Below are 56,775 nucleotides of genomic sequence, written 5' to 3'. Positions count from 1 at the left end.
CATCACCACATCACAGGACAGCGAAACGCAGCCCCCCATTAAGACGCGAGTGTGGTGATAGTTGTACAAGCGCGCTGCCACACAACCGTGACAGTTTGATGAAGGGAGACGAGCGGTTACTCAACAACCACAGAAAATACAGAAGCTCGCGGCTAAAGCCCCTCCCACGGACCTCTTGCTGCTGTGGGAGGGGCTTTAGCCGCGACAGAACAGCGATCAGGCCAACTCAGTCCGCAGCTGACGGGCCGCCGCGACCATGTTCACCAGCGCCGCTTCAGTCTCCGGCCAGGCGCGGGTTTTCAGGCCGCAGTCTGGGTTGACCCACAAGCGCTCAACGGGAATACGCTGGGCGGCCTTACGCAACAAGTTGGCCATCTCGGCTGTATCCGGCACTCGCGGCGAGTGAATATCGTAAACCCCTGGGCCAATGTCGTTGGGGTAAGCGAACGCCTCAAAGGCCTGCAACAGTTCCATGTCCGAACGCGAGGTTTCGATGGTGATCACGTCGGCATCCATGGCGGCGATGGACTCGATCACATCGTTGAACTCGCTGTAGCACATATGGGTGTGGATCTGCGTTTCGTCGCGCACACCCGAGGCGCACAGGCGGAACGCCTCGGTGGCCCAATTCAGGTAACCCTGCCACTGCGCATTCCGCAGCGGCAGGCCTTCGCGGAACGCGGCTTCGTCGATCTGGATGATCTTGATACCGGCCGTTTCCAGGTCCACCACCTCGTCACGAATGGCCAGGGCCAGCTGGCGCGCCTGCTGCTCGCGGGAAATATCGTCACGCGCAAAAGACCACATCAGCATGGTCACCGGGCCAGTGAGCATGCCCTTCATCACCTTCTGGGTCAGGGTTTGCGCATAGCCGATCCAGGCCACCGTCATGGCCTTGGGCCGGCTCAGGTCGCCATAGATCACCGCCGGTTTGACGCAGCGCGAGCCGTAGCTCTGCACCCAGCCGAAGCGGGTAAAGGCATAGCCGTCGAGTTGCTCGGCGAAGTACTCGACCATGTCATTGCGCTCGGCCTCGCCATGCACCAGCACGTCCAGGCCGAGGTTTTCCTGCACCTCGACCGCATGGCGAATCTCGCTGTGCATGGCCTCGGTGTAGTCAGCGGCCGACAGCTTGCCGGCCTTGAATTCTTGGCGCGCCAGACGGATGGCGGCGGTTTGCGGGAACGAGCCGATGGTGGTGGTAGGGAACGCCGGCAGTTGCAAGCGCTCGCGCTGTTGCTCGATACGCTGCACAAATGGCGATTGGCGTTGGCTGTCGGCAGCCGTAATCGCGGCTAGGCGGGCCTGCACCGCCGGTTTGTGGATGCGCGGCGATTGCGCGCGACTGGCCTGCACCGCATTGCTGGCCGCCAAGGCGGCTTGCACCTCGGCGTTCTGCGGGTCATTCAGGGCCTTCGTCAGCAGTGCAACTTCCTCGCACTTCTGCACGGCGAAGGCCAGCCAGCTTTTCAGCTCATCATCCAGTTTGTCTTCACGGTTCAGATCGACCGGGCTGTGCAGCAGCGAGCAGCTCGGTGCCACCCACAGGCGCTCACCCAAGCGCTCCTGAGCCTGCTGCAGAATCTCCAGCACCGCCTGCAGATCAGTGCGCCAGACGTTACGCCCGTTGACCACACCCAGCGACAACACCTTGTAGGCCGGCAGCCGGTCGAGAATGGTCGGGAACTGCTCGGGGGCGCGCACCAAGTCGATATGCAGACCATCCACCGGCAGGCTCGCGGCTAGGCCGAGGTTGTCTTCCAGGCCGCCGAAGTAGGTGGCGATCAGCCTCTTGCCTGGCTCGCGATGCAGCAGGTTGTAGGCCCGCTCGAAAGCGTTCTTCCAATCCTGCGGCAGGTCCAGCGCCAGGATCGGCTCGTCGATTTGCACCCATTCCACACCCTGAGCGGCCAGGCGCTGAAGGATTTCGCCGTAAACCGGCAGCAGGCGCTCCAGCAGATCGAGGCGATCAAACTCGCCGCCCTTGGCCTTGCCCAGCCACAGGTAAGTCAACGGCCCGATCAGCACCGGTTTGATGGTATGACCCAAGGCGTGCGCTTGCTCGACCTCATCAAACAGTTGCGTCCAGCTCAGCTGGAACTGCTGATCGGCCGTGAACTCCGGGACGAGGTAGTGGTAGTTGGTATCAAACCACTTGGTCATCTCTTGGGCATGGGCCCCAGCGCAGCAGCTGTTGCCGCTCTTGCTGGCAACGGCCCCCCGCGCCATAGCAAACAGGGTCTCCAGGGTCGGCTTGCCGTCTGCGGGGCGGAAACGCTCGGGGATCACGCCGAAGGTCAGCGAGTGGCTCAGTACGTGGTCGTACCAGGCAAAGTCGCCGACCGGCAACAGGTCGAGGCCAGCAGCCTTTTGCACCTGCCAATGGGCGGCACGTAGCTCACGGCCAACCGCCTGCAAGCCCGCTTCATCCAGCCCGCCTTGCCAGTAGGCTTCCAGGGCCTTTTTCAGCTCACGGTCGCGGCCGATACGCGGAAAACCAAGGGAATGGGACAGGGCCATGTCGAAACGCTCCATAGATAAACAAGATGGGGCGTATTCTCGGCAAGCAAGGATAGTGAAACAAACTCAATCTATTCGCCTTGATCTACAGTTTTATTCATGTAGGGTAACTGACGTTGTTTTCATCCCCTCTTGAACACACACCTCAAGAATGGATGAGTGAAGCGTCATTCCTTACCCCGAGGCCTCCATGCTCGAACTGCGCCACCTGAAAACCCTGCACGCCCTGCGCGAAAGCGAAAGCCTGGTGGACGCCGCCGAGCGCCTGCACCTGACGCAATCGGCCCTGTCCCACCAATTCAAGGAATTGGAAGAACGCCTGGGTATGCAGCTGTTTGTGCGCAAGACCAAGCCGGTGCGCTTTACCAGTGCCGGCCTGCGCCTACTGCAACTGTCCGACACGGTATTGCCGCTGCTGCGCGGTGCCGAGCGCGACCTGGCGCGCCTAGCTGGCGGCACGGCCGGGCGCCTGCATATGGCCATTGAATGCCACAGCTGCTTCCAGTGGCTGATGCCAACCATCGACCAGTTTCGTGATGCCTGGCCGGAAGTCGAATTGGACCTGGCCTCGGGCTTCTCCTTTGCCCCGCTGCCAGCCTTGGCGCGCGGCGATCTGGACCTGGTGGTGACCTCTGATCCACTGGAATTGGCCGGCATCACCTATGTGCCACTGTTCACCTATGAGGCCATGCTGGCCGTGGCCAATCAGCATGCGCTGGCCAATAAAGCCTGCATCAAGCCGGAAGACCTGGCCAGCGAGACCCTGATCACCTACCCGGTGGAGCGCGACCGCCTGGATATCTTCACCCGCTTCCTAGAGCCGGCGGATGTCGAGCCCGCGCAAGTGCGCACCTCCGAGCTGACGGTGATGATGATGCAGCTGGTCGCCAGCGGCCGTGGCGTCTGCGGTTTGCCTAACTGGGCGCTGCATGAATACAGCTCGCGCGGCTACGTCACCGCCAAGCGTTTAGGCGACAAAGGTCTGTTCGCTACGCTGTACGCCGGCATTCGCACCGACATGCTCGACGCGCCGTTTATGCGCGACTTCCTGCTGACCGCCAAGGACACCTCCTTCGCCAACCTGGAAGGCGTCAGCGTGGCACGCTAAGGCCGCAACCAAGGCAGGATGGGGTCGCCGCGCAGCGCTCTAACCCAGCGTTTGCGTGATGACTATCGCGCTGCGCACCCGATCCTGCGTGCACAACTCAATCGCTCCGGAACAACGCTTTAGCCTCGCCCGATAAACACGATAAAAAAGCCTGAACGACAGGCATCAATGCCCTAGGCAGCGGCTGGGCAGCGGCGCATAATTCGCGCCGCTCAAGCCCCCTCCGATCCCTGGATGCACTTCCGTCATGATCGTTCGCCCGCGCCCCAATGCGCTGCACCTGTTCTTCGTTCGCCGTGGTTCAATCTTCCCGCATATCGCCTCCAAACTGCTTAGCATTACGCTGCTGTCCTGCGTGGTGGTGGGGCTCTATGAGTTTGGCTGGATGCAGTGGCTCAGCCACGTCAGCGCGCCGCCTTTTTCGCTGTTAGGGTTGGCTCTCTCGGTGTTTCTCGGCTTTCGCAACAGCGCCTGTTATGAGCGCTGGTGGGAAGCGCGCAAGCAGTGGGGTGAGCTGATTATTCAAGCCCGCGGCCTGGCCCGCGAATGCCAAGCCCTCTTGCCCGGTGACGACAATGCACGGCTGCGCCGCCTGACCATCGAACGCTGCATTGCTTTCGCCCACGCCCTGGCCGCCCATCTGCGTGGCCAGGATGCGGCGGCGGCCTGTGCGGCCTGGCTCAGCCCGGATGAACTGACGGCACTGCGCCAACGGCGCAACGTGCCAGACACCCTGCTCAACTGGATCAACCAGGATCTGGCCCTCTGCGTACGCGAACAACGCCTCAGCGACGTGCTCTATCGCGGCCTGGAGCAACGCCTGGATACCTTGGCGTCCAGCCAGGCGATTTGCGAACGGATCAAAAGCACGCCAACGCCGTTCGCCTACACCTTGCTACTGCACCGCACGGCCTGGTTGTTCTGCATGCTGCTGCCGTTTGGTTTAGTCAGCTCACTGGAGCTGCTCACGCCGGTGCTTGTGACGATTATTGCCTACACCTTCTTCGGCCTGGATGCGCTGGGTGACGAGCTGGAGGAGCCCTTTGGCTTGTCGGACAACGACTTACCCCTGAGCGCCATGGTCCGCGGCATTGAGATCGACTTGCTGGAAAACCTAGGCGATGCGCTGCCCGAACCGCTGCAACCGCAAGGCTATATTTTGCAGTAGCAAGCGCCCGCGCCAACGCTTGTTACAAGGACTCGCTTGCAGGCCGTGACCGACAGTCATAGAGTGACCGACAGTCACGACCTGCAAGCGAGTCGCCATGCGCTATCAAGACCAACTCTTCGAACAACGTGAAAGCGCCATCCTCGATACCGCCCGCCGGCTATTTACCGAGCAGCCCTGGGATCGCGTCACCATTGCCGAAGTCGCGACTGCCGCGGGTATCGGTAAGGGCACGGTGTACAAACACTTCCCCAGCAAAGAAGCGCTGTATGCGCGCCTGGTACTCGACCTCAACCAGATAAACCTGCACGAACTGCGTGCCCTGCAGGCCGCCAGTTCAGCCCAAGATGCAATGCGCACAGTAATCCGCCGCGCGTTCGAACAGATGCTGGCCAACCCAATAGAAACGCAGCTGTGCTTGCACTGCGACCGCCCGGAGTTTCAAGAGCGCCTGGAAGCCCCGTTCCGCCAGCAGTTTCTTGACCTGGAGTGCGAGTATCAGCGGTTCTTCGCCGACTTGCTTAGCGCCACCCTGGACAACCAAACCCTCAGCCAAGCCGACACGCAGAACCTGCTGTGGGGCGTCGAAGCCTGTGTCAGTGGCGTTATGACGCGCATTGCCTCAGGTGGCTTCGCCCATTGGGCCGAGCCGATTGCCCTGGATGACTACTTCGCCCGCGTCACCGACTTCATCATTGCCGGCCTGCGCGCACAGGCGGCTGCACTGCTTGCCCACCCTTCTCGCCACGAGTAACCACCCATGTTCAGTCAGCTGTCTAGACGCCCCTGGTTGATCGCGATTGCCGTCAGCGTAGTGCTTGTGCTGTGGCTACTCAGCGGCGCGCTGTTGAAAACCCAAGAAACCGCTAGCGCCGATGCCCCCGTGCAAGCGCCAGGTCTGGCCAAAGTTGAAGTGCAGTGGCTGCAAGCCAGCCCGATGCAGCGCGAGCATGTGGTGCAGGGGCAGGTTGAGGCCTGGCGTCGCGTCGAGTTGCGCTCACAAATCAGCGGCACGGTGATTCGCCTGGATCAGGACAAAGGCAGCCCGGTCAAGCAAGGCCAGGTGTTGCTCAGCTTGTCCACGGACAACCGCCCGGCCCAGCTGGCCAAGGGTGAAGCCGATGTGCGCCAGCGCGAGGCGGATGCCAAGGCCGCCGCGCGCCTGCGTGAACGCAATATGATTTCCACCAACGAGCTGATCCGCCTGCAAAGTGAGCTGGCCAAGGCCCGCGCCGAGCTGGACCTGGCGCGTATTCAGCTGAGCCACACGCAGATCACAGCGCCCTTTGCCGGCATGTATGAGCAGCGCATGGTCGAGTTGGGGGATTTCGTCCAGCCCGGGCAAAGCCTGCTGACCCTGGTCGACATCAGCCTGCTTAAAGTCAGCGCGCAGATCGCCCAGCAGGAAGTCACCCAACTGACGCTCGGCCAGCCGGTGAAAATTGAACTGCTCGATGGCCGCGAACTGCAGGGCGAACTGCACTTTATCGCAGCCGCCGCCGACCCCGACTCGCGCAGTTTTCGCATCGAGGTCAAGGTCGATAATGCCCAGGCGCTGCGTTTAGCCGGGGCAAGCGCAACCCTGCATATCCAAACGGGCGAGTCCCTGGCGCAGCGTATTTCTCCGGCGTTGTTGAGCCTGGATAAAGCCGGGCGCCACGGGGTCAAATGGGTCAACGAGCAGCAACAGGTGGTGTTCACCCCGGTGCAGCTGATCAGTGTCGACAACCAGGGCGCCTGGGTCAGCGGCTTACCGAATAAGGTCGCGCTGATTACCCTCGGCCAGGGCTTTGTCGAACCCGGCCAGCAGGTGATCAGCCAGTTGGCCAAAGGGAGCAACTGATATGCACAGCCTGATTGCCGCAGCGCTGGATCGCAGCCGCACCAGCCTGTTGTTGCTGTTGTTCCTGATGCTCGGCGGTCTGGCCGCCTACGTGGCGATCCCCAAAGAAGCCAACCCGGATGTCAGCATTCCGATCATCTATGTCTCGGTCACCCTCGAAGGCATCAGCCCGGAAGACGCCGAACGCCTGCTGGTGCGCCCACTGGAGCAGGAACTGCGCAGCCTTGAAGGGATCAAGGAAATGCGCTCCATGGCCAATGAAGGGCAAGCCTCGGTGACCCTGGAGTTCGATGCGGGCTTCGATGCCAAGCTGGCCCTCGCCGACGTCCGCGAGAAGGTCGATACCGCCCGCAGCAAACTGCCAGAAGAGGCCGAAGAACCCACAGTCAATGAAGTCAACGTGGCGCTGTTCCCCGTGCTGTCGATTGGCCTGTCCGGGCCGATTGCCGAAACCGAGTTGGTGTACATCGCCCGTCGTCTGAAAGAGAACGTCGAAGGCATTGCCGAAGTGCTCTCGGTGGAAATTGGCGGCGACCGCGAAGACCTGCTGGAAATCGTCGTCGACCCGCAAGTGCTCGACAGCTACGGCATCGACTACAACGAACTGTTCAACCTGATCAGCCGCAATAACCGTCTGGTCGCGGCTGGCAGCCTGGACACCGGTGCGGGTCGCATGAGTTTGAAGGTGCCTGGGGTGATTGAAGACCTCGAAGACGTGTTGTCTATGCCGATCAAGGTGGTGGGTAACAGCGTGGTGACCTTCGGCGATGTCGCCACCATTCACCGCACCTTCAAAGACCCCACCGGCTATGCGCGGATCAACGGGCAACCCGCGGTGGTGCTGGAGGTGTCCAAACGCAGCGGCGCCAACATCATCGCCACCATCGAGCAGGTCAAGGCGCTGATGGTTAAGGCCCAACCGCTGCTGCCGCAAGACCTCAAAGTCAGCTACATCATGGACCAGTCGCAACAAGTGAAATCCTTGCTTGGCGACCTGCTCAACAACGTCATGACCGCCATCGTACTGGTGCTTATTCTGGTGATGGCGAGCATGGGCATGCGCTCAGCGTTGCTGGTTGGGCTGACCATTCCGGGGGCCTTTCTCACGGGCATCCTGCTGATCTGGGCGCTCGGCTTCACCCTGAATATCGTTGTGCTGTTCAGCCTGATTCTGGTCGCCGGCATGCTGGTAGACGGCGCTATTGTGGTGTCTGAGCTGGCTGACCGTTACCTGCACCAGGGACAAACCCCGCGCCAGGCCTGGGCCAATGCCGCCACGCGGATGGCTTGGCCGGTGATTGCCTCGACCGCTACCACCCTGGTGGTGTTTCTGCCGCTGCTGTTCTGGCCAGGCGTGGTCGGCCAATTTATGAAATACCTGCCCGCGACGGTGATCGTCTGCCTGCTCGCCTCCTTGGCCATGGCCCTGGTGTTCCTGCCGGTGCTCGGCGCGGTCACTGGCGGTCAGCCGCTGCCAAAACCCGGCGCGCCGAGCCGCAGCGCCAAGGGCTATCGCCGACTATTGGGCACCTTGCTAAAACGCCCCGGCCTAACCCTGCTGGGCATGCTGGCACTGATTGCCTTGATCTACACCGCCTACGGCCGCTTTAACCATGGCGTGGATTTCTTCCCCGAAACCGAACCCGAAAGTGCGCAGATCTGGCTGCGTGCCCGGGGCGATTTGTCGGTGCAGGAGAAGGACACGCTGCTACAAAAAGTGGAACAGCGCCTGCTCGGCATGGGCGAAGTCAAAGCCCTGTATGCCCGCTCGCTAGCCCAGCCGGACGGCAAGTTGGGCGCCGATGTTATCGGCACGCTGCAGTTCCAGTTCGTCGAGTGGCATGAGCGGCGCTCGGCCGGCCAGATTCTTGAGGACATGCGCACACGCACCGCCGATATCCCGGGGATCATTCTGGAGTTCCGTAAACAGGAAGAAGGCCCGAGCAGCGGTAAACCGCTCAAGCTGCAGATCAGCTCGCATGATTTTCAGCAGGCCGATCTGTATGTCGACCGGCTGCGCGACACCATGCAAAAAATTGGCGGCTTCAAGGATATTGAAGATGACCGTGCACTGCCGGGCATCGAATGGCGGATCAAGGTCGACCGCGAAGCAGCCGCACGCTTCGGCGCCGACGTGCTGAGCGTGGGCAATGCCGTGCAGATGGTCACCAACGGCCTTAAGCTGGCGACCTATCGCCCAGAAGATGCCACCGATGAAGTGGATATTCGTGTGCGCCTGCCTGCCAATTGGCGCTCCCTCGACCAGTTGGGCCGCTTAACGCTGAACACACCCGCCGGGCAGATTCCGCTGAGCAACTTCGTATCGTTGGAGCAAGCGCCGAAAGTCGGCACCCTGCGCCGGGTCGATGGCAACCGCACCATTACCTTGCAAGCGGATTTGGCCGCAGGCGCGCAACTGGCCGAACGCCAAAGCGCGCTGGAACAAGCCATGGGCGCACCACCGGCCGACGTGCAGTTGAAGGTCGCCGGTGAAGGCGCAGACCAGAAACAGGCCGCTACCTTCCTCGGCACCGCCTTTGCGGTGGCGATCTTCCTGATGTTTATCATCCTGGTGACCCAGTTCAACAGCATCTATCAGGCGCTGTTGGTGCTCTCGGCCATCGTCCTGTCGACCGCTGGCGTATTGATGGGTTTGCTGGTCAATGGTCAGTCGTTCGGCATCGTTATGGTCGGCATGGGCCTGATCGCCCTGGCCGGCATCGTGGTGAACAACAACATCATTCTGATCGACACCTATAACCAGCTGCGCCGTCAGGGCCTGGAACCGCGCGCTGCGGCGCTGGAAACTGGCAGCCTGCGCCTACGCCCGGTGTTGCTCACCGCGGTGACCACGGTACTGGGGCTGATCCCCATGGTGCTCGGGGTTAACGTCGACCTACTCACCCCAAGCCTGGGCATTGGTGCACCATCGACCCAGTGGTGGACCCAACTGTCCAGCGCGATTGCCGGCGGCCTGAGCTTCGCCACCGTGCTGACCCTGCTGCTGACCCCTTGCCTGTTGGTGCTCGGTTCACGCTTCGAACGGCGGCCACCGCCACTGGAAACATTCGACGACGACTTGCTCGATCTACCCGAGCATCTGCTGGCCAGTCATACAGGCAAGGCTGAACTGCAACGCACGCCGTAGCATTAGGATTAGGCGCCCAGGCTCGATCACGACCTGGGCCGATACTGACGGCAAAGCCCTTTCAGAAAAGGATGCACCGTGAACATCAGCGATATTCCCTTCGGCATCACCGACTGGAGCCAGGTTGAGCGCAGCGAGCATGCCGGCGAACGCGGCATGGCCTACTGGCGCACGCAGGTGTTTGGCACGTTGCGCGTGCGCATGGTCGAGTACAGCGCGGGCTACCTGGCCGATCACTGGTGCCATAAAGGGCACATTCTGCTGTGCCTGGAAGGCGAGTTGCACACCGAGTTGGAAGATGGTCGACACTTTGTGATGACCGCCGGCATGAGCTATCAAGTCGCCGACCAGGCCGAAGCCCATCGTTCCTCCACCGCGACGGGCGCGCGCCTGTTTATTGTCGACTGACGCCGCGCCTGCTGACCTGCCGGGTGTAACTCAGTTGCGCGCAGAGCTCAGCAGCAGCAACAGCGACACCGGCTGTTCACTCTCCGGATGCAAGGGTTCCTGCAACCACTGCAGACGCCAGCCCGTCTCGCTGAATAGCGCCAGCCAGGACTCCAAAGTGCGAAAGAACCAGGGCATCGGCTGGGCAAAGCCCTCACCAAAGCCGGCAAAGGTTTCCACCCGCCAACCGTCGCGGTAGCCGGCATCGTTGCAGGCGCGCCAGGGGTGTAGGGTTTGGATCAATAAACGTCCATCAGCCGCCAACAAGCCATGTAGGGCATTCAAGGTGGGTGCCAGGGGCTCTTCCAGCAGGGCGAAATTACACACCAGTAGGTCGAACTGCCCCAGTACTGCGGCCTGCTGCTCCAGCTCGGCATAACCGCAAACCCGGTACTGCGATGCACCAGCCGCTGCCTGTTGCGCCACCGCGATCAAAGGCGCAGACGCATCCACCCCAACGGCCTCGATACCATGCTCAACCAGCCCACGGCACAACCAGCCCTCGCCGCAGCCCAGATCGAGCACACGCGTAGGTGCCAGGGCCAAAATCGCCTGAACAATCGCCGCGTCGGTGACCAGTCGGCGGCTCTCGATGCGTTGTTCACGCACGGCCGCCGTCCAGGCATCGGCATTGGCCTGCCAGCTGAGATTAAGTTGCTCCCGATGGTCGCGCTGCATCACTCACTCGCCGCCTATTACGTCACCCGCACGATTCTAGCAATCTGCAAGAACTGCGCAGCGCCAGTGGCGATCCTGCGCGTATTGCTGCACCGGTGTATTGCTGCGGGTCAGTGAACCACAGCGCCATGCCTAAAAGTCAGTGCAAATGCCGATGCCTACCCTAATGCCCATTGCAGCAACGACTAAACTGCAGACAGTAGCCAGCTGAATAACCTCAGCACTCAAGCTCGCTGAAGTTATTCAGTACGCCTTCAACTCCCTGAATGACTGCATCAGGCCAAATGAATATGGGCGCACCCTGGAAACTCGACATCACCACCCTGCCGGCTGGCGAGCCACCCAGCCCTCGCAAGCGCAGCCGTAAGCTGAAACTGACCGTCTGGTTGCTGCTTATGCTGCTGTGTATCGCCGCAGGTCTGCTGCTCGAAGAGGAAGTGCGCACCTCGCGCTTTCAGGCCCAGGAAATCAGTCGCTACGCGCAAACCCTCACTTACCGGGTGCAACCTGGACCCAGCCCGGCGATCATTTACCCCAAAGAGGGCCCGTTCGATAAACGCCAGGGCTACACCTATTTGCCCTTGATGCTTGAGCGTCTGGGCCAACGCGACTTTATCGTGCAGCAGCAGGCGCAGTTCTCCCCCGCCCTGCTCGACTACGCCCAGCGGGGTCTGTTCGTGCCCTATCCGGAAAAAATCCAGAGCGGCCTGCAGATCAATGACTGCAGCGGCACGCCGTTCTATGCATTCCGTTATCCGCAGCAGCGCTACCCAAGTTTCAGCGCCATCCCGGCACTGGTGGCTAACAGCCTGCTGTTTATCGAAAACCGCAAACTACTCGACCCCAAGCAGCCATTGGCCAATCCGGCGGTGGACTGGCCGCGGTTTGTCATGGCCGCCGCCTCTCAAGTCGGCAAGCTACTGGATATGCAGGATCAATCGGCGGGCGGCAGCACCCTGGCGACCCAGCTGGAGAAGTACCGCCATTCCCCAGACGGCCTGACTGCGTCGGCCACGGAAAAACTCCGGCAAATGCTTTCTGCCAGCGTGCGCGCCTACCAGAGCGGCCCGCAGACGCTGGCCGCACGGGAAAATATTGTGCGCGACTACCTCAACAGTGTGCCGCTCGCCGCCGCTCCAGGCCACGGCGAGGTGCACGGGTTGGCCGATGGCCTGCGCATCTGGTTCGGCGCGGACTTTGCGCGGGTAAACCTGTTGCTTGATCCAGCACGCTCAGCGGATGCCAGCCTGGCCGAGCGCGGCCTGGCCTTGCGTCAGGTACTGGCCTTGATGATTGCCCAGCGCCGCCCATCTTATTACCTGGCGCAGGGCCGCAAGGATCTGGGCGAACTGACCGACAGCCATATCCGGTTGCTCGCCGGTGGCGGCCTGATCGACGCCGCGCTGCGCGATGCAGCCCTGCGCCAACCCCTGACTTATCGCGACTGGGCCCTGGAACCCAACCTGCAGCCGGTGGACGGCAACAAGGGCATCAGCGTCGCACGTTCACGCCTGTCGGCCATGCTCAACACGCCGCTGTATGACCTGGACCGCCTCGACCTGAGTGTCACCAGCACCCTCAATAACCCGCTGCAACAAGCTGCCAGCCACTACCTGCAGCAACTGGCTGACCCGCTGTTTGCCGGGGAAATCGGCCTGTTCGGCGAGCGCCTACTCTCGCCAGAAAAAACCGCCGATGTGCGCTACAGCTTTACCCTACTCGAACGCACCTACAACGGCAGTGTGGTGCGCGTGCAGACCGACAGCACCGATCAGCCATTCGACATCAACGAAGGCAGCAAGCTGGAGCTCGGTTCTACCGCCAAACTCAGGGTGCTGGCCACTTACCTGGAAATCATCGCCGAACTGCACCAGCGTCACGCGGGGCAGAGCGCCAGCGAACTACGCGCAGTCAACGCCCAGGACAACCTGACCCGCTGGGCCATCGCTTACCTGCTAAGTACCCCCAACGCCAGCCTGCCCGCCATGCTCGATGCCGCGCTGGAACGTAAATACTCCGCCAGCCCCCACGAACGTTTTTTCACTGGCGGCGGTGTCCACACCTTCACAAATTTCCGCCGTGAAGATAACGCACGCATCGCCAGCATGCGCCAAGCCCTGCGTGAGTCGCTCAACCTGCCATTTATCCGTTTGATGCGCGACGTGGTGCGTTACACCACTTACCAGGGCCCGCACAACAGCGCCGAATTGCTCAAAGACGACAAGGACCCGCGTCGCCAGGCCTATCTACAAGACTTCGCCGACCGCGAGGGTCGCACCTTTCTGCTGCGGTTCTGGCGTAAGTATCAGGGGCAACCTGAACAACTGCGCCTGGAAACCTTCCTCAATGGTCTGCGTCACACCTCGGCGCGGCTCGCGGCCGTGCACCGCTATCTGATGCCGCACGCAGACGAAGCCACTTTCGCCGCCTTCCTGAGCCACAACCTACCCAAGGAAAAACTCACTAATACGCGCATCAGCGAACTGTACAAGCGTTACGGACCAGGCGCTTACAGCCTGCCAGACCAGGGCTATATCGCCCGCGTTCACCCCCTTGAGCTGTGGCTACTGGGCTACCTGATCGAACAACCGCAAGCCACCTTTAACGAGGCCGTGGCGGCAAGCCGCGATGAGCGTCAAGAAGTCTACGGCTGGCTGTTCCGCAGCCGCCACAAAAGTGCCCGCGACAGCCGCATTCGCATCATGCTTGAGGTGGAGGCATTTCTGGATATTCATCGGCGCTGGCAAAACCTAGGCTACCCCTTTGCCCATCTGGTGCCATCACTGGCCACCGCCATCGGCAGCTCCGGTGACCGCCCTGCAGCGCTGGCCGAACTGGTCGGGATTATCCAGAACGACGGCATCCGCCAGCCTACCGCGCGCATCGACAGCCTGCATTTCGCGGCCGATACGCCTTATGACACCTTGCTGGTGCGCAACCACAACGCAGGCAAGCGGGTCATGGCCTCGGAAGTCGCAGCGGCATTACGCAGCGCACTCGCCGACGTGGTCGAAGCCGGTACCGCACGTCGTCTGCTCGGCAGCTTTACTCAAGCGGACGGCCAATCACTCAAGGTCGGCGGCAAAACGGGAACCGGTGATAACCGTATCGAAACCGTCGGCGCCGGCGGGCGTGTGCTCAGCTCACGGGCGATCAATCGCACGGCCACTTTTGTCTTCTATCTGGGCCCACGTCACTACGGCACCCTCACCGCATTCGTCCCCGGGCGCGCGGCGGAAAACTTCCGCTTTACCTCCGCGTTGCCGGTGCAGGTTCTCAAAGGTATGGCGCCGATATTAATGCCTTACCTTGAATCGGGCGCCTACAGCCAATGCCTAGCGCCCATACCTGCAACCAAGGCCAGCACCTTGTAATAACGATCTGCTGCGCGTCGGCCCACCTGCGTTAAAAACAGACTCAGCAAGCCGCTTGCGGCTAACGCGCTTTAGCGCGACCCGAAGGGCGAGCGAAGCGAGTAATGCTCATGTACAAAAATTCACTCCGCTTCCTCGCCTGCTTTCGCCTTGCAGGTCTCTAGCTCGCTAGAGCTTGAGCGAAACCTGAGAGTACATATCTGAATAAAAACGGGAGGCCAATGGCCTCCCGTTTTGCTGAATCCTGCTGACGATTATTTCGCCTGGTAAATGATCCCAGGGCTGCATTGCACCATCTGATAGTGGCTCGGTAGACCATTGAGCGCTTCAGAGGCGCCGAGGAACAAATAACCACCGGGCTTCAACATCGCATGAATGCGGGTAAGGATGTCTTTCTTCACCTCAGCCGAAAAGTAGATCAATACGTTACGGCAGAACACCACATCGAATTTCCCCAGGCTGGCGTAGCTGTCCAACAGGTTAAGCGCACGAAACTCAATGCGACTGCGAATGGCCGGTTTGACCACCCAGCGCCCCGGCCCTTTAGGGTCGAAATAACGCTGCAGACGCTCCTGGGAGAGACCGCGCCCCATCGCCAGGCTGTCGTATTCGCCAGACTTACAGTTAATCAACATTGTCGGCGAAAGGTCGGTGGCAACAATCTGCACGCCCCCCTTGAGTTGACCGATATTGGTCTTCTCAAACTCGTCGATGGTCATCGACAGCGAGTATGGTTCCTGACCGGAAGAGCAGGCTGCCGACCAGATACGCAGACGCTGACCTGGGCTGGCCTTGATCATCTCCGGCAGCACGCGCTTCTTCAGCACCTCGAAGGGGTATGTATCGCGAAACCAGAGGGTTTCGTTGGTGGTCATGGCATCAACCACTTGTTCACGCAAACCGCTGCGCGGCTGGCTCTGCATGCGCTGCACCAGCTCACCCAGGGTCTTGATGTTGTTCTGTTCCATCAACTTGTTAAGCCGACTGGAAACCAGATACTGCTTATTAGTACCCAGCAGAATGCCGCAGGCTTTTTCCAAGAACGTCCGGAACTGCTCGAAATCCAAATTACCTGTAGACACTCAAGAGGCCTCGACGAACATATATTTAACTGAGGGCCTGGCCCTCAGTCCCCTGCCGCAATATTGATGCGGTCAGCTACCCGTGCTGCCAAGTCATCCGGGCGAAACTTTGCGAGGAAATCATCCGCGCCCACCTTCTTCACCATAGCTTGGTTAAACACACCCGATAACGAAGTATGCAGGATGATGTGCAGCTTTTGCATACGCGGATCAGCGCGGATCTCCGCCGTCAGCGTGTAGCCATCCATTTCCGGCATCTCGATGTCGGAAATCAGCATCAAAAACTCCTCTGCAGGATTTTTGCCTTCTTCCACCATCGCCTTCAGATATTCCAACGCCTGACGACCGTCATTCAGCGCTACAACCTCAACGCCCACGGTTTCCAGACAACGGGTTACCTGCTTGCGCGCCACCGATGAGTCGTCGCAGGTCAGCACGCGCTTGGTCACCGCACGCGCCTGTGTCTGAGCGTCCAAAACACCTTCGGAGATGACTTCTGATGTTGGCGCTACCTCGGCGAGAATTTTCTCGACGTCGATAATTTCAACCATCTTGTCGTCCAGATGGGTAACGGCCGTCAGGTAGTGATCGCGCCCGGTGCCCTTGGGTGGCGGATGAATCGACTCCCAGTTCATGTTGACGATGCGCTCAACCGAATGAACCAAAAAGCCCTGAACCTTGGTGTTGTATTCCGTGATGATGACAAAGCTGTTGTCGATATTGGCCAGCGGCGCACTGCCGGTCGCCATGGACAAATCAAGAATTGGAATAGTGCCGCCCCGGATGCTGGCTACACCACGAACAACGGGGCTCGATCTCGGCATGATGGTGAGTTTGGGGCACTGCAGCACCTCCTTCACCTTGAACACGTTTATCCCATATAACTGGTTGCCGTTTAGACGGAACAGCAACAACTCCAAGCGATTCTGCCCAACCAACTGAGTTCGCTGGTTAACCGAATCCATCACACCGGCCATACCCAAACTCCTCTTTGAGTAACAATTTGCTGTCAGCGTAGCAGGCGGCACGCGCCTTGCTACCCAACCCATATGAACATTCAAACGACAACTAACCGACGCCCATTGCCAAAGCACCGTCACTGGCTGGCAGTTGTACCCGCTTTGCTGGTACTCGGCTATAGCGCATTGGCCGCGGCCAGCGCCACGCTACCTGAACAACTTATCGGCGCTGGCGAAGCGTTTCTTGAGCAAGCGGTGAGTGATTATTTAAAACGTGGCAACATTGCCGGCCGCCATGAGATTCAAATTAACCGGCTCGACCCCCGCTTGCGCCTCCCGCTGTGCGCACAGCCGTTGACCACCACACTGGAAAGCCCTGCCGAACCGATTGGCCGGGTGACGCTGCGCGTGCGCTGCGACAGTGATGCGCCATGGATGGTATTTGTCCCCGGGCAAGTACGCCTATACCGCGAAGTGGTGATTGTTAATCGCCCGCTGAAACGCGACAGTTTGCTGACTGATACCGATATTGTGCTGGGCGAGCGGGATGTCGGCCTGCTGAATCAGGGTTATCTCACCGCACTTGAGCAGGCTATCGGCAAGAAATTGACGCGCCCAGTGCTGCCGGACCAAGTGCTGGCACCGATTCATGTACAAATTGCCGAGGCCATACGCAAAGGCGACCAGGTGATTATCAGCGCTCGCAGCGCGGGCATCAGCGTGCGTATGCCCGGTGAAGCCTTGTCGGACGGCACAGTCGGTCGGCAGATTCGGGTGCGTAACCAACGCTCTAATCGTGTGATCAGGGCCCGTGTAGTGGGGCCTGGACAGGTTGAGGTGGCCATGTAGGCATGGCTGTTTGTTTTAGCTTTGTGTGCACAGTGAGCTGACGATTATCCGCACTGTGTTTAGACTGTTAGCTGACGCACACTTTTGCCCTAAAGTTTTCCCAGGCAATGCCGACAACAAGGCAAGCGTCCACATACTGTTCGAGGTTTTGCATCATGGTCATTGATATCAACCGGCTCAACAATGCCGCAACGCCAGCCAATTCAGGGCGGGCGGGCAGTGCACAAGCAGGCGGCCAGAACCAAGCCATCGGCACTAAACAACCTGGCAACGCAGCCAGCGCCGAACAAGCGAAACCCACTGACAAGAGCGGTGAGTCCGTCCAGCTGAGCCGCGAGGCCCAGCAGCTGCAGCAAGTCAGCGAAAAGCTGCGCGATCAACCTAGCGTCGATAACGAACGCGTCGCCAAATTGAAACAGGCGATTGAAGACGGCAGCTACCAGATCGATAACCAGCGCGTCGCCAGTAAACTGCTTAATTTCGAATCCCAGCGTTAGTCTCCGGGCTATGCTGGGGTAATTGGTCGCCCAATAGGCACTTCATGCTACGCACTGAAGCGTCTATTACCCCGAAGAGCCCGCAATGCAAGACACCAACCTGCTTGAACTGTTCACCACTGATATCGGCACCGCCGAGCAGTTGCTTGAATTAATCGACACTGAATTCCAAGCCCTCAGTGATCGGGACCTCCCCCGTCTGCAGAGCATACTGACCGACAAGCTGCCGTTGCTGACGCTGCTCGACCAGCACGGCAAAGAACGTAGCCAACTGCTCATCAGCCTCAACCTCAGCCCTGACCGTAAAGGTTTACAGGCACTTGCCGCGCAATCCAGTCATGGCGAACTGCTGCTGGAGCGCGGCGATCAGCTTAGCGCCCTACTCGAACGCTGCCAGACCGCCAACCTGCGTAATGGTCGACTGATTCGCTCCAGCCAGGCCTCGGCCAACAGCATGCTGGGTATTCTGCGCGGCAACGAAACACCCAGCCTCTATGACAGCCGTGGCGGTGCCGCTAGAACCGGCCAGCAACGCCCACTCAGCCAGGCCTAAACCATAAAAGGCATAAGAGACTTACTGTCATATAGCCAGTACTCTAGCGCCACAGCATTTGCCCGGAGAGTTACGGACCGTGTCCAGCCCCTTTAGCCAGGAAGATGGCCCGCAGCCACCCAAGGTGCTCAAGGCACTGGTGGAAATAGTTGCCAACCTGCGCCAACTGCAACAAGCCAATGACCCACTGATCATCACCTTCCATGAACGCAATCAACGCTTTCAGAGCTATGTGATCGAGGTTGATCGCGACAAAAACCTGCTGATTCTTGATGAGTTGATGCCGAGCGATGGTGAGCGCTACTTAGTTAATGGCGAAGCCTTCTCTGTGGAAGCGTTCCACGAAGGTGTGCGCGTGGCCTGGCAATGCGAGCAGAGCGTGCGCATTACTGAGCATCAAGGGGCACGCTGCTATTTCAGCCCGATGCCGCCTGAAATGACCTACCACCAACGCCGTGGCGCCTTTCGTGCACCGCTCAAGCAGAGCGAAGCGATCAAGGTCGAGTTAGCCGGTGACAAACTGCGCACCACGCTAGCTGGCGAACTACTGGATATATCAGCAACCGGCTGCAAGCTGCGCTTTCCCGGCAGCCTTGGCAGCAACCTGCAAGCCGGCCAGGTGTATGAACGCTTTACGGCAAGATTTCCGTTCGGCGCCATGACCACCCCCCTAGAAGTGCGGCATGTGCTGTATGACGAGAAGCTGGACACCACCTTTATTGGCGCACGCTTTCATCGCATCGGCGGCCAGGAGCAGCGGTTAGTCGAGCGCTTCGTCTACCAGTTACAACGCGAAGCACGCCGCTTCGAAAGCGACGGGCTGTTCTAACGGCCTAGAGGGAGATGTTCAGCGCCGCCAGGCGCGACAGATCCTCGGGCCGGTCCACGTCCCACAACGCAGGCAGCAGCGCCGGATGCCAGTCCAGCTGCTGCAAGCGTTGCAGCGTCATATTGAAGACCCGCTCGGTCCCCCACGGCATGTCACAGAACAAGGTGGCGTGCATGCTGCGTAACCCCAGCAGCACATAACCGCCATCTTCGGCCGGACCAATCACCACAGACTGCTGCTGCAACGCACTGCAGGCTTGCTGCAGATAATCGCCGTCGAGCGCGGGACAGTCATTGCCGATCAGGATCACCGCATCACTCTCCGCCAACCCCAAGGTGGCAATGCGCCGCATGCGCTCACCCAAATCACCAGCAGGCTGCTCGACCAAGGTCCAACCAAGGCGTTGCGCCAGCGTTTGCAGCGCTGCGCTGGGCAAATCATCCAACCACAAAAAGCGCTCGCTAAAGCCATGAGCAGGTAACTGCAAGGCGCGCTCCAGCAACAGCTGTTGCAAGTCACAGGCACCCTGAGCTCCCAACGCAGGAATCATGCGGGTCTTCACGCGTCCCGCGACTGGTGCGCGCGCCAGCATGTGCAATGAGATCGACAGGTTCATAGGATTGATCCTCGGCGGTACTGTCGAGCCAGTTTTTCTGGGCTAACACCGCAGTAATAGGCCAGACGCAGGCACCACATCAACAATACGGTACGCCAGATTCCGTGCTGCTCCCAGCGCCGGCTGGACGTCGATAAGGGCGGACGCAAACAACGTGGCCTGGCCTGCTCCTTCAAGCGGCGGCACAGCTGCAAATCCTCCATCAGCGGGATCTGCGCATAACCTCCCAACGCCTCGAAGCGTGCCCGCTCAACAAAAATCCCCTGATCGCCCGAGGCGACACCGGTGAGACGTGAACGCAAACTGATCATCCAGCCGATCACCCACAACGCCAGGCCGGACCCGGACAGTCGCACATCAAAACGCCCCCACAGCGGCCGCTCGTGAAGTACTTCCTGCAACCGTTTGACTGACGCGGCACTGACCCGTGTATCGGCATGCACAAACCACAGGTAGTCACCCTGAGCGGCAAGCGCGCCGGCATTCATCTGCAACGCACGGCCGGGGGCTGTGCTGAGCAACCGGTCAACCCGCCCGCGCGCCAACTCACAGGTGCTATCACTGCTGCCCGCGTCGACCACAATTATTTCGGCGCCGGCAGCGCGCAGCGCTGCCAGATCGTCGAGCAAAGCCGGCAGCGCCTGGGCCTCATTGCGCACAGGGATTACCACACTAAGCAACGTGGTCATGCGCGCTCAGCCGGCTCAGCTTGAGGCTCGGCGTCCTGCGCCGCGCTGTGGTCGTGCATCTGCTCTTGCACCACGTGTTCATCTACGCGCGGATCGAGCGCCGCCGTCAACGGCGAACTGGTGGTGCTGTCCGGCATCGGGATGTGATGCAGCGGCGCATCGTCAACCTGGTGCAAGTTAGTGACCTTCGCAGGCCTTACGCACAGCACCAGAATCAAAGCACATACGCTGACGAAGGCATACAGCATGTTGGCCCCAAGAAAGCGCATCAGCACGCCTGCCAGCAACGGGCCGATACTGGCCCCGATACCAAAAGTCACCAACAGCATGGCCGTAAGGGACACCCGCCGTTCGGCCTCAACGTGGTCATTCGCCAGCGCCACGGCCAGCGGGTAGAGGCTGAACTGCAGCGCCGACACGACAAAACCGCCCACAAATAAAGGCACCAGACCCACCTGTGGCATAAGCGCCAACGGCAACGCCGCCACAACCAGCAACGCGGCGCATGCACGAATCAGATAAACCCGGTCACGGCGGTCGGACAGCCAGCCCAATGGCCACTGCACCACCAGGCCGGCGATGATGCAGCTGCCCATAAACAGACCAATCTGCTCAGTGGATAAGCCCATGCGCGTGCCATACAGCGGCGCCAGGCCGTAGAAAGCGCCAATCAACAACCCCGCAACCACGATGGCGGTCAGCGACAAGGGCACGCGGTCGATAAAAAAGCGCATTTCCAGCGGCGCTGGATGCAAAGGCGCGGGGTGTAATTTGCGGGTCAGGGCCACCGGCACCAAGCACAGGGCGAAGCACAACGCCACCAACATCAGCAGCTCGAGGCCGAGTGTCGGGTGCACGACCAACACCAGCTGACCGAGGATCAAACCAAGGTAGGAAGCCCCCATATAGCCGGCAAACACTTGGCCGCGCTGACTGTTTTCGGCCTGCTCGTTGAGCCAGCTCTCGATCACCATGTACTGGCACATCATGCCCAGACCGACCAGCACCCGCAGCAGCAACCAGCTGGGAAGCCAGTCACTTAGGCCGTGCCCAAGTACCGCGGCGGTCACCACGCCCGCACAAGCGACATAGGCACGAATATGACCAACCCGCGCGATCAATCGGTGCCCCAGTTTGCCACCCAGCACCAAGCCCAGGTAGTTAGCCGCCATCAGCGCCCCGACCCATAAACCATCTGCCGTTTGCGCCAGACGCAACGCCAAGTAGGTACTCAACAAACCCGAGCCCAACAGCATCAATAAGGTGGCGAAATACAGCGAACTGAATGATTTCAGGATCAAAGTCATGAGGCGGTAGGTAACTCCATATAGCGCCGCCGAGCGATGTTCGGCGGCCAGTTGCTAGGCGTGAGCGGCCAAGACACGGCGCTCCCACGGGGTGATTTCATCAAAGAAACTGGTGAGCTCCAAGGTCTTGCTGGCGATGTAGCCATCGATGAACTCTTTACCGAATAACGCCAGCGCCAACTCACTGCGTTTGAGACGCTCAATTGCAGCATGCATGGTACAGGGTAGCGTTAAATTATCTGGCACCTCGAACTCGCCTTGAATCTGCGCACTGGGTTGCAGCTGTTGTTCGATACCGTAAAGCCCGGCCGCCAGGCTGGCGGCAAGCGCCAGATAGGGGTTGGCATCGGCACCCGGCAAGCGGTTTTCCACTCTCCGGGCGATGGGCGCACTGGCCGGAATACGAAGCCCAGCAGCGCGATTATCCTCTGACCAACAGGCATTGTTCGGCGAGGCATAAGGGTGGCAAAGGCGCTGATAGGAATTTACATGCGGTGCAAACAACAGGGTGAAGTCAGCCATGGCCGCTTGCTGGCCACCAATGAACTGATAGAACGCCGGCGTCGCCTGGCCGTCAGCTGCACTGAAAATATTCTGCCCACTGCCCTGCTCCACCACGCTCTGGTGAATGTGCATGGAGCTGCCCGGTGTATGCGCCAGTGGCTTGGCCATGCACACCACATTCAGTCCATGCTTGAGCGCGACTTCCTTGAGCAAGTGTTTAAACAGGAAGGTCTGATCAGCCAGCAGCAGCGGATCGCCGTGCAGCAGGTTGATCTCGAACTGACTGACACCCATCTCATGCATAACGGTATCGCGCGGCAAGCCCAGGGCCGACATGCACTGATAAACCTCATGGAAAAACGGCCGCAGACCGTTATTGGAGCTGACGCTAAATGCCGAACCACCGTCCTCGCGCCGACCATCCAGCCCGAGCGGCGGTTGAAACGGCTGCAGCGGATCGGCATTGCGGGCAAACACAAAAAACTCCAACTCGGTGGCCACCACCGGCTGCCAACCATGGCTGGCATAGCGTGCAATCACCTGCTTGAGCAGCCCACGGGTCGACAAGCCTGAGCTGCGCCCGTCCAACTCATCAGCATCGCAGATGGCCAACGCCCGAGGCGTTTCACTCCAGGGCAGCCGATGAATCTGCGTGGGCTCGGCATTCAAGGCCAGATCGCCATCATCACTGCCGTAGAAACGCGCAGCCGGATACCCGCCCATGATGCACTGCAGCAACACCCCGCGCGCCAACTGCAGGCGCCGCCCCTGTAAAAAACCCTCCACCGTCATCACCTTGCCGCGCGGCACACCATTCAGATCAGGTGTCACACACTCAACCTCATCAACACCACGCAACAGTTCAGCCAGGGCGGCGCGCTCGGGGGTACTCATTTGCTGTTGTCCTTATTAATGCAAGAAGCCATCGCCAGACGGCAGGGCGTACAAAATACGCACCAGTCGTTCGATATTTCAAGCAAAGCCACATTGACTGCCTGGCGCCGGGGTTTATGGCGCACAAAACAATCGATGAAATCGATATTAACCACCGCACAACCCCAAAACTCAAAGCGCTAACCAAACCTTTAAAAAACAAGATAAGTATTTGATTTAAATAGACTTATATCAACTATCAATCATGTCGATGATTACCATGAACGGCCTGCACTTCTTCATCAAATTTTCATCCGTATCATTAGCTCCCTACTCACTTACCACTCCGCTCTCACGAGGAGCTTGAACATGAAAAAGCACATTCTCACTGCCGTAATCCTGGCCAGCCTGTCCATCCATGCCGTTGCTTTGCCGCAGAACAACCCGCAACCACTGCTGGGTGAAATGCAGGACAGCAACGTGAAAAGCCGGATGGGCTTTGGCGCCAACCTACAGACCGAGGGTGGCGCCGAGCGCACCCGTGAGCATCAGCAGGATCGCCTGCGTGTTGCCGAAGGTGGCGCTGACCGCGTACCTGAGCGTCAGACGGATCGCCTGCGCCTGGCAGAAGGCGGTGCTGAGCGCACCCGTGACCGTCAGCAGGATCGCCTGCGTGTTGCCGAAGGTGGTGCTGACCGCGTACATGAGCGTCAGATGGATCGCCTGCGCCTGGCAGAGGGCGGCGCTGAGCGCACCCGTGACCGTCAGCAGGATCGCCTGCGTGTTGCCGAAGGTGGTGCTGACCGAGTACATGAGCGCCAGATGGACCGCCTGCGCCTGGCAGAAGGCGGTGCTGAGCGCCTGAGCGAGCGTCAGCAGCAGTTAAAGCGTACAAGCTAAGCCAAACCCGGCTATACCCCTACGCCTAAAGCACTCACGAGGTGCTTTAGGCGTTTAAGGCAGCTTCTAACTGTGCCAAGCGCTGCTCCAGCTCAGCGACTCGCGCTTCCAGCGCTTCGACTCGCCCTTCCTGCGACGAGCTACTCGACGCCCGACCTGGCTCATTGATCTTGGCCGCAAGCGCTGCCTGCAAATCAGCAGGGTCGCCCAGCACATGCATATAACGCTCTTCACGCTGCCCGGGTTGACGCGGTAGCAGGCATGCCAGCTCACGACTGATCAGGCGTTCAAGGTGATGCTGCACCTGCTCGACATCCTCAAAATCATGCATACGGCTGGTGCGCGTCAGCAACTCATTCAGGGTCTGCGGGCCGCGCAATAGGAGCAGGCCGAGCAACACCACTTGAGCGGCTACCAGTTCCAGCGCCTTGTCGACGCGGTGCTCCCAGCGATCCGCCCGGCTGCCCATCACCAGGCGCGCCATTCCTCGCCCTTCCAGGCTGCGCAACGCTTGTCCGACCTGCCCGGCAGTTAGATTCAGCACCGGCTCACGGCTGGTTTTCTGGTTGCAGGCCAGCACCAGGGCATTCAGTGTCAGGGGATAGGCTTCCGGAGTGGTTAACTGCTTTTCAATTAAACAACCCAAGACCCGCGCCTCGGCAAGGGTCAAGCTGGGCATCGCCGCTTCACCCACAGATTCATCAGACATAGAAACCTCAGCACCTTGAAGGAGCCCTAGCCTAGCCCGCCTGACTGCTGGTTGATAGAGAGCTGCCACCGGGCGGCTGCCAATGCATCGCTGCAGGTAAACCACGGCGGCTGTGCTAAAGTCGCGCGCTATTTTTCAGCGGGGTCCTGTTTTATCCCCGCGAAAAACCTCGTAACGCGCACTGCGCGCCATGCATCCAGCCGCCCGGGATTACCAGCTCTGTCGGCAATAGAAGAGATCGCAGGCCCGCCCGCCCAGTAGAGATGCCCGTAATGTCCCCTGCTCAACACCCACTTTTACTCCTGCTCAACCGCACTAGTCTGGTGCTGCAAATTGCCATCGGTTTGCTGGCGGGTATCGCCCTTGCGCTGTTCCTGCCTGATGCGGCGGCCAGTGTCAGCCTGCTTGGCACCGTCTTCGTATCGGCGCTGAAAGCCGTGGCCCCCGTACTGGTGTTCGTGCTGGTAGCGGCGTCGATTGCCAACCATCAACACGGCCAACAAACCCACATCAAGCCCATTCTGATGCTGTACCTGATCGGCACTTTCAGCGCTGCGCTGATTGCGGTGGCCGCCAGCTATGCCTTTCCTTCAAGCCTGACCCTGGTCAGTAACAGCGCCGAGTTGTCGCCACCCGGCGGCATCAGCGAAGTGCTGAAGACCCTGCTGCTGAACGTGGTGGACAACCCGATCAACGCGCTGCTGAAGGGTAACTTTATTGGCATCCTGGCCTGGGCCATCGCCCTGGGCTTTGCCTTCCGGCATGCCAGCCCAACCAGCAAGCAGATGCTCGCCGACCTCTCCAATGGGGTGACCAGCATTGTTAAATTGGTGATTCGCCTTGCGCCACTCGGGGTCTTCGGCCTGGTGGCGGCCACCCTGGCTGAGTCCGGTATGTCGGCCCTGCTCGACTACCTGCACCTGCTGCTGGTACTGGTGGGCTGCATGCTGTTTGTGGCCTTGGTCAGCAACCCGGCGATTGTCTACTTCAAGACCCGTCGCAACCCTTACCCTCTGGTACTGACCTGCCTGCGTGAAAGCGGCCTGACGGCATTCTTTACCCGCAGCTCGGCCGCCAACATCCCGGTAAACCTGCAGCTGTGTGAGCGCCTGGGCCTGCATAAAGAAACTTACTCAGTCTCGATCCCGCTGGGCGCGACCATCAACATGGCAGGTGCAGCTATCACCATTACCGTGCTGACCCTGGCCGCCGTTAACACCCTGGGCATCGTCGTTGACCTGCCGACGGCATTGCTGCTGAGCTTGCTCGCCTCCATCAGCGCCTGTGGCGCGTCGGGTGTTGCCGGCGGCTCGCTGCTACTGATCCCCCTGGCGTGCAGCCTGTTCGGCATTCCCAACGATGTGGCCATGCAGGTGGTGGCCGTCGGCTTTATCATCGGCATCGTGCAGGACGCGGCGGAAACGGCACTGAACTCCTCCACTGACGTCCTGTTTACTGCGGCAGGTTGCATGGCCGACCAGCCACGCAGCTAAACACGCGTCACAACGCCGTACAGGAAAAGGCTTACCCCCCGAGGGTAAGCCTTTTTTATTGGCCAGCCGATAAACGACGCCGCGACAACGTTTGAATAGCGCAATGTTTGCGGTAGGCTTTGCCGCTTATTTATTAGGAGTAACACCCATGGCCCGCGCCACTGCCCGTCACATCCTGGTTGCCAGCGAAGACAAGTGCAACGAACTGAAAGCCGCAATCGAAGGCGGTGCTGACTTCGCCCAAGTTGCCAAAGACAACTCCAGCTGCCCATCTAGCCGCAGCGGCGGCGACCTTGGCTCGTTTGGCCCAGGCCAGATGGTTAAAGAATTCGACACCGTAGTGTTCAGCGCCCCGGTCAACGTGGTGCAAGGCCCGGTGAAAACCCAGTTCGGTTATCACCTGCTGGAAGTGACCAGCCGCCAGGACTGATACTGCCGACTCGCTGGGCTGCCTAGGCCCAGCGAGCTGCCTGTTTTCGCGCAGCGCCAGCCAGGCGCCATAGCGCTGATCAACAGTCGCAAGCCGTGGGGCATAGCCAGGTATACTCGCCGGCCTTTTCCTCTCGCACCCGCGGACATTGCCATGACCCACTCCCCAGCCGCTGAACCCACTCTCGCCGTTCAGACTGCCGACAGCACCTTGCCGCCCAGCGATGCAGCTGTAGCACCGGAAAAACCCCGTGGCTTCGCCTCCCTGTTTAGCGCCGCCAAGGCTGCATCCGGTAAAGCCGATGACCAACCCTGGCACCAAAAGGGTAATAAATCCGCCCATGAAAAGAAGATCGGCGCAGCCCCCAGCGGCACCCGTCGCTCCATGGGCAAACGTTAAGCGCCCTACCCCAGTCGCGCGCGTAAGCGCACCTGCAGCCAGCCGCCAAACACATTCAGCAGCAAGCCGAGCATGACCAGCAGCGCGCCCACGAGTTGCAGGGTGCTCAGGTGCTCATCGAGCAACACGGCCGCCGAGGTAATCCCCACCACCGGCACCAGCAGGGAAAACGGCGCCACCTGGCTGGCCGGATAGCGCGACAGCAGGAGGCTCCACAGGCCATAGCCGAGGATGGTCGCGCCGAATGCCAGGTAGGCCAGCACCAGCAGCGTATCCAGATTGATAGCGCGCAGCGCGGTTTCGATCACCGCCGGCCCTTCCAGCAGCCAAGACAGCGCAAAAAACGGCAGCGGCGGCACCAGGCTGCCCCACACCACCAACCCCACCAGATTCACCTTACCCAGCTTGCGCGTGACGATATTGCCCAGCGCCCACATCGCGGCGGCGCAGAGCGTCAGCAGAAAGCCGGCCAGCGTCATCAGCCCATTGCCCTTCAAACCAATCAGCAGCAAACCGCAGGCGGCCACCAACAAACCAAACAGATTGGCCAGGCGAAAGCGCTCACCGAGGAACATCACGGCGAACAGCAGGGTAAAGAAGGCCTGCGACTGCAGCACCAGCGAGGCCAAGCCGGCCGGCATGCCGACCGACATGGCCGAGAATAGAAACGCGAACTGCCCCAGCGAGATGGTCAATCCATAGGCCAGTAACCAGCGCAGCGGGATCTGCGGACGCTTGATAAACAGCACCGCAGGAAATGCCGCCAACAAAAATCGCAGTGCCCCCAACAGCATCGGCGGCATGTCATCCAGGCCGATCTTGATCACCACGAAATTCATGCCCCAGACGATGATGACCACCAGGGCCAGCAGTAGATCCTTGGGTAACATAACGCGGTCTCCTGACAGGCAAAGGGTCATTAAACCAGCAGCGCCTGCCCGGCCCCCATTACAGTTACAGCTGAATCCAGGCACACAGTCGTCCATAGATGAAGAAATAGCTTGTTCGTGGCACTGCACGCATAACGCGCCCCCTCGATTGGCGCATTTTTCTAGCGCCGCCTTGAGCGATTCGCCTGCCCAGGGATGGCATCATGCCGGTTTGCAGCGCCACGCTGGCGCCACTTTCGCGAGGAGTGACGATGGACAGCAACCGTCTCAGCGCAAACATCTACAGCAAGCTGGTCAATGAGGAGGATGCGCGGGTCTGCAGCGATATCGACGAGCAGGCCTGCCGCGCTGTGCCGGGCAACTTCTTGCTGATGATCCTCAGCCACTTCTTCAGCAAACTGGGTGACGCCCTGGCCAACCCGAAGGTGGTGCTGCCCTGGGTGATGGAAGCCCTGCAGGCGCCGCTTTACCTGATCGGCTTTCTGGTACCAATCCGCGAGTCTGGCTCGCTGATCCCACAGCTGTTTATCGCCAGCTACATCCGCGCGGTGGCCGTGCGCAAATGGGTCTGGGTTCTGGGCAGCCTGATGCAAGCCGCCGCTGTCGGTGCCATCGGTCTGGTGGCGTGGACGCTGGACGGCGTGGTAGCAGGCTGGGCGATCATTGGCCTGCTGGTGCTCTTCAGCCTGGCTCGCGGTTTGAGTTCGGTGGCCTCGAAAGATGTACTCGGCAAGACCATCCCGAAAACCCGACGCGGCCAGGTCAACGGCTGGTCGGCTAGCGCCGCCGGGCTGGTCACCGTCGCTTTGGCCCTAATGCTGTTGTTCAGCAGTACGGCTCAACTGCCACCGCAAGCCTACGGCCTGCTACTGGCCGGTGCAGGCCTACTGTGGCTGATCGCCGCGGCCATTTACGCGCGCATCAGCGAGCAGCCAGGAGCGGTCGAGGGCGGTGGCAATGCCGTAGTCGAGGCGCTGAAGCGCCTCGCTATTCTGCGCAGCGACCGTCCCTTCCGACGCTTCGTCATAACCCGCGCACTGATGCTGTGTTCGGCCCTGAGCGCGCCGTATTACGTGGTGCTGGCCCAACAGAAACTCGGCTCGGCCGCCAGTACACTGGGCCTGTTCATGCTCGCCAGCGGCGCCGCCAGCCTGATCTCGGCACCACTGTGGGGACGCTTTGCCGACGTGTCTAGCCGCCGGGTGATGATCCTCGCGGCCGGGCTGAGCGCAGGCCTCGGCCTACTGGTCTACCTGCTCGACAGTTTGCAACCGACCTGGCTGGCCATTGGCTGGATGCTGCCGGCACTCTACTTTGGCCTGAGCATTGCCCACCAAGGCGTGCGCATCGGCCGTAAGACTTATCTGGTCGACCTGGCGCAAGGCAACCGCCGCACCGATTACGTGGCGGTGAGCAATACCTTGATCGGCCTGATACTGCTGCTGCTCGGTTTCGCCGGAGCCCTGGGTACGGTCATGACAATCAGCCAGATCATTCTGTTGCTGTCAGTGCTTGGCGCCTTTGGCGCGGTGATGGCCACCGTTCTGCCAGAAGTGGAATAACAGCCGGAAAGGTTCGCCGCACTTACTGCAACGCACGCAGCAACTATCCCCATAGCCTGAGCACCACCCCTCGACGCCCCCATGCTGCATTGAGGGGGTGCCAGCGAACCGCAGACCGACTAAAATCCGCAGCTGACCTGAGCCAGCCTGCCGGCGGTCGGCCCAACAATTCGTCTGGCCGTCCACTTCCTGCGCAGACACACGACTCATCCGACTGTACAGACCGAGAGAGCACCCATGGGCGCACAATGGAAAGCCAAACCTAAAGAAGCCGCTGCCAACGCCAGAGGCAAGATCTTCGGCCGGCTGGTCAAAGAGATCATGATCGCCGCGCGTAACGGCGCTGATCCAGACCTGAACCCCAAGTTGCGCTTGGCTATTCACCAGGCAAAAAAAGCCTCGATGCCCAAGGAAACCCTCGACCGCGCGATCAAGAAAGGCGCCGGCCTGCTGGGCGATACCGTGACCTATCACGCGGCCACTTACGAGGGCTTCGCCCCGCATCAGGTGCCAGTGATCATCGAATGCCTGACTGACAACATCAACCGCACCGTGGCGGAAGTACGCGTGCTATTCCGCAAGGGCCAGATGGGCGCATCCGGCTCGGTGACCTGGGATTTCGACCACGTCGGCATGATCGAAGCCTCGCCAGAAGGCGACGCCGATGCCGAGTTGGCGGCGATTGAAGCCGGTGCACAAGACTTTGAGCCGGCAGATGAAGGCGGCACGCTGTTTATCACCGAGCCGACAGACCTCGACGCCGTATGCCGCGCCTTGCCGGAACACGGCTTTAGCGTCAATGCGGCCAAGCTCGGCTATATGCCGAAAAACCCGGTCAGCAGCCTGACGGCCGAACAGCTCGAAGAAGTCGAAGCGTTTCTTGAAGCGCTCGACGCCCATGATGACGTGCAGAACGTCTATGTCGGGCTTTCCGGCTAACTCAGCGGTTGCCTCAGGCTCGCCGGGCAGGACGCCCAGCGAGCCTATAAGCGGCGCCAGCGTTCGCGCCCAGTTCAGCGCACGGGCCGATTCGCCGCCCCATCGCGCCACAAAGCGAGTAGAATCGCCGGCCGCCGCGCCATCAGCGCCCGGCGTGTACACAAGGACGTTGCCCCACAGGAGTTTTACCGTGCACAAAATTCTCACTCTGGCTGCGTGCCTATTGCTCGGCGCCTGCGCCAGCAACCCGCAGACGGTCTACCAGCAAGACGTTGTGGCGGGCACCAGCCCAATGGCCAAAAGCACCCTGGAGGCCATCCATAACAGCAAAGCCATCCCGCTGCCGCTCGACCCCGGCCTGCTGGCTCCGCAGTGGCCGATTAGCGCCGACGAACCGCGCCTGGACTTTGGCAGCTCGATCTCTAACTACCGGATCTTTTCCCTGCAGCTGAAGAAGGGTGAACGCTACACCCTTAACGTGCGCTCGCTGTGCAACAAGCCCTGCCTCGGCGTGAGCAAGTTCGCCCTGAAACCGCGCGCCATGTTGCTGGATGCCTACGGCGCCGTGATTGCCGACAAACCCTCGCACGCCTCGACAGCAATCGGGCAGATCAGCCTGAGCTGGGACGGTGAAGCCACAGAAGATGGCACCTACTACCTGCTCGTGGCCGCCGATAACGACGACCTCGGTCAGACCATCGTGATCGACGATGTATGGGTGAACAACTCCCCCCTGATGGCGGTCAAGGTGGACATGCACAGCTCGCCATTCGGCACCGTCAGTGCATTCTCCAGCCCTCGCAAAGACTGAGCCAGCACCCGGCGAGCGACACACGCTCGCCGCTCCCTCCAATGAGCGCGGCTTAACCGTCAAGCCTATCCATTGACCCTGAGCAAGATGCTCCGCCCCTGGCGCTTTAGCCTATGCCGATGACTTTCTGAGGGTTCGCCCTCCAACTGCCATCGACGAGGTCTTCATGGGCATCACCTCTACTCACATCTGCGCGGCGGCCGACCAACTGCAGGGTTTTGTCGGTTTCAATGCCAAGACCGGGCGCTACATCGTACGTTTTTCTGAAGACTCCTTTGGTCTCGACGTGCTCGAACAGAGCATCACGCCCACCTGCGAATTCGTCTGGCGCACCTTTGAAGGCGAGCTGATGAACCTCGACCGCGCGCGCCTGCAACTGCTGCTGGAACAGAACATCGATGACCGTCTGGCTATCAGCGAGCCGCTGCGGGTTTACGTGCGCCGTGCTGACCTCCCGGAGATCAGCGCCGAGCGCCGGCGCCTTAGCGCTTAAACCCCGGTTAACACGTCGCGCAGCGACCATGGCCGAATAAGCCGTTGGTTGTTCACTTACACCCTAACAGTCGCAGAGCTCGGCAGACTAAGCTCGCCTGGTTGATGTTATTCGCCCAGGAGCCTGCCGAATGTTCGATGTGCTGATCAAGAATGCGCTGTTTTTCGATGGCAGCGGCACGCCGGGAGTGCTGCGCCACCTGGGCATCCGTGAGGGTAAATTGGCGTGCATCAGTGCCAGCGCTCTGGATGAAAGCGGCTGCGGCCAGGTCATCGACGCCAGCAACCGCTGGGTCACGCCCGGCTTTATCGACATGCACACCCATTACGACGCGGAACTGGTGGCGGCGCCCGCGCTCAAGGAATCCGTGCGCCATGGCGTGACCACCGTGATGATCGGCAGCTGCTCGATCAGCATGGTGCTGTCCAGCCCGGAAGACTGCTCCGACCTGTTCACCCGCGTCGAGTCGGTGCCGCGCGAACATGTGCTGCCGTTGCTCCAGGCGCGCAAGACGTGGAACAGCGCAAGCGAATTCGCCGCCTTTCTCGATCAACACCCGCTGGGGCCGAATGTCTGCTCCTTTCTCGGCCACTCCGACCTGCGCGTTGCCGTCATGGGTTTGGAACGCGCCGTCGATGCCAAGGTGCGCCCCAGTGAACGCGAACTGCAGCAGATGGAGCGCCTGCTGGAAGAGGCGCTGGACGCCGGCCTACTCGGCCTGTCGAGCATGACCAATCCCTGGGACAAGCTCGACGGCGACCGCCAGCGCTCGAAATCCCTGCCCTCGGTATATGCGCCCTGGGCCGAATACGCGCGACTGAACAAGATCCTGCGGCGGCGCGGGCGCATCCACCAGGGCGCGCCAAACCTGGTGACCAAACTCAATGTGCTGGCCTTTCTCTGGGCCAGCATCGGCGGTGGGTGGCGCAAGCCGCTGAAGACTACCCTGATCACCCTGATGGACGTCAAAGCCGACCCTTGGCTCGCGCCTGTGCTTGGCCCGCTCACCCGCTGGATCAATCGCCTGACCCGCGCCGACTTTCGCTGGCAAACCCTGCCGGTACCCTTCGAAACCTATGCCGATGGCATGGAGTTCGTGGTGTTCGAGGAGTTTCCCGCCGGCCAGGCCGCTCTGCACTTAGCCAGCCACGACCTGCGCAGCCAGCTGTTCCAAGACCCGGACTACCGCCGACGCTTTCGCCAGGATGTGGAGAAGAAATTCGGCCCACGGGTCTGGCACCGCGACTTTGACGACGCGTGGATTGTCGACTGCCCAGACGCCAGCGTGGTCGGCAAAAGCGTTGGCGAACTGGCCAAGGCCCGCAATGAACACCCCGCCGACCTGTTTCTCGACCTGCTGGTGGCCCATGGTCCGCGCCTGCGTTGGCGCACTCTGATCGCCAACCACCGCCCCGAGGTGGTGGAAAAACTGGTGTGCGAACCGAGCACGCTGATCGGCTTTGCCGACTCCGGCGCGCATATCCGCAACATGGCCTTCTACAACTTCGGGGTGCGTCTGCTCAAGCTGGTGCGCGATGCCGAGCTGCGCGGCCAGCCGGTGATGCCGATCGAAACCGCAATCTGGCGCCTGACCGGCGAGCTGGGTGAGTGGTTCGATATTGATGCAGGCAGGCTCTACGAGGGCGCACGGGCGGACCTGGTGATTATCGACCCCAGCGCACTGGATGAATCCCTGGCCAGCTACCAGGAGGCGCCCATGGAAGCCTTCGGCGGTTTGCAACGCATGGTCAACCGTGGCGCAGCAGTGGATGCAGTGCTGATTAACGGGCGCATCGCCTTTCAGCATGGCGAATGTGCCAGCGACCTCGGACAAAAACACGGTTATGGGCAATTTTTACGCAGTCGCTAACGCCTTCAACTGAAGCCTAGCGATAGTCCTACAGGCTGGCATACTGTGCGCCGCACAGACCGGTGGGCCGCCCACCCTGTATGCCGAAAGGACGCCAATAATAATGTACAAGATGCCTGCAAAGGCCCTCTATCGCTGGCTTATAGGCCTGCTACTGCTCAGCCTGCTGCCTCCGCTATACGCCGATGATGCGGGCGTTATTCACTATCCCCGGCGTACCGAGGGTGACGAGTTCCGCTCCTCCTATGAGCTGGCCCAACTGCAACTGGCGCTGGAAAAAGCCGGCAGCTCTCTGCGCCTGGAGCCCTCGTACTACAGCATGGAGCAGGAGCGCGCACTGGTTAACCTGGAGCATAACGAGCGCCTCGATGTGGTCTGGAGCATGACCAGCCGTGAGCGCGAACAACGCCTGCTGCCTGTACGCATTCCGCTGGATAAGGGCTTGTATGGCTGGCGCATTGCCCTGCTGCCCAGCAGCCGCGCCGAGCTGCTCAAGGATGTACGCACGCTCAACGACCTGCGCCCGTTCTCCGCCGGTCAAGGGCACGATTGGCCGGACACTGACATTCTTCGCAGCAATGGCTTGCCTGTCACCATTTCGGCCAATTACGGCAGCCTCTTTCACATGCTCCAGGCGCAACGCTTCGATTACTTTCCGCGCTCGGTGATCGAACTCTGGGATGAGCTTAAGCACCCACGCAGCAAGCAGCTGGTTGCCGACCAGCATGTGCTGCTGCACTACCCCGCCGCGATGTATTTTTTCTTCTCGCGCCAACGCCCAGAGCTGGCGCAAACCGTGCGCCTCGGTTTGCAGCGGGCGATAGCCGATGGTTCATTCGAGCGCCTGTTCCAGGAGCATTTCGCAGCCGACCTGCAGCGCGCGCAACTGCACAAGCGTCAGGTCATCGAGCTGCAAAACCCTTTTTTGCCGGGCGCCACGCCCTTGCAGCGCCGCGAGCTGTGGTTCACTCCTGCGCCGCCGGAACGCTAGATGGTTGAGCCAAAGCGGCCTGCACAACCGCACGGCTGTGCGCGCCGAACCGCTTAAACAGCACCTGCAGCAAGTGCTCCAACAGCGGGTCGGCGGCAACCGGAGCCAACTGATTGCCCGCACTGAAACCTGCAGCGGCAACCGGCTTGCGTGCGAGCCACTGGCCAATCACTTCATCCAAGGCATCGGCGCTGGCGTACGACTCGGCGGCCACCACCTGCTGCGCGTAGTCCGCTGAGTAAGCGGGGTAGCTGCCTCGCGGCGCCTGTGTATAAGCCTGTAACAGTGGCGCGGCGGCCTGCTCCGCCATCAATTGCTGCATACGCTGAAGTTGGTATTCCTCGAGAGCCGTATGCCGGTCCGCCACACGGGCAATGGTGGCCAGACGATCGTCGGGATAGCCCAAAGCGCCTTTAAGGGCAATCAGCATCAGTTCGGGCGTGGTGAAGCCCGGCACGGTCTTGGCGTGATAGGGCTGGGTCAGGTCCTGCATGTAGTGCAGCGCCCAGCCGAGAAAACGATACCCCCAATAGTCATGCCCGCTGGCCAGGGCCAGCCGTGCCAGGCCGGTGTACTGGTAGATGCGCCAGTGCGGCAGGGTGCGCCGCAGGTAGGGCGCCGCCTGAAATACCAGCACGGGCTCGTGGTAGTAACCGATATGGAAAGGGGCTTGGGAGGAGTACTCAAAGCGCGCATCACCAAACGGCTGCTCGCCAAAGTTGTACTGCCCGCCGACTTCGCCGGGGTTGTTGCTGAACAGGTTGATGTCGTGGCCATAGTCCGGCTCATCAGCCGCACTGCTGAGCACCTGCACTGCACTTACCGCCTCGCCCGGCTGCAAGGCCAGATAACGCCAATGGCTCCAGGGGCCAAGCTTGCGAAATACCAGCACCTGTTCAGCCGCCAGCCGCGCCCTCCCCTCATCCCCCTGCCCCGGCAATTGCTGGACAAAGCCTGCCAGACGAATCTGCGGATTAATCCGCAGTGCATGCAGGAATGCGCTGCGCCTGTCGGCCGTCGCAAGGGCGCTAAAACGCAACGCATCTGGGCGCGCCGGGTAATCGGGGAAGTGCGCGCGGGCAAAGGCCTCCTGCTCATCCAGCAACTGCTCAATGGCCGGCGCCTGATCATCGAGAAACGCCTGCAACGGCTGATAGTTGAGTGTGCGCTGCAATTGCGGCAGTGCCTGCAACGCCAACTGGCTGCCGAGCGAGTGATTGGACCAGGCCAGAGCGCTTAACGGCTGACAGGCCAAGCAACAGGCAGATAGCAACAGCAACAATGGCTTCACGGCGACTCCGACGCAGGTAGCAGGGCAAAGAGCCATAGCCTAACGCCTGGGCCGCTACCTGGCACTGTCGTATCAAGTCAGCCCACTCACTAATCAGGCAGTGCGCGGCAAAATCTCAGCGGTGAGCGTGACCAGAGCTAGCCAACAACTACAGCCGCTGCCGCGACCAGCACAATCACCACCAGCGCTAGCGCTAATAGCGGCTTATTCAGCCTACTTGGCGCACGGGCGGGCTTAGCCGCAGTGTGCAGCGGGTTAGCCTGAGCGACTGTTCGCAGTGGGTTGGCATGGCTATTCGCTGAACGGGACATGGCGACGGCCTTGAGCGGCTTGGGCAGGTCCACCGCGCGCATAAATAGCGTGGCGTCTTCGTCCGCGCTGGGCGCCACCGTGCTTTTCGGCCCAATCACCAGCAGGCTGACCGAGCCCATCTTCAGCTGGTCACCTGGCTGCAACACCGCCGTCGCGACCTTTTGCTGGTTGACCTGCAGACCATTGGCCGACGCCAGGTCCTTGACCTCCAGCACATTGTCCTTGAGGTAGAACTCGCAGTGGCGGCGCGACAATTGCTGGTCGCTGAAACACAGCTCGCATTTCACTGAACGGCCAAAGGTCATGGAGCCGTTGATATGGAATTTCTTGCCTTCGTGCTCGCCCTGAATCACCTGCAGGTACCAGCGTGCACCCTGCTCGGCTTTAGCCTTGCTGCGCGCCGGATCGACCAGTAGCAACTCCACCGAACCCAGCCGCAGCCGGTCATCGGCACGCAACTGGAAGCGCGTATTGATGCGCTCGTCGTTGACGAAAGAGCCGCCGAGGCTGCCGACATCGGTCAGGTAATAGAAGCCATGATCCTGACGAATCTCCGCATGAAATGAGCCGATGCTGGGGTCCACCAACACCAGGCTGTTGCGGCTGTCCTGGCCGATGGTGAAACGCTCGTCGACCAGCCAGATGGGGGCCTGACGATTATCACTGAAGTGAATTTTGAGCATCTACAGCACTCCCCCAAAGTCAGTTAAACAGCCGCCAGGAAACCGGGGCACCGCATGCGCTACTTGGCGTTAGCCGGATGAGCGGCAAGTGCCAACGAAGCGAGGCGCGCATGCTGCCTGCCAATCAGCCGGCTAGCAATATGCCAGCAGGGTTACTTACTCAAATAGGTTGTTCCACAAGCGTTTGACGGAATTAACCGGCCCCGTCTGCTGGGTCGCTGCAGGCTTACGCCGGGCAGTCTGGGCCTGACGTACACGCTGTTCATGGCCATCGAGCAGGTGCAATAACGCCTCGTTAGTCGGCTCCACCTCCAGCCCCTGCTGCACCAATGCCAGCGCCAAGGCGAACTCGCGGCGTTTATAGGCGGCCTCGCTTTGCGCGATATAGCGCTGCGCCACCCGGTTGATCCCGGCTAGGGCCAACAGGTTGTCCGGCTCCCAAGCCAGCACCTGACGGAAGTAGTGCGTCGCGCTGTCATCTTCGGGCAATAGCAGCTGTTGATCCGCCAGGCGCTGCTCAGCCAGCTGCAGAGACTGGTTGATCCGTGCTTGCAGCACACGGTTTAGCCCATCCAGCGCCAGCGGGTTGTCGGCATCAAGCGTGAGGACCTGACGAAACAGGTAATCGGCGTTGTCCTGCGGCGGCTCCAGCAGATTGCCGCTTTGCAAACGCTGCTCGGCGCGCGCCAGGTAGTCGCTGATCTGCGTCTGTTGATACAGGTGATAGCCGCCAGCGCTCGCCGCCGCTAACAGCAACACCCCCAACAGCAACCCAACCCACAATTTACTGCGCCCACCTTTGCGCCTGCTTGGCTTAGGCACGCTCAGCGCCGGGGCGATAAGCGTACTATCCGGGTCCTCTTGTGCCAGCTCGTCCAGGCTGGCCAGCAACACTTTACAGTCAGCAAAGCGCTCATCCGGGTCTTTCGCCAGCATGCGCTCGAGCAGCCACTGGTAGCCCTGGAGAGGCGCGGGCAGTTGCGGCACGTCCATCTGCAGGTGATTCATCACCGTCTGGGTGTAATTGGCGCCGCGGTAGGGGTTAGTGCCGGTGAGCATCTCCAGCAGGATCACCCCCAGGCTGTAAATATCGCTGCGCGCGTCCAGCGCTTGACACTGCGCCTGCTCAGGGCTGCTGTAGGAAGGGCTGCCGACAGCGATACCAAACTGAGTCAGGTCGGTATCCAGTTCAACTTCCTTGGCCACCCCAAAGTCGGTGATCACCGCCGTGCCATCGGTGCGAAAGAGGATATTGGCCGGCTTGATATCGCGGTGCACCAGGCCCTGGTCATGCACCACCGCCAGGCCACTGGCCACCTGCCGCACGATGCGCAAAGCGCGCGCCAGCTCGAAGACTTCACCTTTGTGCTGCGCCAGATCACCGCCGGCGACGAACTCCATGGTCAGGTAATGGCGACCATCAGCCAGCTGATTGATGTCATAGATGGTGATGATCGAGGGGTGGTGCAAAGACGCGACGATATGTCCCTCTTTGATAAAGCGCTGGCTGAACGCTTGATCATCTGTGCTTAACAGCACCTTGATCGCCACCTTGCGGTGCAGCGACTCCTGGGTGGCCAGGTAAACCTCGGCCATACCGCCTTTGCCCAGGCGGCCATGCACCTGATAACCGGGGATAACAAGCAATTGTTCAGTCATGAGGGTCAGTGCACATCGGCAGATTAGGGCTTGCGGGAGGTAAACAGACGGCTGAGCAGCCCCCGGGGTTTGACTTCAACGCTGGGTGGGGGCGCTTCACGGCCGAGCACGATACAGGAGATATTATCCTTGCCGCCCATTTCGTTAGCCTGCGCCAGCAGCTGGCTCACCAGTTCATCAAGGGTCTGCGCGCTGCTGCATAGCTGCTGGATCTGTGCGTCATCAAGCTCGCCGGTCAGGCCGTCGCTGCACAGCAACAGCAACTCCTGCTCACCCAGCGAGCCCTGCAGCACACCCACCTGCAGCGGCTGTTCATCTCGGCCCAGGCACTGCAGGATGACATTGCGCTGCGGATGGTGACGCGCTTCTTCGGCGCTCATTTGCCCGGCATCGATCATCGTCTGCACCCAGCTGTGGTCGTGACTGAGGCGTTCGATATGCCCGGCACTGACGCGATAGGCGCGGCTGTCACCCACCCAGGCCAGGCTGAACTCAGCCCCCTGGAAATGCACCGCCACTAGGGTCGTGCCCATGCCGCGCTGCTCATCGGCGCGCGCCACCGCGAGAATTTTCTGATTGGCCGCCTGCACCGCCTCGACCAAACCCAGGCCCTCGGCACAACCTGCCTGCAACACCTGTAAGGCCAACGCACTGGCCACTTCACCGCATTGATGCCCGCCCATACCGTCGGCAATCGCCCATAGATTCAACTGCGGGCAACACAACAGCGCATCCTCATTGTGCTCACGCACGCGCCCAGGCACGCTGTGGCCGGCATAAATCAGTGCTTGTTCCATCAATGTCTCGACCTAGGTTTCACCACCGCAAAGCGCTACGCTGCACTCGACTCAGGCCGCCCATGATGCGGCGGTAAACTCAGGCTGTCACCGCCAGCCGCTGATTTTGCAGGTGAAGTGTTAACCAGTCGAACCCACACACCGCAGCCAGAGCCGGATAACGCTCCAACTATTCAGCTAGCATCGGCGTAGACTCAAAACACCAGCCTCGCCTTAGCGCGACGAGCTGGCCCGCTCCAGACGATTCAACCACGACATTGTCAGAGGTGAAGATCATGAGCAAAGGCATGGATTCAAAGAAACAAGCAAAGAAAAAGCCGCTGAAAACAGCCAGCGAAAAACGCATGGATAAAAAAGGCAAGCACGGTGCAAAAACCCTGCTCGGCAGCCACGCAGCTACCCCCTGAGTTAATCGCCTGAGGCAGGCATCAGGCTGCACTCAGGCATTTCAATCCCCCCACTACTGCTAGCCGTTATGTATTACCGCCAACTCCCCGCCCCACTCAAACCTCTTGCTGACAAGTTCTACCGCAGCCAACGCTCAGCCATGCGCGCCACGCCAGGCGCACAGCTTTGGGTCGCCGAAAATCCGGACATCGTTGCAGCACTGTGCCTGCAAAGCGTCGCACACGGTCACTGGCTGACCAGTTTGCTGGTGGCCTCGCCGATGCGCGAACAAGGCATCGCACGTCAGTTGATCGAAGCCGCCCTCACCCACTGCACCACGCCGGTCTGGCTGTTCTGCCACCCACAGCTGCACGATTTCTATCGGCGCCAGGGTTTTACCCCTTGCAGCGACCTGCCCCAGCCCCTAGCCGAGCGCCTAAGCCGTTATCAGCGCAGCAAGAGCCTGCAGGCGTTCTCTCGCGCCCCTGGGCAACCCCAACTGCACCAGGCTTAACGGGCGGCTGCCCGGTTAGCCAGGCGCTATCCGCGCGACGGCACCCATACTGGCACTTTGCTCAACTTTACTATTGCTATCGTCAGGCCAAGCTCTGCATGCTTAAGCCATAACAACGACAACAGGGTCTTTCCCTATGCGCACATCGCGGTTATTCAGACGCCTGCGTAACGACTTTCAGTTGTCCATCATTACGCTGATGGGCCTTTTTGGCGTCATTGGTATTAGCCCCTATGCCGTGTACCGGCTGGCCACCGGCAACTACCTGGTGGGCGCCGCCGATACGGTAATTGTCACCTCCACGGTGCTTGCGGTGCTTTACGCCTGGCGCACCAGCGACACCGTCAAACCGGGCATCTACCTGGCCAGCATCTTCTCCGTTGCGGCAACCCTGATCGCCATCAACCTGGGCGTTAACGGCCTGTTTTGGATCTATCCGCTGATCCTGTTCAACTTCTTTATGGTGTCGTCTGGTAAGGCTTTAGTCGCGACTATCCTGATGCTCATGACGCTGGTGGGTTACGGCCAGCTAAACCCTGGCGCGGTATTCGAAAGCGACTACCAGATGGTGTCGTTTCTGGTTACCAGCATGATGGCCAGCATTCTCAGCTTCGTCTTTGCCTATCGCACCAGCAGCCAGCGCGATCAACTGCAGCAACTGGCCATCCATGACCCGCTGACCGGCGCTCGGAACCGTCGGGCGATGAACGAGGAGCTGAAGATCGCTGCGTCCTTAAATCGGCGTCACGGCAACAGCTATGGCGTGTTGACCATGGACCTGGACCATTTCAAACGGGTCAACGACAACTATGGCCATCAGGCCGGCGATCAGGTGCTGATCGACTTTGTCGAGCTGATCAAAAATGCCTCACGCAAGGAGGATCGTCTGTTCCGCTTCGGCGGCGAGGAATTCCTCCTGCTGGTGCCCAATACCGACAGCGACGGCCTATTGGCCGCAGCCCAAAACCTTCAGCAACAGGTTCGCCAACACCTGCGCGGGCCGGGCGGCCCGGTGACCATGTCGGTTGGCGGTGCGATGATGCGCCGCGACGAGCACTGGGAAGACCTGCTGCAGCGCGCCGACCAACGCCTGTATCACGCCAAGAGCGCCGGACGTAACTGCATCGTCATCAATGACGGCGTCAATACAGCAAGCCCCCAGCCCATCGTCTAATCCTGCGGTATATCTTCGCTTACACTCTGCAGCTGGAAAATTATCCGCCCTGACCCACAACGCTGTAACAACTCGGCGTTGCGTGGGTCTATTGGCCACACCCACTTGAGAGCACTGCCATGAAGAGACGCTCCCTGCTCAAGGCAATCGCCCTGATGCCAGCCCTGCCCCTGCTCAGTCACGCCCCGCTCGGCCTGGCGCAAGCCATCGCCAGCACCATCACGCCACTGGACAAGCCGCACAGCGCCTGGCGTGACCTGCTAACGCCCGAGGCATATGCTGTGTTGTTCGAGGAAGACACGGAAGCCCCCGGCAGCAGCCCGCTGAATCAGGAAAAACGCGACGGCACCTATATCTGCGCCGCCTGCTACCTGCCGCTGTTCGCCAGCCAGGATAAATATGAAAGCGGCACCGGCTGGCCCAGCTTCACCCAGCCGATTGCCGGGCACATGGGCCAAAAACGCGACTTCAAGCTATTTTTCCCACGCACTGAATACCACTGCGCGCGTTGTGGCGGCCACCAGGGCCATGTGTTTGATGACGGCCCCAAGCCTCGTGGCGAACGCTGGTGCAATAACGGTGTAGCCCTGCGCTTTGTTGCCAAAGACGAGCCCCTACCCGAACTGCGGAGCTAAACATGACTCACATTACGTCCCACTGGCGCAGCCGTCTGCTCGGCAGCGCTGTGCTTGTTCTGGGTGGCCTGCTGGCCGCCTGTGAACCCACTGCGGCGCAGGCCCCCCAAGCCCCCATGCAAGCCAACACAACAACGGTGGAAAACCCGGGGGTAGCGATCTTTGCCGGCGGCTGCTTCTGGTGCACCGAATCGGACTTCGACAAAGTACCTGGCGTGATTGAAACCACCTCCGGCTATATCGGCGGACATGTCGACAACCCCACTTACGAGCAGGTTTCAGCCGGCAATAGCGGGCATATTGAAGCCGTGCGCGTGCGCTTTGACCCAAGCAAAACCAGCTATGCGCAACTGCTGGAGGCCTTCTGGCCAACCATCGATCCGATCACCGCCAACGCTCAGTTCTGCGACCGCGGCTCGCAGTACCGCAGCGCAATCTTCTACAGCACGGCCGAAGAACAGCAGCTGGCTGAAGCATCCAAAGCCGCCCTGGATAAATCCGGGCGCTTACCGGCGCCGGTGGTCACAGAAATCCTCCCCGCAGGGACCTTCTACCCCGCCGAGGATTATCACCAGGACTACTACCAGCGTAATCCGCTGCGCTACACCTACTACCGCAACGGTTGCGGCCGCGACCAACGCCTGGAGCAACTCTGGGGCAAGAAGCCATAAGCCATGCGCATCAGTTGGCCCTCGCGCCAGCTGATGACGTTGTATTCAGCCGCTGATACCTAGAGGCAGCAATCGCCGCATCCGCTATGGTTGAGCTCACACGTTGCCCAGTGAGCACAACCATGGCCCCGTTGAAACCTTTGTTCAAACTGACATCGCTGATCGCCCTGGGCGGTTGGCTGATGCTGATCTGCCTGCCAGCCTGGCCCTATACCGATGAACTGGTACTGGGGCTCAGCGTGGTCGTGCTGGCCCTCCTCTACAGCTGGCTGCTGTTTTTCGCCATGCGCCAGCGCCCCGAACCTGGCACTGGCAAACCAGGCTTCTTCAGCCTGGGTGGCGTGCTCTCATTGCTGCGCCAACCCACAGCTGCATTGGCGGCGTGGGTGCATATTCTGGCGTTCGATCTGATGGTGGGCCTGTATATCCGCCACGAAGGAGCCATCGCGGGTATCAGCCACTGGGCTCTGCTGCCCTGCTATGTGCTGACGCTGATGTTTGGGCCGCTGGGTTTGCTGGCCTTTTTAGCGCTGCGCTGGAGCTTGGCTCTAGCGGCCTGAGTTAGCGGCTGCGTTCTTCCGAGTGCGTGCTCTGGCCCGGGTACTGCTGTATGCGGTAACCATTGGGGTACTCAATCGTTTGCTTGATCGCGCCACGGTTTTCTAGCGATTGACTGCCGTAGCGTTGCTCGTGGCGCTGCAGCCCTTCGGGTAACCGCTGCCCACCATAAAGGTTGTGATTTTCTATGGTTTGAGAGCTGCCAATGCTGCCGCTGGCACCAGGGCTGATATAGGTTTTCGGAATGACCCGCAGTGTCTGCGGCGCTTGCGGCTCGGCATACAGCGAAGTCACCATCAGCAAAGTCACCAAACTGAGCACATATCTGCGCATCGTCATTACTCCCTCTGCGCCATGGGCGCGAAACGAACCTGAAGGTTTGGCAACACCAGCCCGCCTACGGTTCCGACCATTGCTCCAGACAGAACATCCGCACGCGGCTTAATTGCTCAAATAATGAGCAATCATCCTCGGTTTACTGGAAAGCACAAGCCACCCCAGCGTCCAACGCAGGATCAGCACTTCGCACAACCCGCCGTGCTGTTTCGCGATACCCGTCCCGCTTAACCCGGCGGGCATTTATTACTATCAACAGCTATGCATTCGCGTGAGCATCGCCAACCAGATGACTATCCGTATCGCTCTACTCCTTCTCGCCTGCCTGCCGGGCCTGGCGCTTGCTGAGCAGTTGATCTGCCGGGTGATGACCATTAGCGAAGGCGACACCTTTAGCTGTCTGAGCACTGATAACAAACGGCTGCGAGTGCGCCTTGCGGAAATTGACGCACCGGAAAGAAAGCAGCCCTATGGCACTGAAGCCAAGCAGGCGCTGTCTGATCTGGTGTTAGAAAAACAGGTTCTCCTGCATGTGCAAGAAGTGGATCGCTACGGCAGAACGCTGGCGCGCGCTTTCATCGGCGGCGTAGACGTGAATTACAGCTTGGTCGAACAAGGCGCAGCCTGGGCCTACACCCCGCAGTTGAAGGACTACAGGCTAAAAGATGCCGAAACCCTGGCCAGAAAAATGGGTAAAGGCCTTTGGCGGCTTCCAGCCGAGTCCATAGTCGCCCCTTGGGATTGGCGTTATGCCGGCAGAATTTCAGTGCCGCCAAAAACCAAGCCCAGCCGACCGGCGTCGTTTTCGCAGTTTGGCAGCAACTAAGGCTCGGGCAACCGGCCCTCCACAACAACCATCACCTCGCCCCCCCACCAATTTGGCCCTGCGCTCCATGGCATCTGCAGCCTGAGTTGCGCTTCAGCGCTACCGCTCACCTGCGCCTTAATCTATAGGCAATACTTATGCAAAGCATTGCATATCAGTCTTGTACGCTATGCATCTATCGGCCGATCATTGCTTCACACCAAGCAACCCCGATAGGAGCCACACCATGCAACAGTCGCACGCTTACAACGACCCAAGCCTCGCCCTGACCACCGAAGTGCTGGATGCCAAGGCGCGCAAAAACCTGTCCTGGCAGGACCTGGCTGACGGCACCGGGCTTGGCTTGGCTTACGTCACCGCCGCCCTGCTCGGCCAGCACCCACTGCCGGAAAGCGCAGCTAAAGTGATTGGCGACAAGCTTGAACTGGATGCCGATGCGGTAGCCCGCCTGCAAATCATCCCACTGCGCGGCAGCCTCTCGGGCATTCCGACCGACCCGACCATCTACCGCTTTTACGAAATGATCCAGATCTACGGCACCACGCTGAAAGCCCTGGTGCATGAGCAGTTTGGCGACGGCATCATCAGCGCGATCAACTTCAAGCTGGACATGAAGAAGGTCGAGGACCCCGAAGGCGGTTCCCGCGCAGTGATCACTCTGGATGGCAAATTCCTGCCCCTGCGCCCGTTCTAACCTCGCCGCGTCCCTGAATCGGCCCGCCCCCTGCGGGCCCGATCCCAAAATTGACCTGATCCCCACTGCCACCCATTTATGCGGAGGATGGCTCATGAACAAAATCCTACTTTTAGGCCTGTCACTGGCAGCCTCGCTGTCGGCTTACGCCGAAGAACCAGTCACGCCAGCGCCAGCCGTTGCCTACACATACGGCATGCACTTAGACATCGCCAAGGTGATACGCATGACTTCGGCTGCCGACACCTGCGGGCCGACGCCAGCCGAAATGACCTACCGTGACTCACAGGGTGACGTCCATGTTCTGCAATACCGCCTGTATGGCACCGGCTGCAGCGACTCATAGCCCAACAATCCAGCAGATTTTTACAGGTACATCCTATGCAAGCGCTTATTGACGGATTTCTGAAGTTTCAGAGCGAAGCGTTCCCACAACGCTCCGACCTATTCAAACACCTGGCGACCACCCAGCACCCAGGCACCTTATTTATCACCTGCTCCGATAGCCGCGTGGTGCCGGAACTGCTGACGCAACAAGAACCCGGGGAACTGTTCGTGATTCGTAACGCCGGCAATATTGTGCCGTCCTACAGCCCGCATCCGGGTGGCGTGTCGGCGACGGTCGAGTATGCCGTCGCGGTACTGGGGGTGACCGATATCGTTATTTGCGGCCACTCCGATTGCGGCGCCATGACCGCGGTCGCCACGTGTAAATGCATGGACCACCTGCCCGCTGTAAGCGGCTGGTTGCAGCATGCCGAGTCGGCGAAGGTCATCAACGAGTCGCGTGTGCATGCCAATGACGCGGCCAAAGTCAGCTCAATGGTGCGGGAAAATGTCATCGCCCAACTGGCGAACATCCAAACCCACCCGAGCGTGCGCCTGGCTCAAGAAAAAGGTGTGTTGAACCTGCATGGCTGGGTCTACGACATTGAAAGCGGCTCAATCGACGCGCTGGACGACGACAACCGCTCCTTCAAGGCATTGGCCGACTACCCAGCGACCTGCGCCGTGCATGCTCGCTCAGCCGTTGCCGCTTGAAACCCGGTTGCCTGTTAAAGATTTTTACCCCAGTGCTCAACTGCAGCGGCTGTCACAGGCCGCTTACCTGTTTCGCTAACGGCTGGCGCGCTATTCGCGCCCGGGCGTGCCCTCCTTCATCGCCCCCAGCATTAAGTGGGTAAAGGCGTCTGATGCAGCGCTGTGGTAGTTATTTTTACGCCGCAGCAGCGCGGCCCCGCGCTGGGGCGCTTCGGCCACTAATGCAAGCTTGCGCAACGCGCGGTCTTGCGTGGCAATGGCTTCCGGCAAAATCGTGGCAACGGCGGTGTGCCGAATAACCTCGAGCAGGGTATTCACCGAGTTGACCTCAATCACCACCTTGGGCGTGATCCGCGCCGTCGCGAAGAACTCATCAATGCAGGTGCGGGTCACAAAATCGGGGGTCAGTAGGGCAAACTCCAGCTGCGCCAGCTGATCGGTAGTCAGCGTGGCCTGAGCATCATAGAGCGGGTGATCACGCCCAACCATCAGCCCCAAGGTTTCTATAAACGCCGGAATCGACTCGATGTCAGCGCTTCTGACTTGATCAAATGCAATCGCGATATCCAACGAATCATTGGCCAGCCCCGTTTCGATGTCGTCCATCGACAACTCGAATATCTGTAAATGGATATTCGGATACAGCGCGATGTAATCGCGGATCAGTGGCCCGACCAGGTAGGCCATAAAGGTTGGGGTCATAGCCAGCCTGAGGGAGCCGCGGGACAAATCCTTAACGTCATGCAGCGCCCGCTTCCCCGCCGCCAACTCCACTAGCACCCGGCGGGCGGATTCGATATAGGCCAGCCCTGCATCAGTGGGTTTGACCGTGCGCGAAGTTCGGTCGAACAGGCTGACGCCGAGCGACTCTTCCAGTTGGCGAATCTGTTGCGACAAGGTCGGCTGGGAAACGTGTAACGCCTCTGCCGCGCGCGTGAAGCCACCGTGATCAGCAACCGCCAACAAATACCGCAGATGCCGTAACAGCATTGCATCACCACCTATAGGCAAAAAACATGCTTCGCATTGTATGCCAGCCCATAAACCTATGGCTAAGTCGACAGACCGGCGCGACAGGCTGTCCAGCCCGACATCGAACAGGCGGAGAATCAGTTAAAACTTGCGCAATAAAAAAGCCAGCATCGCTGCTGGCTTTGTTTTACTGGCGCGGGAATAGGCACCGAACCTGCGAGCTTCGCGTTACACGTGCATTACCCTCGCAACGGGTTATGCAGCAGGCTCTACTGAGCGGTGGCGCAACGGATACTCACTCGCCGGGCAGTTCGATACAGTCTTCGTGGATCACGATGCGACCCTGCTTGTACAAACCACCGATGGCTTTCTTGAAGTTACCTTTACTGACCCGAAACAGCGCGGCAATTTCTTCAGGTGAGCTTTTGTCATTCACCTTGAGCACGCCATCGTGTTCGCGCAGCTTGCTCAATATTTGTTCGCCCAGGCTGCTAGCCGCTTCCTGACCCACCGGCTGCAAGCTCAGGCTGATTTTGCCGTCGGCACGTACTTCCTTGATAAAGCCCTTTTCCTGCATGCCGCTGCGCATAAATTTGAACAGCTCATTCTTGTGGATCAGGCCCCAGTGCTTGCCGTTAATGATGGCCTTGAAGCCCATATCAGTAGGCTCGACCACCAGCAAATCAACTTCTTCACCGGCCGTGTAATTCGCCGGCACGTTATCCAGATAACGATCCAGGCGCGCCGTGGCGGTGATGCGCTTGCTGCGCTTATCGAGGAATACGTGCACCACACAGTAATCACCGACCTGCAGCGGACGTTTTTCTTCGGAGTGCGGCAGTAATAAATCTTTTGGCAAACCCCAATTAAGGAATAAGCCCACTCGATTTATATCCACAACTTTTAAACTGGCAAACCCACCCACCTGCACTTTTGGCTTTTCAGTGGTGGCAATCAATTTGTCTTCACTGTCCAAGTAGATAAAGACGTTCAACCAGTCTTCTACTTCACTTGGGGTGTCGCTCGGAATATAGCGCTTGGGCAATAGGATTTCGCCATCCGCGCCGCCATCCAAATACAGGCCGAAGTCGGTGTGCTTCACGACCTGCAAACTATTCATCCGTCCAATTACCGCCATGATGCTCTACCCTCATTACCAGGCCGGCATTCTAGCCGAGTCGCCCCCGAATTTCTCGACCTACTGGGCATGCAATACCTTCGCCTGACCGCCTTGCGAGGCAATCCGACCAGCGGGCCAAGCGCCAACAAGGCCCCATATGAACGCCCGGTATTAATTATCTATTCTCATTAAAACAATCACTTATTGGCATATTCGATAACTAAACAGACTATTAATGCCGTTATCGCGCCGCCGCCTAGCGCATTTGAGATTTATTTATCAAGCAATTGTCAAGTATTTCGAGTACAATGCTCGGCCAAATTAATTTTTAAATAGGTTAATGGCCGTCATGCGCGTAAAAGCATCCAACAGCAAACCCAAGCCGGCGCCAGCCGTGGAAACCAGTGCCTCGATCGATACACAGATCGAAGCGTTCCTGAAGTCCGGCGGGGAAATCCAGCAAATTGCCAAAGGCGTCAGCGGCCAGGTGTACGGCACCAGCAAGCAGATCACCATCGGCAAAAAGTAGCACTCTCTGGCCATGCAGCGCTTTGCTCGCAATGACAAGGCGCTGGCCATTGCATAATCCATCACCTCCCCCTGCCCCACACCCAGTTGTTTTGCCTATTTGCGCGCCGCGCTCTGGCGCTTAGCACAACCTTGTTTCAGAATCATGGCAGCCTGCATGTTGCGGCTGATTCGGCATTGCCGTTGCTGATCGATGGCAATCGTCCCAGGAGTACCCGTGCGCGTTACCTGCAATTGGCTGCGACACCCTTCCAGCACCCTGTTTATCCTCGGTTTACTACTCCTTGCCCTGCCATTACTCAGCCGCTACACGCTGGGCTGGTCACACGGCTATGGCTACCTGTCTGATTTAGCCATTGGCAGCGTGTTGCTGATCACCCTGCACCAACGCACCTGGCTGCTGAGCGTTCCCTTGCTGGTGGTCTGGTGCATTTTCACCCTGGGCAACGCCGAACTGGTCAGCGCAGTGGGGCGCATGCCGGGACCTGCCGATTTGCACTACCTGGCCGACCCACAGTTCGTCAGCCATTCAACCCAGGGCGCCGGTTTGAGCCAGCCGCTAATGGCCACAGCCTTGGCTGTGCTGGTGGCACTCTATCTAGGCCTACGCCGTATGCAGACGCCACGCCATAGCGCGCCACCTGCGCGCCGCTGGCTGCTGTTGCCGCTGTCACTGTTTGCCGTACATGGCGCCTTCCAGCAATTCAAACCCAGCGAGGCGGACCAATGGCTGCAGTTCAACCTGCCGCACAAGCTACTGGCGGAAAGCGCCAGTAACGGCCAGCAATATTTAGCCGACTGGCTGGCGGCGGATGAGCCAAGCAGCCCACCCGATATCAGCGGCCTTAACCAACTCGACCTGAATGGCACGCCCCTGCTCAAACAGGCCGGCAGCGCCCGCAATGTGCTGATCATTACCCTGGAAGGCGTGACCGGCGCCTATATAAAAGGCAGTCGCCAGGCCATCGGCAGCCACTATGCACAAGACCCGATGCCACGCCTGAGCCAATGGGCCGAACGCGGCATGCTCACCACCGATTATGTGCTGCACGGTCACCAGACCATCCGCGGCCTTTACGCCATGCTTTGTGGTGATTACAACAAACTCGACACCGGCACCCCTAAAGGCGTCGAACTGCTGAATAACCGGCAGCGCAGTGAGCAGTGCCTCCCCGCGCAGTTGCGCGAGCGCGGCCTCAGCACGCACTTCCTGCAGGGCGCCGGGCTGCGTTTTATGGCCAAAGACCAGATCATGCCGCAGATGGGCTTCGAGCAAACCCACGGCCGCGACTGGTTCAAAAATAAGCCCTATATAGACTTCCCATGGGGCATGGACGACAAGGCCTACTTCGAGGGCGCCTTAACTTACGTGCAGCAGCTGCGTAAAAAGCAGCAACCCTGGATGTTGACCCTGCTGACCGTGGGCACCCACCAACCCTACTCTGCCCCGCAGGTCTATCTGGACCGCCAGCCCAATAGCAAATTGGCGGCGATTGCCTACCTGGACGATGCCGTCGCCGACTTCCTCACGGCGCTGGAAAAGCAAGGCGTGCTGAAGGACACCCTGGTGATCATCACCTCGGACGAATCCCATGGTTTGGAAAACGTACGCTTAGCCTCAGCCTGGGGCTTTAACCTGCTACTGGCCCCCGAACAGGCGCAACTGCCCGCCCTCAAGCAAGGCGTATACGGCCATGTTGACCTGACTTCCTCGGTGCTCGATTACTTCGCCTTTCCCGTGCCGAGTAACATTGCCGGGCGCTCGTTGCTGCGCGACTACACCACAGGCCGCGAAATCATCTCCTACACCAATGGCCTGCTGCGCCAGCATGACGGCCAGGGCACCTTGACCGAATGCGACTTCCAGAGTGTTTGCCGGCGCTACGCCAGCCCTGGCTTTATTACCGACAGCGCACGCTACCTGGGCCGTTTCAGCGGTAAACCGGCGCGGTTGATAAGCCAACGCGCAGGCTTGCTCGATCAATCACTGACTAGCGGTCAGGCCGAACAACACTACCAGTTCGCCAACACGCAGCCGATCACGCTCACCCCCGGCGCCAGCAATGACTGGACCGACAACTTGGTGGGCGCGCAGTACCTGACCTTGGGTAAAGACACGCAGACCACGGTGACCCTTAAAATCCGTGCACTGAGCATGGCCACGCCGGGTGCCACACTGCACTTGAAAACCAAGGAATACGACCGCGACGTAGACTTGCCGATACCCGAACTGCCGCTGCTCACTCGCGACAAGCCCATCGAGATCAGCTTCACGTTCGACAACCCGGCCGCGCGCAAGGCGTTTTCTTTCCACCTGACAGGACAAGGCCAGGGCGCCATCGAAATCGTCGATTTCAGCGTCAGCAGAACACCGTTTGAGTCGGATACGAAACTACTGGCCGCCCAGGAAGTGTTGGACGAGATCGTTCCCACGCCCTAAGCGGCTGGGCTACTGACGGCGCATCAGCTGCCGTCAGTACATCGCGTAGCGGCGCTCAATTTCCGCGTATTCGCCGCTTTGTTTAAGCAGCGCCAAGCCCTGATTGAAGCGCGCGCAATGGGCCTGCTGCTGGCAACCCAGCTTGTAATCGGTGGGCGCAAAAATCGGATAAATGCTCAGCGCCTGGGTCACATCGACCTGGCCCCTCACCTCATGGTTGAAATAGCGCAGGATGCGCATATCCGTCACCACCACATCAACCCGCCCGCTGTAGAGCATACGATTGCGGGCAATCTGAAAAGCCTCCTCACGGTAACGCGGATTATTTTCAGCCATGTTCTGGTACTCGCTGCCGAGCAGAAAACGTGCCTGCTGAAAGGCATTCACCGAGTAGCTGAGCAGGTCACTGACGCGCTGAATATTCACGTTTCTCGAGCGCAGAGCCACAGCGACATTCTGATAACGGATATAGGCATCGGAATAAAAAATCGCACCTCCACTGCGCTCGTTCGTAGTGGCAATAACGTCTAGCTGGCCCTTGCTCAGCATCAAATTCAAACGCCCCATGGGGGCGTAGTGCGCCTCAGGCTCTAAGCCACCACGCTGCAAGGCAGCCATGACGATGTCATATTCCAGGCCGCGTGCTTGGTTCTCAAAAATATACGGCGGCTTGTGTGTACCAAAGCCTACGCGCAGGCTTTGCGCTGAGGCCATCAAGCTGAATACCAACAGAAAAAACACCCACAGCCATTTCATAGCAGTACCTAAGTTAAACCTGTGCCCAGCATAGCTGGCTATCCACTCGCCTTGCATCGGCCTATCACTGAGATCGATTAATCCGCATTAATCGCCCCAGGCCCGCACAGAGCTAGACTCCTCCCACCCAAGTCAGTAGTTCATCACTGGAGATGCCTTAATGCTAAAAGCCGAATACCAACAACGCGGCCCGCAACCGCACGAGGTGATCGCCGCCGTTGAGCTGCAACTGCCAGAGCCCGCCGCAGGTCAGGTACGGATCAAAGTACTGGCCGCCCCCATCAACCCTTCCGACGTCCTCACCCTTACCGGCGAATACGGCATGCTGCCGCCGCTGCCGGCGATCGGAGGCAATGAGGGCGTCGGGCGAGTCGAGGCGCTGGGCGCCGAGGTCAGCAACCTGAAAGTCGGCCAGATGGTCCTGCTCCCAGTGGGATGCGGCACGTGGGTCAGCCATTTGAATGCTCCCGCCAATAAGCTGATTCCCTTACCGGAGGCCGATTCACAACAACTGGCGATGCTCACGGTCAATCCGCCGACCGCCTCCCTGCTACTCAGCCAGTTCGTCGATCTCAAACCCGGCGATTGGGTGATCCAGAACGCGGCCAACTCGGGCGTCGGCAGTTACCTGATCCAACTGGCCAAGTTGCGCGGGTTCAAGACCGTCAACGTGGTGCGCCGCGAGTCGGCCGTCGCCGGCGTTGCAGCCGAAGGCGGTGACGTGGTGCTGGTCGATGGCCCGGATCTGGCCAAGCGCGTACGCGCAGCCACCGGCGGCGCAGCCATCGGTCTGGGTATCGATGCGGTAGGCGGTGAGGCCACTGATCACCTGGCGGCCAGTCTGTGTGACGGCGGCGTACTGGTTAACTACGGCATGATGAGCCGCCAGCCGTGCCAAGTGTCCCCGTCGTCCTTTGTATTCCGGGATGTCAGCCTGCGCGGCTTCTGGCTGGCAAAATGGTTCCAGAATGCCAGCCAGGCCGAGCAAATGAAGGTGTTTGGCGAACTGGTGCAGCTGATTGCCAGCGGCAAACTGCACACCCGCGTTGCCGCGACCTATGACGTCAGTGAGATCAAACAAGCCGTGGCAGCGGCTGCCAGCGGTGAGCGCGAGGGCAAGGTGCTGATCGTACCGAAGTAAGCCTCAGCCAAACGACGGCGGGCAATCCGCCGTCGCTTAGCCTATGGCCGCCCCATTGATCAGCCACAGCACCAGCCCGGCAAGGGCCAGGTGCAGCGCGACGATCAGCCAGAACACCAACTGATAACTCGGTTTGCGGTTCTTGTGACGAATCAGGCGCTGCGCCAACAACCCGCCAGGCCAGCCACCCAGTACTTCATACAGGTGCAGGCGCGCCTCGGGCGTGCGCTGCAGCCCCTTGATGGCGAACTGTTTATCGCGGTAGTAGGCAAAAAAGCAGACCAGGCTCATCAGCCCGTAGAGCGCCGCCAGCAGCGGCAACAGCTCAAACCCCAGCAACAGCGGCTGCAGGCGCTCGTGCCAGAGCGCTGCAACCGCGTGCAGCCAAGGTGGATAACTGGCGTAGTCACTGACGCTCAGGGCCAGGTTACTCTGCGCAATGCTGCAGGGCTGGTCGGTGTAAAGCACCACACCATCCGCCTGCAAACATTTGTGTACTGCCGCCTGCGCCTGCGCGGTAATAAACAGCGCAGCAAGCCAACACAGCCAGCGCGCCATGGCGTTACTCGGCCGTTGGCGTACGGCGCTTAAGCGGCGCCAAACCGTCCTGGCTAACCAGCACGGGCGCATCGGCCTTGGGCTTATTGATGGTGTTGCGCTTGCTCGGCGCCTTGGCGGCAGGCTTTTTCGCAACAATCTTCTTGCCGGTTTTCGGGTCGATCTTTTTCTTCTTCGGGCCAACAGCCTTGCCCGACGCCTTGAGGTTTTTCGGCCCCTGGTAGATGCCCTTGATGTCTTTGATATTACGGCGTTCGAAGCGCTGTTTGAGGTAGCGCTCGATGCTCGACATCAGCGCCCAGTCGTTGTGGCAGATCAGCGAAATCGCCAGACCTTCGGCACCCGCACGGCCGGTACGCCCGATGCGGTGCACGTACTCATCGCCGGAGCGCGGCATGTCGAAGTTGATCACCAGGTCCAGGCCGTCGACATCCAGGCCGCGCGCCGCCACATCGGTGGCCACCAGAATCTTCACGGCGCCCTGCTTGAGGCGATCGATGGCCAGCTTGCGATCCTTCTGGTCCTTCTCGCCGTGCAGCACGAACACCTTGTATTCCTTGGCCACCAGCTTGCCGTAGAGGCGGTCAGCCTGCACCCGGGTGTTGGTAAAGATGATCGCCTTCTCGTAGGTTTCGTTGGCCAGCAACCAGTCGACCAGACGCTCTTTGTGATGGTTGTGGTCGGCAGTGATGATCTGCTGACGAGTGCCTTCATTGAGCTGGTTAACCTTGTTGACCTGCAAGTGCTCAGGCTCTTTCAGCACCTTGCCCACCACCTCACGCAACCCGGCACCGCCACTGGTGGCGGAAAACAGCAGGGTCTGGCGTTCGGCATTGCACAGTTCGGCCAAGCGCTGCACATCATCGCTGAAGCCCATATCGAGCATGCGATCGGCTTCGTCGAGCACCAGCACTTCAACTTCATCGAGCAGCAAGTTGCCGGCGTTGGCGTGTTCAATCAGGCGGCCTGGCGTGCCGATCAGGATATCCACCCGGCGCAGCATCGCGGCTTGCACCTTGAAGTCTTCACCCCCGGTAATCAGACCGGCTTTAAGGAAGGTGAACTGCGCAAAGCGCTCAACTTCTTTGAGCGTCTGCTGGGCCAACTCGCGGGTCGGCAGCAGGATCATCGCGCGTACACTCATACGCGGCGAAGAAGCGCCATCGCCGAGCAGGCGGTTAAGCATGGGCAAAACGAAGGCGGCGGTCTTGCCGCTGCCGGTTTGCGCGATTACCCGCAGGTCTTTTCCTTGTAGCGCCAGCGGAATGGCCGCCAGCTGCACCGGGGTGGGCTCGATAAAGTTCAGCGCAGCCACGGCTTTAAGCAGGCGTTCATGCAGGGCGAATTGGGAAAACACGGGGGTAACCTCGACGAAAAACAAAAAATCAGCCGCATAGCCTACCGCTTTCCGGCCTTGCGGCCGAGTGACTTTGCATATTCAGTGCAATAAAGCGACCGCGGCCCCTGAACCAAGCCGAAATAAGTCGCTCAAATTGAGCATATAACCCGCCTTCGTGGGCCTTGGAGTTCATCATGCATAACCTGCGACAAGCCTTGTTAATCAGCGCAACCCTGGCATTCACACTCACAGCGCAAAGCGCTATGGCGGCGCCCAAACATGATCACCCAGGCAAACAAGAGGGCGGCCATAACAGTGACATCCGCGTTGACCTCAACGGCCCGTCGATTGATATCGGCCGGGTACGCATCGTGCTGGGCGAGAACCGCAACCTGATCGGCCCAACCCGCGCCTTGCCGCCTGGCATCGCCAAGAACCTCGCGCGTGGCAAACCACTGCCACCTGGCATTGCGAAAAACTTCGACAGCCGGCTACTTGGCCAGCTACCGCGCTATGACGGCTATGAGTGGAAACAAACCGGCACTGACGTGGTGCTGGTGGCCATTGCTACGGGCATCATTTACGAAGTGCTGCGCAACGTGCTGGACTGAGCCGCCTTACTGCTCGGCAAACGAAGCGCTGCGCCGTTGTTTGATCAATAGGCGCGCGCTATCCCAGCCCACTAGCAGCACAGCCAACCAGATCGGCAAATAAGTGAGCCATTGGGCCGCATCAAATTGCTCACCGAGAAACAGCAACGCGACCAGAAACAGCAGCACTGGCTCGACATAACTGAGAATGCCGAACAACCCCATCGGCAGCAGCCGACTGGCCGCCATCATCGCGGCAAACGCCAGCGCGCTGAGCAGCCCTAGACCAGGCAGCAGCCACCACAGCTGCGGGGCTTGGCTAAACAGCTGGGGTGGCCCCCACTGCACAACCATGTAGATCGCAACCGGGGCCATAAACAGCATTTCCAGCACGAACCCGGACAAGGCATCCAGACGCATCCAGCGGCGCAGCATGAAATACGGCGGATAGCCCAGCACCGTGACCATCACCACCCAGGAAAACGCCTGAGTCAGCCACAGCTCATGGGCGACGCCGAGCAAGGCGCAGAACACCGCCAAACGCTGCAACGGCCGTAGTTGCTCGCCGTAGAACACCCGGCCGGCCAGCACCATGGCCAGCGGCAGAAGGAAATACCCCAGCGACACTTCCAGCATGCGTCCGGACAGCGGCGCCCAGACAAACAGCGCCCACTGAATCCCCATCAGCAATGCAGCCACAGGCAGGCTGGCCAACAGCAACGGTTCACGCCGCAGTCGAGCGAAGGCCGCCAGCAGCAGCGGCCATTGCCGCGACACGGTCACCAGCAGCAACACCGCCGGTAACGACCAGAGCACCCGCTGGGCAAACACTTGCAAGCCATCAAGCGGAGCCAACAACTGCACATAGCCAGGTACCAGGGCAAACAACACCGAGGCGATAATCGACAGCGCCACACCGCGCCCAGACAGTTGCATCACATCACCCTACTCATTCAGATCCAAACGCTTGCCTAGCTGAAGTTAAGACCACGGAGGCCAAGCAGCACGGCCGCGACCTTACCCGCTCGCGCCTAAAAAAGCTCGGCAAGCCTGGTACGCCCCGGGCAATCACAGCTCGCGGGGTAAAACGCGGGCCATAAAAAAACCCGCACAGCATTCGCCGCGCGGGGAGAGAGACGTCTAGGAGCACCAGACGCCAGGAGAGCTGAATGCAGCGTGAAGAATCAGATGGCTTGAGCCAGTTGTGCCTTAGCCTGGCTCA

General features: G+C 60.0%; 55 protein-coding genes and 2 pseudogenes. 35 read left to right on the top strand and 22 right to left on the bottom strand.

The window, feature by feature from the left end; all coding sequences use genetic code 11:
* Window positions 1-216: 216 nt before the first annotated feature.
* Complete coding sequence (gene metE, locus SOP97_RS05255) at window positions 217-2,520, bottom strand: 5-methyltetrahydropteroyltriglutamate--homocysteine S-methyltransferase (protein WP_322948475.1); 2,304 nt, start codon at window positions 2,518-2,520, stop codon at window positions 217-219.
* Window positions 2,521-2,710: 190 nt separating this feature from the next.
* On the opposite strand from metE, the gene metR reads away from it, so the two are divergent.
* The 6 genes from metR (at window position 2,711) to SOP97_RS05225 (ending at window position 10,195) form a co-directional block, all read left to right on the top strand.
* Entirely contained in the window at window positions 2,711-3,628 is a 918-nt protein-coding gene (gene metR / locus SOP97_RS05250; RefSeq protein WP_274086822.1) for a transcriptional regulator MetR, read from the top strand.
* Window positions 3,629-3,875: 247 nt separating this feature from the next.
* Window positions 3,876-4,796 (top strand): bestrophin family protein, encoded by a 921-nt coding sequence (locus tag SOP97_RS05245; RefSeq protein WP_322948474.1) that lies wholly within the window; start codon window positions 3,876-3,878, stop codon window positions 4,794-4,796.
* Window positions 4,797-4,893: 97 nt separating this feature from the next.
* A complete protein-coding gene (locus SOP97_RS05240; RefSeq protein WP_322948473.1) occupies window positions 4,894-5,550 on the top strand; it encodes a TetR/AcrR family transcriptional regulator in 657 nt (218 codons plus the stop codon).
* Between the two features lie 6 nt (window positions 5,551-5,556).
* Window positions 5,557-6,639: an efflux RND transporter periplasmic adaptor subunit gene (locus SOP97_RS05235; RefSeq protein ID WP_322948472.1), complete on the top strand. Its 1,083-nt coding sequence runs from the start codon at window positions 5,557-5,559 to the stop codon at window positions 6,637-6,639.
* Between the two features lies 1 nt (window position 6,640).
* Entirely contained in the window at window positions 6,641-9,787 is a 3,147-nt protein-coding gene (locus SOP97_RS05230; RefSeq protein ID WP_322948471.1) for an efflux RND transporter permease subunit, read from the top strand.
* 78 nt (window positions 9,788-9,865) lie between these two features.
* Window positions 9,866-10,195: a DHCW motif cupin fold protein gene (locus SOP97_RS05225; protein ID WP_322948470.1), complete on the top strand. Its 330-nt coding sequence runs from the start codon at window positions 9,866-9,868 to the stop codon at window positions 10,193-10,195.
* A gap of 30 nt (window positions 10,196-10,225) precedes the next feature.
* On the opposite strand, the gene SOP97_RS05220 is transcribed toward SOP97_RS05225, so the two are convergent.
* Window positions 10,226-10,912, bottom strand: coding sequence for a class I SAM-dependent methyltransferase (locus tag SOP97_RS05220; protein ID WP_274086828.1), 687 nt, complete (start codon window positions 10,910-10,912; stop codon window positions 10,226-10,228).
* Window positions 10,913-11,202: 290 nt separating this feature from the next.
* Here SOP97_RS05220 and SOP97_RS05215 point away from each other — a divergent pair, with 290 nt between their 5' ends.
* Entirely contained in the window at window positions 11,203-14,286 is a 3,084-nt protein-coding gene (locus SOP97_RS05215) for a transglycosylase domain-containing protein (RefSeq protein WP_411912026.1), read from the top strand.
* Window positions 14,287-14,540: 254 nt separating this feature from the next.
* On the opposite strand, the gene cheR is transcribed toward SOP97_RS05215, so the two are convergent.
* Both cheR and SOP97_RS05205 read right to left on the bottom strand, forming a co-directional pair.
* On the bottom strand, window positions 14,541-15,368 hold the full coding sequence (gene cheR / locus SOP97_RS05210) for a protein-glutamate O-methyltransferase CheR (protein WP_274086829.1): 828 nt from the start codon (window positions 15,366-15,368) through the stop codon (window positions 14,541-14,543).
* A gap of 44 nt (window positions 15,369-15,412) precedes the next feature.
* Entirely contained in the window at window positions 15,413-16,345 is a 933-nt protein-coding gene (locus SOP97_RS05205; protein ID WP_274086830.1) for a chemotaxis protein CheV, read from the bottom strand.
* A gap of 72 nt (window positions 16,346-16,417) precedes the next feature.
* Between SOP97_RS05205 and flgA the strand changes: the two genes are divergently transcribed.
* From flgA to SOP97_RS05185, 4 genes are all read left to right on the top strand, one after another.
* Entirely contained in the window at window positions 16,418-17,176 is a 759-nt protein-coding gene (gene flgA / locus SOP97_RS05200) for a flagellar basal body P-ring formation chaperone FlgA (RefSeq protein ID WP_322948469.1), read from the top strand.
* Between the two features lie 155 nt (window positions 17,177-17,331).
* Window positions 17,332-17,673: a flagellar biosynthesis anti-sigma factor FlgM gene (flgM, locus tag SOP97_RS05195; protein ID WP_322948468.1), complete on the top strand. Its 342-nt coding sequence runs from the start codon at window positions 17,332-17,334 to the stop codon at window positions 17,671-17,673.
* An 85-nt stretch (window positions 17,674-17,758) separates the two neighbouring features.
* The gene (locus SOP97_RS05190) at window positions 17,759-18,226 is read left to right on the top strand and encodes a flagella synthesis protein FlgN (protein WP_322948467.1); all 468 of its coding nucleotides are present in this window, start codon (window positions 17,759-17,761) and stop codon (window positions 18,224-18,226) included.
* Between the two features lie 79 nt (window positions 18,227-18,305).
* Complete coding sequence (locus SOP97_RS05185) at window positions 18,306-19,055, top strand: flagellar brake protein (RefSeq protein WP_322948466.1); 750 nt, start codon at window positions 18,306-18,308, stop codon at window positions 19,053-19,055.
* 4 nt (window positions 19,056-19,059) lie between these two features.
* On the opposite strand, the gene SOP97_RS05180 is transcribed toward SOP97_RS05185, so the two are convergent.
* The 4 genes from SOP97_RS05180 to SOP97_RS05165 are packed head-to-tail and all read right to left on the bottom strand — an operon-like array spanning window position 19,060 to window position 22,963.
* On the bottom strand, window positions 19,060-19,671 hold the full coding sequence (locus tag SOP97_RS05180; RefSeq protein ID WP_322948465.1) for a TIGR04282 family arsenosugar biosynthesis glycosyltransferase: 612 nt from the start codon (window positions 19,669-19,671) through the stop codon (window positions 19,060-19,062).
* Window positions 19,668-20,360 carry a TIGR04283 family arsenosugar biosynthesis glycosyltransferase gene (locus tag SOP97_RS05175; protein WP_322948464.1) on the bottom strand — a complete coding sequence of 231 codons (693 nt, stop codon included), beginning with the start codon at window positions 20,358-20,360 and terminating at the stop codon, window positions 19,668-19,670. Before SOP97_RS05175 ends, SOP97_RS05180 begins: the two co-directional genes overlap by 4 nt.
* Window positions 20,357-21,667 carry an MFS transporter gene (locus SOP97_RS05170; RefSeq protein WP_322948463.1) on the bottom strand — a complete coding sequence of 437 codons (1,311 nt, stop codon included), beginning with the start codon at window positions 21,665-21,667 and terminating at the stop codon, window positions 20,357-20,359. Before SOP97_RS05170 ends, SOP97_RS05175 begins: the two co-directional genes overlap by 4 nt.
* A 54-nt stretch (window positions 21,668-21,721) precedes the next feature.
* Window positions 21,722-22,963 (bottom strand): glutamine synthetase family protein, encoded by a 1,242-nt coding sequence (locus SOP97_RS05165; protein WP_322948616.1) that lies wholly within the window; start codon window positions 22,961-22,963, stop codon window positions 21,722-21,724.
* Between the two features lie 450 nt (window positions 22,964-23,413).
* On the opposite strand from SOP97_RS05165, the gene SOP97_RS05160 reads away from it, so the two are divergent.
* Window positions 23,414-23,944 carry a phage infection protein gene (locus tag SOP97_RS05160; protein WP_322948462.1) on the top strand — a complete coding sequence of 177 codons (531 nt, stop codon included), beginning with the start codon at window positions 23,414-23,416 and terminating at the stop codon, window positions 23,942-23,944.
* A gap of 46 nt (window positions 23,945-23,990) precedes the next feature.
* On the opposite strand, the gene SOP97_RS05155 is transcribed toward SOP97_RS05160, so the two are convergent.
* The gene (locus SOP97_RS05155) at window positions 23,991-24,653 is read right to left on the bottom strand and encodes a YceH family protein (RefSeq protein WP_322948461.1); all 663 of its coding nucleotides are present in this window, start codon (window positions 24,651-24,653) and stop codon (window positions 23,991-23,993) included.
* Window positions 24,654-24,925: 272 nt separating this feature from the next.
* Between SOP97_RS05155 and sstT the strand changes: the two genes are divergently transcribed.
* The 3 genes from sstT (at window position 24,926) to SOP97_RS05140 (ending at window position 26,975) form a co-directional block, all read left to right on the top strand.
* A complete protein-coding gene (gene sstT / locus SOP97_RS05150; RefSeq protein WP_322948460.1) occupies window positions 24,926-26,146 on the top strand; it encodes a serine/threonine transporter SstT in 1,221 nt (406 codons plus the stop codon).
* 148 nt (window positions 26,147-26,294) lie between these two features.
* Complete coding sequence (locus SOP97_RS05145) at window positions 26,295-26,576, top strand: peptidylprolyl isomerase (RefSeq protein WP_274086841.1); 282 nt, start codon at window positions 26,295-26,297, stop codon at window positions 26,574-26,576.
* 153 nt (window positions 26,577-26,729) lie between these two features.
* Complete coding sequence (locus SOP97_RS05140) at window positions 26,730-26,975, top strand: hypothetical protein (RefSeq protein ID WP_274086842.1); 246 nt, start codon at window positions 26,730-26,732, stop codon at window positions 26,973-26,975.
* A gap of 5 nt (window positions 26,976-26,980) precedes the next feature.
* Here the strand turns inward: SOP97_RS05140 and SOP97_RS05135 are convergent, their stop codons facing one another.
* Window positions 26,981-27,865 carry an EamA family transporter gene (locus SOP97_RS05135; RefSeq protein WP_274086843.1) on the bottom strand — a complete coding sequence of 295 codons (885 nt, stop codon included), beginning with the start codon at window positions 27,863-27,865 and terminating at the stop codon, window positions 26,981-26,983.
* Window positions 27,866-28,116: 251 nt separating this feature from the next.
* On the opposite strand from SOP97_RS05135, the gene SOP97_RS05130 reads away from it, so the two are divergent.
* The 6 genes from SOP97_RS05130 to SOP97_RS05105 all read left to right on the top strand — a co-directional run bounded on the left by SOP97_RS05130 (window position 28,117) and on the right by SOP97_RS05105 (window position 34,531).
* Window positions 28,117-29,427, top strand: a complete 1,311-nt coding sequence (locus tag SOP97_RS05130; RefSeq protein WP_274086844.1) for an MFS transporter — start codon at window positions 28,117-28,119, stop codon at window positions 29,425-29,427.
* Window positions 29,428-29,664: 237 nt separating this feature from the next.
* Window positions 29,665-30,366, top strand: coding sequence for a YebC/PmpR family DNA-binding transcriptional regulator (locus tag SOP97_RS05125; protein WP_274086845.1), 702 nt, complete (start codon window positions 29,665-29,667; stop codon window positions 30,364-30,366).
* 190 nt (window positions 30,367-30,556) lie between these two features.
* The gene (locus SOP97_RS05120) at window positions 30,557-31,177 is read left to right on the top strand and encodes a hypothetical protein (protein WP_274086846.1); all 621 of its coding nucleotides are present in this window, start codon (window positions 30,557-30,559) and stop codon (window positions 31,175-31,177) included.
* A gap of 166 nt (window positions 31,178-31,343) precedes the next feature.
* On the top strand, window positions 31,344-31,670 hold the full coding sequence (locus SOP97_RS05115; protein WP_322948459.1) for a DUF2025 family protein: 327 nt from the start codon (window positions 31,344-31,346) through the stop codon (window positions 31,668-31,670).
* Between the two features lie 130 nt (window positions 31,671-31,800).
* Complete coding sequence (locus SOP97_RS05110; protein ID WP_322948458.1) at window positions 31,801-33,540, top strand: N-acyl-D-amino-acid deacylase family protein; 1,740 nt, start codon at window positions 31,801-31,803, stop codon at window positions 33,538-33,540.
* A gap of 103 nt (window positions 33,541-33,643) precedes the next feature.
* Window positions 33,644-34,531: a hypothetical protein gene (locus SOP97_RS05105; RefSeq protein ID WP_322948457.1), complete on the top strand. Its 888-nt coding sequence runs from the start codon at window positions 33,644-33,646 to the stop codon at window positions 34,529-34,531.
* Here SOP97_RS05105 and SOP97_RS05100 read toward each other — a convergent pair.
* The 4 genes from SOP97_RS05100 to SOP97_RS05085 form a co-directional block, all read right to left on the bottom strand.
* Window positions 34,506-35,822, bottom strand: a complete 1,317-nt coding sequence (locus SOP97_RS05100; protein ID WP_411912025.1) for a phospholipase C/P1 nuclease family protein — start codon at window positions 35,820-35,822, stop codon at window positions 34,506-34,508. The two genes, SOP97_RS05105 and SOP97_RS05100, sit on opposite strands and share 26 nt — an antisense overlap.
* A gap of 137 nt (window positions 35,823-35,959) precedes the next feature.
* On the bottom strand, window positions 35,960-36,817 hold the full coding sequence (locus SOP97_RS05095) for an FHA domain-containing protein (RefSeq protein ID WP_274086850.1): 858 nt from the start codon (window positions 36,815-36,817) through the stop codon (window positions 35,960-35,962).
* A 156-nt stretch (window positions 36,818-36,973) separates the two neighbouring features.
* Window positions 36,974-38,476, bottom strand: coding sequence for a serine/threonine-protein kinase (locus SOP97_RS05090; protein WP_322948456.1), 1,503 nt, complete (start codon window positions 38,474-38,476; stop codon window positions 36,974-36,976).
* Between the two features lie 23 nt (window positions 38,477-38,499).
* On the bottom strand, window positions 38,500-39,273 hold the full coding sequence (locus SOP97_RS05085) for a PP2C family protein-serine/threonine phosphatase (protein WP_322948455.1): 774 nt from the start codon (window positions 39,271-39,273) through the stop codon (window positions 38,500-38,502).
* 275 nt (window positions 39,274-39,548) lie between these two features.
* On the opposite strand from SOP97_RS05085, the gene SOP97_RS05080 reads away from it, so the two are divergent.
* From SOP97_RS05080 to SOP97_RS05055, 6 genes are all read left to right on the top strand, one after another.
* Window positions 39,549-39,680 (top strand): hypothetical protein, encoded by a 132-nt coding sequence (locus tag SOP97_RS05080; protein WP_274086853.1) that lies wholly within the window; start codon window positions 39,549-39,551, stop codon window positions 39,678-39,680.
* 68 nt (window positions 39,681-39,748) lie between these two features.
* Entirely contained in the window at window positions 39,749-40,174 is a 426-nt protein-coding gene (locus SOP97_RS05075; protein ID WP_322948454.1) for a GNAT family N-acetyltransferase, read from the top strand.
* A gap of 181 nt (window positions 40,175-40,355) precedes the next feature.
* A complete protein-coding gene (locus tag SOP97_RS05070; protein ID WP_411912024.1) occupies window positions 40,356-41,348 on the top strand; it encodes a GGDEF domain-containing protein in 993 nt (330 codons plus the stop codon).
* A 119-nt stretch (window positions 41,349-41,467) separates the two neighbouring features.
* Window positions 41,468-41,983, top strand: coding sequence for a peptide-methionine (R)-S-oxide reductase MsrB (msrB, locus tag SOP97_RS05065; RefSeq protein ID WP_322948452.1), 516 nt, complete (start codon window positions 41,468-41,470; stop codon window positions 41,981-41,983).
* 2 nt (window positions 41,984-41,985) lie between these two features.
* Complete coding sequence (msrA, locus tag SOP97_RS05060; RefSeq protein WP_322948451.1) at window positions 41,986-42,654, top strand: peptide-methionine (S)-S-oxide reductase MsrA; 669 nt, start codon at window positions 41,986-41,988, stop codon at window positions 42,652-42,654.
* 122 nt (window positions 42,655-42,776) lie between these two features.
* The gene (locus SOP97_RS05055; RefSeq protein ID WP_322948449.1) at window positions 42,777-43,214 is read left to right on the top strand and encodes an abscisic acid-deficient protein Aba4 family protein; all 438 of its coding nucleotides are present in this window, start codon (window positions 42,777-42,779) and stop codon (window positions 43,212-43,214) included.
* Between the two features lies 1 nt (window position 43,215).
* Here SOP97_RS05055 and SOP97_RS05050 read toward each other — a convergent pair whose 3' ends face one another.
* Entirely contained in the window at window positions 43,216-43,551 is a 336-nt protein-coding gene (locus SOP97_RS05050) for a hypothetical protein (protein WP_322948448.1), read from the bottom strand.
* Window positions 43,552-43,819: 268 nt separating this feature from the next.
* Between SOP97_RS05050 and SOP97_RS05045 the strand changes: the two genes are divergently transcribed.
* The 4 genes from SOP97_RS05045 to SOP97_RS05030 all read left to right on the top strand — a co-directional run bounded on the left by SOP97_RS05045 (window position 43,820) and on the right by SOP97_RS05030 (window position 46,109).
* Complete coding sequence (locus SOP97_RS05045; protein ID WP_322948447.1) at window positions 43,820-44,374, top strand: thermonuclease family protein; 555 nt, start codon at window positions 43,820-43,822, stop codon at window positions 44,372-44,374.
* Window positions 44,375-44,600: 226 nt separating this feature from the next.
* Complete coding sequence (cynS, locus tag SOP97_RS05040; protein ID WP_322948446.1) at window positions 44,601-45,068, top strand: cyanase; 468 nt, start codon at window positions 44,601-44,603, stop codon at window positions 45,066-45,068.
* A gap of 94 nt (window positions 45,069-45,162) precedes the next feature.
* Window positions 45,163-45,414 (top strand): DUF2790 domain-containing protein, encoded by a 252-nt coding sequence (locus SOP97_RS05035; protein ID WP_322948445.1) that lies wholly within the window; start codon window positions 45,163-45,165, stop codon window positions 45,412-45,414.
* A 35-nt stretch (window positions 45,415-45,449) separates the two neighbouring features.
* Window positions 45,450-46,109, top strand: a complete 660-nt coding sequence (locus SOP97_RS05030) for a carbonic anhydrase (protein ID WP_322948444.1) — start codon at window positions 45,450-45,452, stop codon at window positions 46,107-46,109.
* A 90-nt stretch (window positions 46,110-46,199) separates the two neighbouring features.
* Here the strand turns inward: SOP97_RS05030 and cynR are convergent, their stop codons facing one another.
* Window positions 46,200-47,099, bottom strand: coding sequence for a transcriptional regulator CynR (gene cynR, locus SOP97_RS05025; RefSeq protein WP_322948443.1), 900 nt, complete (start codon window positions 47,097-47,099; stop codon window positions 46,200-46,202).
* A 277-nt stretch (window positions 47,100-47,376) separates the two neighbouring features.
* Entirely contained in the window at window positions 47,377-48,219 is an 843-nt protein-coding gene (locus SOP97_RS05020; protein ID WP_322948442.1) for a CvfB family protein, read from the bottom strand.
* Window positions 48,220-48,541: 322 nt separating this feature from the next.
* On the opposite strand from SOP97_RS05020, the gene SOP97_RS05015 reads away from it, so the two are divergent.
* Window positions 48,542-48,730 (top strand): hypothetical protein, encoded by a 189-nt coding sequence (locus SOP97_RS05015; RefSeq protein WP_274086866.1) that lies wholly within the window; start codon window positions 48,542-48,544, stop codon window positions 48,728-48,730.
* Between the two features lie 216 nt (window positions 48,731-48,946).
* The gene (locus SOP97_RS05010) at window positions 48,947-51,169 is read left to right on the top strand and encodes an LTA synthase family protein (RefSeq protein WP_322948440.1); all 2,223 of its coding nucleotides are present in this window, start codon (window positions 48,947-48,949) and stop codon (window positions 51,167-51,169) included.
* 33 nt (window positions 51,170-51,202) lie between these two features.
* Here SOP97_RS05010 and SOP97_RS05005 read toward each other — a convergent pair whose 3' ends face one another.
* Entirely contained in the window at window positions 51,203-51,925 is a 723-nt protein-coding gene (locus tag SOP97_RS05005; RefSeq protein ID WP_322948438.1) for a substrate-binding periplasmic protein, read from the bottom strand.
* Window positions 51,926-52,085: 160 nt separating this feature from the next.
* Between SOP97_RS05005 and SOP97_RS05000 the strand changes: the two genes are divergently transcribed.
* Window positions 52,086-53,066, top strand: a complete 981-nt coding sequence (locus tag SOP97_RS05000) for a zinc-dependent alcohol dehydrogenase family protein (RefSeq protein ID WP_322948437.1) — start codon at window positions 52,086-52,088, stop codon at window positions 53,064-53,066.
* Between the two features lie 36 nt (window positions 53,067-53,102).
* Here SOP97_RS05000 and SOP97_RS04995 read toward each other — a convergent pair.
* The 3 genes and pseudogenes from SOP97_RS04995 to SOP97_RS04985 all read right to left on the bottom strand — a co-directional run.
* Window positions 53,103-53,390, bottom strand: a pseudogene (locus SOP97_RS04995) (DUF1294 domain-containing protein); the annotation flags it as partial.
* 129 nt (window positions 53,391-53,519) lie between these two features.
* Window positions 53,520-53,624 (bottom strand): annotated as a pseudogene (locus SOP97_RS04990) (hypothetical protein); the annotation flags it as partial.
* 4 nt (window positions 53,625-53,628) lie between these two features.
* Complete coding sequence (locus SOP97_RS04985; protein WP_322948436.1) at window positions 53,629-54,981, bottom strand: DEAD/DEAH box helicase; 1,353 nt, start codon at window positions 54,979-54,981, stop codon at window positions 53,629-53,631.
* Window positions 54,982-55,157: 176 nt separating this feature from the next.
* Between SOP97_RS04985 and SOP97_RS04980 the strand changes: the two genes are divergently transcribed.
* Window positions 55,158-55,574, top strand: coding sequence for an anti-virulence regulator CigR family protein (locus tag SOP97_RS04980; protein WP_322948435.1), 417 nt, complete (start codon window positions 55,158-55,160; stop codon window positions 55,572-55,574).
* Between the two features lie 6 nt (window positions 55,575-55,580).
* Here SOP97_RS04980 and rarD read toward each other — a convergent pair whose 3' ends face one another.
* The gene (gene rarD, locus SOP97_RS04975) at window positions 55,581-56,489 is read right to left on the bottom strand and encodes an EamA family transporter RarD (protein ID WP_322948434.1); all 909 of its coding nucleotides are present in this window, start codon (window positions 56,487-56,489) and stop codon (window positions 55,581-55,583) included.
* Window positions 56,490-56,775: the final 286 nt, after the last annotated feature.

Source organism: Pseudomonas spirodelae, assembly GCF_034653255.1.
GTDB lineage: Bacteria > Pseudomonadota > Gammaproteobacteria > Pseudomonadales > Pseudomonadaceae > Aquipseudomonas > Aquipseudomonas spirodelae.
This window is presented reverse-complemented; position numbering and strand designations above follow the sequence as displayed.

Coding starts and splice junctions, on each gene's coding strand:
- metE (WP_322948475.1), bottom strand. CDS start 2,520: ATGGCCCTGTCCCATTCCCTTGGTTTTCCGCGTATCGGCCGCGACCGT.
- metR (WP_274086822.1), top strand. CDS start 2,711: ATGCTCGAACTGCGCCACCTGAAAACCCTGCACGCCCTGCGCGAAAGC.
- SOP97_RS05245 (WP_322948474.1), top strand. CDS start 3,876: ATGATCGTTCGCCCGCGCCCCAATGCGCTGCACCTGTTCTTCGTTCGC.
- SOP97_RS05240 (WP_322948473.1), top strand. CDS start 4,894: ATGCGCTATCAAGACCAACTCTTCGAACAACGTGAAAGCGCCATCCTC.
- SOP97_RS05235 (WP_322948472.1), top strand. CDS start 5,557: ATGTTCAGTCAGCTGTCTAGACGCCCCTGGTTGATCGCGATTGCCGTC.
- SOP97_RS05230 (WP_322948471.1), top strand. CDS start 6,641: ATGCACAGCCTGATTGCCGCAGCGCTGGATCGCAGCCGCACCAGCCTG.
- SOP97_RS05220 (WP_274086828.1), bottom strand. CDS start 10,912: ATGCAGCGCGACCATCGGGAGCAACTTAATCTCAGCTGGCAGGCCAAT.
- SOP97_RS05215 (WP_411912026.1), top strand. CDS start 11,203: ATGGGCGCACCCTGGAAACTCGACATCACCACCCTGCCGGCTGGCGAG.
- SOP97_RS05205 (WP_274086830.1), bottom strand. CDS start 16,345: ATGGCCGGTGTGATGGATTCGGTTAACCAGCGAACTCAGTTGGTTGGG.
- flgA (WP_322948469.1), top strand. CDS start 16,418: ATGAACATTCAAACGACAACTAACCGACGCCCATTGCCAAAGCACCGT.
- flgM (WP_322948468.1), top strand. CDS start 17,332: ATGGTCATTGATATCAACCGGCTCAACAATGCCGCAACGCCAGCCAAT.
- SOP97_RS05190 (WP_322948467.1), top strand. CDS start 17,759: ATGCAAGACACCAACCTGCTTGAACTGTTCACCACTGATATCGGCACC.
- SOP97_RS05180 (WP_322948465.1), bottom strand. CDS start 19,671: ATGAACCTGTCGATCTCATTGCACATGCTGGCGCGCGCACCAGTCGCG.
- SOP97_RS05175 (WP_322948464.1), bottom strand. CDS start 20,360: ATGACCACGTTGCTTAGTGTGGTAATCCCTGTGCGCAATGAGGCCCAG.
- SOP97_RS05170 (WP_322948463.1), bottom strand. CDS start 21,667: ATGACTTTGATCCTGAAATCATTCAGTTCGCTGTATTTCGCCACCTTA.
- SOP97_RS05165 (WP_322948616.1), bottom strand. CDS start 22,963: ATGACGGTGGAGGGTTTTTTACAGGGGCGGCGCCTGCAGTTGGCGCGC.
- SOP97_RS05160 (WP_322948462.1), top strand. CDS start 23,414: ATGAAAAAGCACATTCTCACTGCCGTAATCCTGGCCAGCCTGTCCATC.
- SOP97_RS05155 (WP_322948461.1), bottom strand. CDS start 24,653: ATGTCTGATGAATCTGTGGGTGAAGCGGCGATGCCCAGCTTGACCCTT.
- sstT (WP_322948460.1), top strand. CDS start 24,926: ATGTCCCCTGCTCAACACCCACTTTTACTCCTGCTCAACCGCACTAGT.
- SOP97_RS05145 (WP_274086841.1), top strand. CDS start 26,295: ATGGCCCGCGCCACTGCCCGTCACATCCTGGTTGCCAGCGAAGACAAG.
- SOP97_RS05140 (WP_274086842.1), top strand. CDS start 26,730: ATGACCCACTCCCCAGCCGCTGAACCCACTCTCGCCGTTCAGACTGCC.
- SOP97_RS05135 (WP_274086843.1), bottom strand. CDS start 27,865: ATGTTACCCAAGGATCTACTGCTGGCCCTGGTGGTCATCATCGTCTGG.
- SOP97_RS05130 (WP_274086844.1), top strand. CDS start 28,117: ATGGACAGCAACCGTCTCAGCGCAAACATCTACAGCAAGCTGGTCAAT.
- SOP97_RS05125 (WP_274086845.1), top strand. CDS start 29,665: ATGGGCGCACAATGGAAAGCCAAACCTAAAGAAGCCGCTGCCAACGCC.
- SOP97_RS05115 (WP_322948459.1), top strand. CDS start 31,344: ATGGGCATCACCTCTACTCACATCTGCGCGGCGGCCGACCAACTGCAG.
- SOP97_RS05110 (WP_322948458.1), top strand. CDS start 31,801: ATGTTCGATGTGCTGATCAAGAATGCGCTGTTTTTCGATGGCAGCGGC.
- SOP97_RS05105 (WP_322948457.1), top strand. CDS start 33,644: ATGTACAAGATGCCTGCAAAGGCCCTCTATCGCTGGCTTATAGGCCTG.
- SOP97_RS05095 (WP_274086850.1), bottom strand. CDS start 36,817: ATGCTCAAAATTCACTTCAGTGATAATCGTCAGGCCCCCATCTGGCTG.
- SOP97_RS05090 (WP_322948456.1), bottom strand. CDS start 38,476: ATGACTGAACAATTGCTTGTTATCCCCGGTTATCAGGTGCATGGCCGC.
- SOP97_RS05085 (WP_322948455.1), bottom strand. CDS start 39,273: ATGGAACAAGCACTGATTTATGCCGGCCACAGCGTGCCTGGGCGCGTG.
- SOP97_RS05080 (WP_274086853.1), top strand. CDS start 39,549: ATGAGCAAAGGCATGGATTCAAAGAAACAAGCAAAGAAAAAGCCGCTG.
- SOP97_RS05075 (WP_322948454.1), top strand. CDS start 39,749: ATGTATTACCGCCAACTCCCCGCCCCACTCAAACCTCTTGCTGACAAG.
- msrB (WP_322948452.1), top strand. CDS start 41,468: ATGAAGAGACGCTCCCTGCTCAAGGCAATCGCCCTGATGCCAGCCCTG.
- msrA (WP_322948451.1), top strand. CDS start 41,986: ATGACTCACATTACGTCCCACTGGCGCAGCCGTCTGCTCGGCAGCGCT.
- SOP97_RS05055 (WP_322948449.1), top strand. CDS start 42,777: ATGGCCCCGTTGAAACCTTTGTTCAAACTGACATCGCTGATCGCCCTG.
- SOP97_RS05050 (WP_322948448.1), bottom strand. CDS start 43,551: ATGACGATGCGCAGATATGTGCTCAGTTTGGTGACTTTGCTGATGGTG.
- cynS (WP_322948446.1), top strand. CDS start 44,601: ATGCAACAGTCGCACGCTTACAACGACCCAAGCCTCGCCCTGACCACC.
- SOP97_RS05035 (WP_322948445.1), top strand. CDS start 45,163: ATGAACAAAATCCTACTTTTAGGCCTGTCACTGGCAGCCTCGCTGTCG.
- SOP97_RS05030 (WP_322948444.1), top strand. CDS start 45,450: ATGCAAGCGCTTATTGACGGATTTCTGAAGTTTCAGAGCGAAGCGTTC.
- cynR (WP_322948443.1), bottom strand. CDS start 47,099: ATGCTGTTACGGCATCTGCGGTATTTGTTGGCGGTTGCTGATCACGGT.
- SOP97_RS05020 (WP_322948442.1), bottom strand. CDS start 48,219: ATGGCGGTAATTGGACGGATGAATAGTTTGCAGGTCGTGAAGCACACC.
- SOP97_RS05015 (WP_274086866.1), top strand. CDS start 48,542: ATGGCCGTCATGCGCGTAAAAGCATCCAACAGCAAACCCAAGCCGGCG.
- SOP97_RS05005 (WP_322948438.1), bottom strand. CDS start 51,925: ATGAAATGGCTGTGGGTGTTTTTTCTGTTGGTATTCAGCTTGATGGCC.
- SOP97_RS05000 (WP_322948437.1), top strand. CDS start 52,086: ATGCTAAAAGCCGAATACCAACAACGCGGCCCGCAACCGCACGAGGTG.
- SOP97_RS04980 (WP_322948435.1), top strand. CDS start 55,158: ATGCATAACCTGCGACAAGCCTTGTTAATCAGCGCAACCCTGGCATTC.
- rarD (WP_322948434.1), bottom strand. CDS start 56,489: ATGCAACTGTCTGGGCGCGGTGTGGCGCTGTCGATTATCGCCTCGGTG.